Annotated in this window: 53 protein-coding genes, 1 tRNA gene and 2 pseudogenes; 30 read left to right on the forward strand and 26 right to left on the reverse strand. The window is 65.6% G+C overall.

All coding sequences use genetic code 11. The features are described 5' to 3' along the window. Positions 1–88 precede the first annotated feature (88 nt). From urtD to HPA01S_RS15835, 10 genes are all read right to left on the reverse strand, one after another. Positions 89–964: an urea ABC transporter ATP-binding protein UrtD gene (urtD, locus tag HPA01S_RS15790; protein ID WP_066271728.1), complete on the reverse strand. Its 876-nt coding sequence runs from the start codon at positions 962–964 to the stop codon at positions 89–91. Beyond that, on the reverse strand, positions 961–2,094 hold the full coding sequence (gene urtC, locus HPA01S_RS15795) for an urea ABC transporter permease subunit UrtC (RefSeq protein WP_066271729.1): 1,134 nt from the start codon (positions 2,092–2,094) through the stop codon (positions 961–963). The genes urtD and urtC overlap by 4 nt, the downstream gene beginning before the upstream one ends. Continuing rightward, on the reverse strand, positions 2,091–3,680 hold the full coding sequence (gene urtB, locus HPA01S_RS15800) for an urea ABC transporter permease subunit UrtB (protein ID WP_066271790.1): 1,590 nt from the start codon (positions 3,678–3,680) through the stop codon (positions 2,091–2,093). Before urtB ends, urtC begins: the two co-directional genes overlap by 4 nt. 226 nt (positions 3,681–3,906) lie before the next feature. After that, positions 3,907–5,193, reverse strand: a complete 1,287-nt coding sequence (gene urtA / locus HPA01S_RS15805) for an urea ABC transporter substrate-binding protein (RefSeq protein ID WP_066271730.1) — start codon at positions 5,191–5,193, stop codon at positions 3,907–3,909. Positions 5,194–5,362: 169 nt separating this feature from the next. Next, entirely contained in the window at positions 5,363–5,557 is a 195-nt protein-coding gene (locus HPA01S_RS15810; RefSeq protein WP_066271791.1) for a YbdD/YjiX family protein, read from the reverse strand. A 25-nt stretch (positions 5,558–5,582) separates the two neighbouring features. Continuing rightward, positions 5,583–7,655 (reverse strand): carbon starvation CstA family protein, encoded by a 2,073-nt coding sequence (locus HPA01S_RS15815; RefSeq protein ID WP_066271731.1) that lies wholly within the window; start codon positions 7,653–7,655, stop codon positions 5,583–5,585. Between the two features lie 295 nt (positions 7,656–7,950). Continuing rightward, complete coding sequence (locus HPA01S_RS15820; RefSeq protein ID WP_066271732.1) at positions 7,951–8,580, reverse strand: response regulator transcription factor; 630 nt, start codon at positions 8,578–8,580, stop codon at positions 7,951–7,953. Positions 8,581–8,671: 91 nt separating this feature from the next. Next, positions 8,672–10,000: a cache domain-containing protein gene (locus tag HPA01S_RS15825; RefSeq protein ID WP_066271733.1), complete on the reverse strand. Its 1,329-nt coding sequence runs from the start codon at positions 9,998–10,000 to the stop codon at positions 8,672–8,674. 215 nt (positions 10,001–10,215) lie between these two features. Next, the gene (locus tag HPA01S_RS15830) at positions 10,216–11,214 is read right to left on the reverse strand and encodes a response regulator transcription factor (RefSeq protein ID WP_066271734.1); all 999 of its coding nucleotides are present in this window, start codon (positions 11,212–11,214) and stop codon (positions 10,216–10,218) included. Further along, entirely contained in the window at positions 11,198–14,698 is a 3,501-nt protein-coding gene (locus HPA01S_RS15835; RefSeq protein WP_066271735.1) for a hybrid sensor histidine kinase/response regulator, read from the reverse strand. The genes HPA01S_RS15830 and HPA01S_RS15835 overlap by 17 nt, the downstream gene beginning before the upstream one ends. Positions 14,699–14,894: 196 nt before the next feature. On the opposite strand from HPA01S_RS15835, the gene HPA01S_RS15840 reads away from it, so the two are divergent. From HPA01S_RS15840 to HPA01S_RS15850, 3 genes are all read left to right on the forward strand, one after another. Continuing rightward, the gene (locus HPA01S_RS15840) at positions 14,895–15,197 is read left to right on the forward strand and encodes an urease subunit gamma (protein WP_066271736.1); all 303 of its coding nucleotides are present in this window, start codon (positions 14,895–14,897) and stop codon (positions 15,195–15,197) included. 131 nt (positions 15,198–15,328) lie between these two features. After that, positions 15,329–15,904, forward strand: coding sequence for a HupE/UreJ family protein (locus tag HPA01S_RS15845; protein WP_066271737.1), 576 nt, complete (start codon positions 15,329–15,331; stop codon positions 15,902–15,904). Between the two features lie 5 nt (positions 15,905–15,909). After that, the gene (locus HPA01S_RS15850; protein ID WP_066271792.1) at positions 15,910–16,218 is read left to right on the forward strand and encodes an urease subunit beta; all 309 of its coding nucleotides are present in this window, start codon (positions 15,910–15,912) and stop codon (positions 16,216–16,218) included. A 41-nt stretch (positions 16,219–16,259) separates the two neighbouring features. On the opposite strand, the gene HPA01S_RS15855 is transcribed toward HPA01S_RS15850, so the two are convergent. After that, the gene (locus HPA01S_RS15855; protein ID WP_218005353.1) at positions 16,260–17,483 is read right to left on the reverse strand and encodes a hypothetical protein; all 1,224 of its coding nucleotides are present in this window, start codon (positions 17,481–17,483) and stop codon (positions 16,260–16,262) included. Between the two features lie 225 nt (positions 17,484–17,708). On the opposite strand from HPA01S_RS15855, the gene ureC reads away from it, so the two are divergent. The 9 genes and pseudogenes from ureC (at position 17,709) to HPA01S_RS15900 (ending at position 24,794) form a co-directional block, all read left to right on the forward strand. Beyond that, positions 17,709–19,427, forward strand: coding sequence for an urease subunit alpha (gene ureC, locus HPA01S_RS15860; protein WP_066271739.1), 1,719 nt, complete (start codon positions 17,709–17,711; stop codon positions 19,425–19,427). A gap of 17 nt (positions 19,428–19,444) precedes the next feature. After that, a pseudogene (gene ureE / locus HPA01S_RS15865) lies at positions 19,445–19,990 on the forward strand (urease accessory protein UreE); the annotation flags it as partial. Beyond that, positions 19,980–20,702, forward strand: a complete 723-nt coding sequence (locus tag HPA01S_RS15870; RefSeq protein WP_066271793.1) for an urease accessory protein UreF — start codon at positions 19,980–19,982, stop codon at positions 20,700–20,702. The pseudogene ureE and the gene HPA01S_RS15870, both read left to right, overlap by 11 nt. 25 nt (positions 20,703–20,727) lie before the next feature. Next, positions 20,728–21,408: an urease accessory protein UreG gene (gene ureG / locus HPA01S_RS15875; RefSeq protein ID WP_066271740.1), complete on the forward strand. Its 681-nt coding sequence runs from the start codon at positions 20,728–20,730 to the stop codon at positions 21,406–21,408. A gap of 41 nt (positions 21,409–21,449) precedes the next feature. Further along, a tRNA-Ser gene (locus HPA01S_RS15880) sits at positions 21,450–21,537 on the forward strand. Positions 21,538–21,727: 190 nt separating this feature from the next. Continuing rightward, positions 21,728–23,085, forward strand: a protein-coding gene (locus tag HPA01S_RS22770) for an IS3 family transposase (protein WP_157085061.1) whose coding sequence is annotated in 2 segments (ribosomal slippage) — positions 21,728–22,205 and positions 22,205–23,085 — 1,359 coding nt in all. Because the reading frame shifts where the segments join, the coding sequence is not laid out codon by codon here. A gap of 126 nt (positions 23,086–23,211) precedes the next feature. After that, positions 23,212–23,988: a hypothetical protein gene (locus HPA01S_RS23170; RefSeq protein ID WP_157085062.1), complete on the forward strand. Its 777-nt coding sequence runs from the start codon at positions 23,212–23,214 to the stop codon at positions 23,986–23,988. Positions 23,989–24,217: 229 nt separating this feature from the next. Then, entirely contained in the window at positions 24,218–24,448 is a 231-nt protein-coding gene (locus tag HPA01S_RS15895; protein WP_066271743.1) for a hypothetical protein, read from the forward strand. Between the two features lie 64 nt (positions 24,449–24,512). Next, a complete protein-coding gene (locus tag HPA01S_RS15900) occupies positions 24,513–24,794 on the forward strand; it encodes a thermonuclease family protein (RefSeq protein ID WP_066271744.1) in 282 nt (93 codons plus the stop codon). Between the two features lie 10 nt (positions 24,795–24,804). On the opposite strand, the pseudogene HPA01S_RS22775 reads toward HPA01S_RS15900, so the two are convergent. Further along, a pseudogene (locus tag HPA01S_RS22775) lies at positions 24,805–25,217 on the reverse strand (DDE-type integrase/transposase/recombinase). Between the two features lie 381 nt (positions 25,218–25,598). After that, on the reverse strand, positions 25,599–26,375 hold the full coding sequence (locus HPA01S_RS15910; protein WP_066271794.1) for an SDR family NAD(P)-dependent oxidoreductase: 777 nt from the start codon (positions 26,373–26,375) through the stop codon (positions 25,599–25,601). 55 nt (positions 26,376–26,430) lie between these two features. Between HPA01S_RS15910 and HPA01S_RS15915 the strand changes: the two genes are divergently transcribed. The 16 genes from HPA01S_RS15915 (at position 26,431) to HPA01S_RS15990 (ending at position 42,048) form a co-directional block, all read left to right on the forward strand. Further along, complete coding sequence (locus HPA01S_RS15915) at positions 26,431–27,477, forward strand: Bug family tripartite tricarboxylate transporter substrate binding protein (RefSeq protein ID WP_084360735.1); 1,047 nt, start codon at positions 26,431–26,433, stop codon at positions 27,475–27,477. Positions 27,478–27,491: 14 nt separating this feature from the next. Next, positions 27,492–28,661: a thiolase family protein gene (locus tag HPA01S_RS15920; protein ID WP_066271747.1), complete on the forward strand. Its 1,170-nt coding sequence runs from the start codon at positions 27,492–27,494 to the stop codon at positions 28,659–28,661. A gap of 1 nt (position 28,662) precedes the next feature. Beyond that, positions 28,663–29,073, forward strand: coding sequence for a Zn-ribbon domain-containing OB-fold protein (locus HPA01S_RS15925; RefSeq protein ID WP_066271748.1), 411 nt, complete (start codon positions 28,663–28,665; stop codon positions 29,071–29,073). A gap of 22 nt (positions 29,074–29,095) precedes the next feature. Further along, complete coding sequence (locus HPA01S_RS15930; RefSeq protein WP_084360736.1) at positions 29,096–29,980, forward strand: MaoC family dehydratase; 885 nt, start codon at positions 29,096–29,098, stop codon at positions 29,978–29,980. A 50-nt stretch (positions 29,981–30,030) separates the two neighbouring features. Continuing rightward, positions 30,031–32,163, forward strand: a complete 2,133-nt coding sequence (locus tag HPA01S_RS15935) for an acetate--CoA ligase family protein (protein ID WP_066271750.1) — start codon at positions 30,031–30,033, stop codon at positions 32,161–32,163. Continuing rightward, positions 32,160–33,332, forward strand: a complete 1,173-nt coding sequence (locus HPA01S_RS15940) for an acyl-CoA dehydrogenase family protein (RefSeq protein ID WP_066271751.1) — start codon at positions 32,160–32,162, stop codon at positions 33,330–33,332. The genes HPA01S_RS15935 and HPA01S_RS15940 overlap by 4 nt, the downstream gene beginning before the upstream one ends. Before the next feature lie 4 nt (positions 33,333–33,336). Then, complete coding sequence (locus tag HPA01S_RS15945; protein ID WP_066271752.1) at positions 33,337–34,464, forward strand: acyl-CoA dehydrogenase family protein; 1,128 nt, start codon at positions 33,337–33,339, stop codon at positions 34,462–34,464. Positions 34,465–34,587: 123 nt separating this feature from the next. Then, entirely contained in the window at positions 34,588–35,469 is an 882-nt protein-coding gene (locus HPA01S_RS15950) for a branched-chain amino acid ABC transporter permease (RefSeq protein ID WP_066271753.1), read from the forward strand. A gap of 189 nt (positions 35,470–35,658) precedes the next feature. After that, entirely contained in the window at positions 35,659–36,609 is a 951-nt protein-coding gene (locus HPA01S_RS15955; protein ID WP_169801542.1) for a branched-chain amino acid ABC transporter permease, read from the forward strand. After that, positions 36,609–37,307: an ABC transporter ATP-binding protein gene (locus HPA01S_RS15960; RefSeq protein WP_066271755.1), complete on the forward strand. Its 699-nt coding sequence runs from the start codon at positions 36,609–36,611 to the stop codon at positions 37,305–37,307. The genes HPA01S_RS15955 and HPA01S_RS15960 overlap by 1 nt, the downstream gene beginning before the upstream one ends. A 55-nt stretch (positions 37,308–37,362) precedes the next feature. After that, complete coding sequence (locus tag HPA01S_RS15965) at positions 37,363–38,058, forward strand: ABC transporter ATP-binding protein (RefSeq protein WP_066271756.1); 696 nt, start codon at positions 37,363–37,365, stop codon at positions 38,056–38,058. Positions 38,059–38,077: 19 nt separating this feature from the next. After that, positions 38,078–39,268 (forward strand): ABC transporter substrate-binding protein, encoded by a 1,191-nt coding sequence (locus tag HPA01S_RS15970; RefSeq protein WP_066271757.1) that lies wholly within the window; start codon positions 38,078–38,080, stop codon positions 39,266–39,268. A gap of 10 nt (positions 39,269–39,278) precedes the next feature. Continuing rightward, positions 39,279–40,115, forward strand: coding sequence for an SDR family NAD(P)-dependent oxidoreductase (locus tag HPA01S_RS15975; protein ID WP_169801543.1), 837 nt, complete (start codon positions 39,279–39,281; stop codon positions 40,113–40,115). Continuing rightward, positions 40,112–41,059, forward strand: a complete 948-nt coding sequence (locus tag HPA01S_RS15980) for a zinc-dependent alcohol dehydrogenase (protein ID WP_084360738.1) — start codon at positions 40,112–40,114, stop codon at positions 41,057–41,059. Before HPA01S_RS15975 ends, HPA01S_RS15980 begins: the two co-directional genes overlap by 4 nt. 57 nt (positions 41,060–41,116) lie before the next feature. Beyond that, positions 41,117–41,446, forward strand: a complete 330-nt coding sequence (locus HPA01S_RS15985; protein ID WP_066271760.1) for a 2Fe-2S iron-sulfur cluster-binding protein — start codon at positions 41,117–41,119, stop codon at positions 41,444–41,446. 32 nt (positions 41,447–41,478) lie between these two features. Beyond that, positions 41,479–42,048: a cupin domain-containing protein gene (locus tag HPA01S_RS15990; protein WP_066271761.1), complete on the forward strand. Its 570-nt coding sequence runs from the start codon at positions 41,479–41,481 to the stop codon at positions 42,046–42,048. Between the two features lie 54 nt (positions 42,049–42,102). On the opposite strand, the gene HPA01S_RS15995 is transcribed toward HPA01S_RS15990, so the two are convergent. From HPA01S_RS15995 to HPA01S_RS16035, 9 genes are all read right to left on the reverse strand, one after another. Next, positions 42,103–42,393, reverse strand: a complete 291-nt coding sequence (locus HPA01S_RS15995) for a DUF1330 domain-containing protein (RefSeq protein ID WP_066271762.1) — start codon at positions 42,391–42,393, stop codon at positions 42,103–42,105. Continuing rightward, a complete protein-coding gene (locus tag HPA01S_RS16000) occupies positions 42,390–43,598 on the reverse strand; it encodes an NAD(P)/FAD-dependent oxidoreductase (protein ID WP_066271763.1) in 1,209 nt (402 codons plus the stop codon). Before HPA01S_RS16000 ends, HPA01S_RS15995 begins: the two co-directional genes overlap by 4 nt. Positions 43,599–43,611: 13 nt before the next feature. After that, on the reverse strand, positions 43,612–44,871 hold the full coding sequence (locus HPA01S_RS16005; RefSeq protein WP_169801544.1) for a CaiB/BaiF CoA transferase family protein: 1,260 nt from the start codon (positions 44,869–44,871) through the stop codon (positions 43,612–43,614). Positions 44,872–44,921: 50 nt separating this feature from the next. Beyond that, positions 44,922–46,145 (reverse strand): cytochrome P450, encoded by a 1,224-nt coding sequence (locus tag HPA01S_RS16010; protein WP_084360739.1) that lies wholly within the window; start codon positions 46,143–46,145, stop codon positions 44,922–44,924. Between the two features lie 16 nt (positions 46,146–46,161). Beyond that, the gene (locus HPA01S_RS16015) at positions 46,162–46,959 is read right to left on the reverse strand and encodes an SDR family oxidoreductase (protein WP_066271766.1); all 798 of its coding nucleotides are present in this window, start codon (positions 46,957–46,959) and stop codon (positions 46,162–46,164) included. Between the two features lie 69 nt (positions 46,960–47,028). After that, positions 47,029–47,673: a glutathione S-transferase family protein gene (locus HPA01S_RS16020; RefSeq protein WP_066271767.1), complete on the reverse strand. Its 645-nt coding sequence runs from the start codon at positions 47,671–47,673 to the stop codon at positions 47,029–47,031. A 15-nt stretch (positions 47,674–47,688) separates the two neighbouring features. Next, entirely contained in the window at positions 47,689–48,669 is a 981-nt protein-coding gene (locus HPA01S_RS16025; RefSeq protein WP_066271768.1) for a Bug family tripartite tricarboxylate transporter substrate binding protein, read from the reverse strand. Between the two features lie 99 nt (positions 48,670–48,768). Next, positions 48,769–48,966 (reverse strand): ferredoxin, encoded by a 198-nt coding sequence (locus HPA01S_RS16030; RefSeq protein ID WP_066271769.1) that lies wholly within the window; start codon positions 48,964–48,966, stop codon positions 48,769–48,771. 51 nt (positions 48,967–49,017) lie between these two features. Then, a complete protein-coding gene (locus HPA01S_RS16035) occupies positions 49,018–49,794 on the reverse strand; it encodes an enoyl-CoA hydratase-related protein (protein WP_169801545.1) in 777 nt (258 codons plus the stop codon). Between the two features lie 110 nt (positions 49,795–49,904). Here HPA01S_RS16035 and HPA01S_RS16040 point away from each other — a divergent pair, with 110 nt between their 5' ends. Beyond that, positions 49,905–50,753, forward strand: coding sequence for an SMP-30/gluconolactonase/LRE family protein (locus HPA01S_RS16040; protein WP_066271771.1), 849 nt, complete (start codon positions 49,905–49,907; stop codon positions 50,751–50,753). Here HPA01S_RS16040 and HPA01S_RS16045 read toward each other — a convergent pair. From HPA01S_RS16045 to HPA01S_RS16055, 3 genes are all read right to left on the reverse strand, one after another. Beyond that, positions 50,746–51,657 (reverse strand): FadR/GntR family transcriptional regulator, encoded by a 912-nt coding sequence (locus HPA01S_RS16045; RefSeq protein WP_066271772.1) that lies wholly within the window; start codon positions 51,655–51,657, stop codon positions 50,746–50,748. The two genes, HPA01S_RS16040 and HPA01S_RS16045, sit on opposite strands and share 8 nt — an antisense overlap. Before the next feature lie 74 nt (positions 51,658–51,731). Continuing rightward, positions 51,732–53,153, reverse strand: a complete 1,422-nt coding sequence (locus tag HPA01S_RS16050; RefSeq protein ID WP_066271773.1) for an FAD-dependent oxidoreductase — start codon at positions 53,151–53,153, stop codon at positions 51,732–51,734. A gap of 2 nt (positions 53,154–53,155) precedes the next feature. After that, positions 53,156–53,401, reverse strand: a complete 246-nt coding sequence (locus tag HPA01S_RS16055) for a hypothetical protein (RefSeq protein WP_066271774.1) — start codon at positions 53,399–53,401, stop codon at positions 53,156–53,158. Between the two features lie 59 nt (positions 53,402–53,460). Between HPA01S_RS16055 and HPA01S_RS16060 the strand changes: the two genes are divergently transcribed. Continuing rightward, positions 53,461–54,624, forward strand: a complete 1,164-nt coding sequence (locus HPA01S_RS16060) for a CaiB/BaiF CoA transferase family protein (protein WP_066271775.1) — start codon at positions 53,461–53,463, stop codon at positions 54,622–54,624. 52 nt (positions 54,625–54,676) lie between these two features. On the opposite strand, the gene HPA01S_RS16065 is transcribed toward HPA01S_RS16060, so the two are convergent. After that, positions 54,677–55,657 (reverse strand): Bug family tripartite tricarboxylate transporter substrate binding protein, encoded by a 981-nt coding sequence (locus tag HPA01S_RS16065; protein ID WP_066271776.1) that lies wholly within the window; start codon positions 55,655–55,657, stop codon positions 54,677–54,679. Positions 55,658–55,749: the final 92 nt, after the last annotated feature.

A 55,749-nucleotide genomic window follows, 5' to 3' on the forward strand; every position in this document is an offset into this window, starting at 1 on the left:
CACGCCACGACAGAAGTGACGCCCCTTCAAAAGAGACAGGCCCCTCTCCCCACTCCTCTCCCAGAGGAAGAGGGAGCAAGAGAAAACCTCAGCGCCCAAGGTACACCTCAATCACCCGCTCATCCGCCTGCACCTGATCCAGCGTCCCCTCCGCCAGCACTGCCCCATCACACAACACCGTCACCTTCTCCGAAATGGTGCGGATGAAGCTCATGTCGTGCTCCACCACCATCAACGAGTGTTTGCCTTTCAAAGACAGGAACAGCTGCGCCGTGCGCTCGGTTTCTTCGTCGGTCATGCCGGCCACAGGCTCGTCGAGCAGCAGCAATTTCGGGTCCTGCATCAGCAACATGCCGATCTCCAGCCATTGCTTCTGCCCATGGCTCAGCAAACCGGCGAGGCGCGCGGCGCTGTCGGCGAGGTGGATGGTCTGCAGCACCTCGCCCAGGCGGTCCTTCTCCTCGCCGGTGAGCGCAAACACCATGGAGTGGCGCACGCGCTTGTCGGTGGCCAGCGCGAGCTCCAGGTTCTCGAACACGCTCAGGTGCTCGAACACCGTGGGCTTCTGGAACTTGCGGCCGATGCCCATGGCGGCGATCTCGGCCTCGCGGTAACGCAGCAGATCAATCGTGCTGCCGAAGTACACCTGCCCCGCGTCGGGCCGGGTCTTGCCGGTGATGATGTCCATCATCGTGGTCTTGCCCGCGCCGTTGGGGCCGATGATGCAGCGCAGCTCGCCGGGTGCGATGTCCAGGCTCAGGCCGTTGATGGCCTTGAAGCCGTCGAAGCTCACGTGCACGTCTTCCAGGTACAGGATGCGGCCGTGCGTGGTGTCCACCTCGCCGCTCACCACCGGCCGCGAGAAGCCGGCCTGGCGGCCGCCGGATTCGGTGGCGCTGCCAGCGGCGAGCACCGCCACACGTTCGGCGCGTTTCGCGCCCTCTTCCATCAGGTCGGGCGTCATGCCTTGCCCCCTTCCTTCGCGGCCGGCCGCAGTTTCTTCACCAGGCCCACCACACCGTGCGGCATGTAGAGCGTGACGACGATGAACAGCGCGCCCAGCACGTAGAGCCAGTATTCGGGAAAGGTCACGGTGAGCCAGCTCTTGGCGCCGTTGACGATGAAGGCGCCGATGATCGGGCCGATCAGCGTGGCGCGCCCACCCACCGCCGCCCAGATCGCGATCTCGATGCTGTTGGCCGTGCTCATCTCACCCGGGTTGATGATGCCGACCTGCGGCACGTAAAGCGCACCGGCCACACCGCACATCACGGCAGAAATGGTCCAGATGGTGAGCTTGTAGGGCAGCGGGTTGTAGCCACAGAACATCACGCGGCTCTCCGCATCGCGCACGGCCTGCAGCACGCGGCCGAACTTGCTGCCCACCAGCCAGCGCGCGAACAGGAAGAAGCCCAGCAGCGTGAGGCCGGTGAGCACGAACAGCGTCATGCGCATGTGCTGCGTGGCCAGCGGCAGATCAAGAATGCGCTTGAAATCCGTGAAGCCGTTGTTGCCGCCAAAGCCGGTCTCGTTGCGGAAGAACAGCAGCAGCGCGGCGAAGGTGAGCGCCTGCGTGATGATGGAGAAGTACACGCCCTTGATGCGCGAACGGAAGGCGAAGTAGCCGAACACGAAAGCGACCAGGCCGGGCACGAGCACGATCAGCAGCAGCGTGGCGATGAAGCTGTCGCTCAGCGCCCAGTGCCAGGGCAGCTCCTTCCAGTCGAGGAACACCATGAAGTCGGGCAGCTCGCTCTTGTAGTTGCCGTCGGTGCCGATCTGGCGCATGAGGTACATGCCCATCACGTAACCGCCGAGCGCGAAGAACAGGCCGTGGCCCAGGCTCAGGATGCCGGTGTAGCCCCAGATCAGGTCCATGGCCAACGCGCAGATGGCGTAACACATGATCTTGCCCAGCAGGCCGACCATGTAGTCGCTCAGGTGGAAGGCGCTGCCTTCGGGTACGAAGAGGTTGAGCAGCGGCGCCACGGCGCAGACCACCAGCAGCGCGACGATGAAGGCGCTCCAGCCAGCGCGGGTGAGCAGCGGGCCGTGCGACGGCAGGACGACGGGGGTGATGGGCGCGGCGCTCATGCCTCACGTCCTTTCATGGCGAAGATGCCTTGAGGTCTCTTTTGAATGAAGACGATGATGAAGACCAGCACCGCGATCTTGGCGAGCACCGCGCCGGCCCAGCCTTCAATGAACTTGTTGAGCAGCCCCAGGCCGAGCGCGGCGTACACCGTGCCGGCGAGCTGGCCCACACCGCCGAGCACCACCACCATGAACGAGTCCACGATGTAGTTCTGGCCCAGGTCGGGGCCGACGTTGCCGATCTGGCTCAGCGCGCAGCCGGCCAGGCCGGCAATGCCCGAGCCGAGCGCGAAGGCGTAGGTGTCGATGCGCGCGGTGTTCACGCCCATGCAGGAGGCGATGGGGCGGTTCTGCGTGACGCCGCGCACGAACAGGCCAAGACGTGTCTTGCCAATCAGCAGCGTGACGCCCAGCAGCACCGCGAGCGCGAAGCCGATGATGATGATGCGGTTCCAGGGCAGGTTGAGGTTGCCGAGCAAGGTGATGCCACCGCTCATCCACGACGGGTTTTCCACGCCCACGTTCTGCGCGCCGAACAGGCTGCGCACCGCCTGCATCAGCACCAGGCTGATGCCCCAGGTGGCGAGCAGCGTTTCCAGCGGGCGGCCATAGAGAAAGCGGATCACCGTGCGCTCCATCGCCGCGCCCACCAGGCCCGAAGCCAGGAAGGCCACCGGCATGGCGACCAGCAGGTACCAGTCGAAATACTCGGGCAGCGAGGTGCGGAAGAAGCTCTGCACCAGCCAGGTGGCGTAGGCGCCGATCATGATCAGCTCGCCATGCGCCATGTTGATCACGCCCATCAGCCCATACGTGATGGCCAGGCCCAGCGCGGCCAGCAGCAGGATGCTGCCCAGGCTGATGCCGGTGAAGGCCTGGCCGAGTGCGCTGCCAATGGCGAGCGTGGTGTCCAGGCTGGAGAGCGAGGCCTTCAGTGCAGCCTTCACGTTGGCGTGTTCTTCCTTCTCCATCTGCGCGAGCAGCAGCGGACGCACGATGGGTTGTTTGGCCTCGCCCAGTTTCTCGGCTGCGGAAAGCCGCTGCGCCGGGTCTTCGCTCGCGAGCAGCACCGCTGCCCGCGCAAGCTCCAGACTCTGGCGCGCACGCGGGTCGAGCTCACCGGCCAGCGCCTTGTCGATCAGCGCGAGCTGGCTGGTGTCAGGTTCGTCGAACGCGGTGCGCTGCAACGTGAGCGCCGCTTCGCGCTGCCGCGCGGGTGGCGCGTCCACCAGTTCCATGCCGGCCAGCGCGTTGTCCATCGCGCTGCGCAGGCGGTTGTTGATCATGATGTCGCCAGCGTCTTCGGGCAGCGCCGCGAGCTTCTCGCCGGTGACGGCGTCGATGGCACCGTCGCCATCGACGATGAGCACGCGTTCGCCCTGCACACGCACGGCTTCGTCGGCCATGGCCTTGATGAGTGCGGTGGCGCGCTCATCGGGCGTGGCGGCCAGGCGGTTCAGGGTGTCGATGCGCACGTCGGTGTCGCCATCCACCAGCGCGAGCGCGTCGGCTGGCGTGAGCGCCTGGGCCGCACCCACGGCCATCCACAGCGCGAACCCCAGCCCCAGGCAGCGGAGCCAATGCATCTTCATATCAATCCTCAACAAGGCAATACCCCTTCACGCGTGCCCCTCACCCCAGCCCTCTCCCCCAGAGGGGCGAGGGAGGAAGAAAGAAGACACGCAACGCGCGAAGTGCCTCCATCCAGAGGCATCGCGGGACGGCATCCGCCGGCCCCAGATGCCGTCCCCCCTCGAAGCGCTGCAGGCGCGCCACGGAGGGGGGAAGCCGCGTCAGCGGCGCAGGGGGGAGTTACTTTTTCTCCGGCACGTTCTTCTTGCCCTTGTTCTCGGCGATGTAGTCGCTCCACGGGTCGGCGACCACCGGGCCCGGCGTCTTCCACACCACGTTGAACTGGCCGTCGGCCTTCACTTCACCGATGAACACCGGCTTGTGCAGGTGGTGGTTTTCCTTGTCCATGGTGCTGGTGAAACCACCCGGCGCCTTGAAGGTCTGTCCGGCCATGGCGGCGATGACCTTGTCGGTGTCGGTGGACTTGGCCTTGGCCACAGCCTGGGCCCACATGTTGATGCCGATGTAGGTGGCTTCCATCGGGTCGTTGGTCAGCGGCTTGTCCTTGTGGCCGGGGATGTTCTTGGCCTTGGCGTAGGCGCTCCACTTCTTCACGAACTCGGTGTTGGCCGGGCTCTTGATGCTCATGAAGTAGTTCCAGGCGGCCAGGTGGCCCACCAGCGGCTTGGTGTCCACGCCACGCAACTCTTCTTCACCGACCGAGAAGGCGACCACCGGCACGTCCTTGGCCGACAGGCCGGCGTTGCCCAGCTCCTTGTAGAACGGCACGTTGGAGTCGCCGTTGATGGTGGAGACCACGGCCGTCTTCTTGCCGGCCGACGCGAACTTCTTGATGTTGGCGATGATGGTCTGGTAGTCCGAATGGCCGAAGGGGGTGTACTCCTCCATGATGTCGGCGTCTGCCACGCCCTTGCTCTTCAGGAAGGCGCGCAGGATCTTGTTGGTGGTGCGCGGGTACACGTAGTCGGTGCCCAGCAGCACCCAGCGCTTGGCCGAACCGCCGTCCTTGCTCATCAGGTATTCCACCGCGGGAATGGCCTGCTGGTTGGGCGCGGCACCGGTGTAGAACACGTTCTTGCTCAGCTCTTCGCCTTCGTACTGCACCGGGTAGAACAGCAGGCCGTTGGCCTCTTCCACCACAGGCAGCACCGACTTGCGCGACACCGAAGTCCAGCAACCGAAGATCACGGCCACCTTGTCCTGCGTCAGCAGCTGCTTGGTCTTCTCGGCGAAAAGCGGCCAGTTGGAGGCCGGGTCGACCACCACGGGTTCGAGCTTCTTGCCCAGCACGCCGCCCTTGGCGTTGATCTCGTCGATGGCCATCAGCACCGTGTCCTTGAGCACGGTTTCCGAAATGGCCATGGTGCCCGAGAGGCTGTGCAGCACGCCGACCTTGATGGTCTCCTGCGCGTGCGCGCTCAGGCCGGTGAAACCGAGCGTGGCAACCGTGGCCGCAGCGGCCAGGGTCTTGAGGGTGAAACGGCGGGCGTTGGGGGTGTTCGACATGGTGGCGCTTCTCCAGTGTTTCCAGGGGTCCCGTGAGGGAGTGTTTGGCGCCGCCGGCCCGCCTTCTTCAGGCGGTGCTCGACGGACAACTGGATGCTAGGGAAGCGCCTTGATGGCGTATGTACGCCGGGTGGCGTACGTCCGTGGAGGACGTACACCATTGCCACCTTCAGCAGCAACGCCCCGTCGCCGAGCCATACCGCGCTGCCTGCCGTTCCCGGAAGAATGCCTCGTAGTTCATCGGCTCCTGGTCCGGGTGCGTGGCCTGCATGTGTTTCACATAGCTGCCGTAGTCGGGCACGCCGACCATCAGGCGGAAGCTCTGTGTGAGGTAACGGCCGGCCCGCCCGAGGTCTTCGAGCAAGCCGCCGTTGCCGCCGCTGGTGGTGTCAGCCACCGACGCTGGCGCCGGCGGGCAGCGCTTCGTAGGGCGTCTCGGCCACCGTCGGCTTGCGCTCGGTGCGTGCCTTGCGGATGCTCTTGATGCTGTAGAACAGCACGCTGATCACCACGAACATGAACAGCGCGCACAGGGCGGCGTCCAGGCGGTTGTTGAAGACGATGCGCGACATGGCTTCCGGCGTCTTGGCCGGGGCGATCAGCACGCCTTGCTGCAGCGCGTCGGCGTAGCGGCTGGCGTTGGACAGGAAGCCCACCTTCACGTCGGCAGAGAAGATCTTCAGCCAGCCGGCCGTCAGCGTGCAGACCAGCAGCACGGTGGCCGGCACGATGGTGACCCAGGCGTAGCGGTCTTTCTTCATCTTGAACAGCACCACGGTGCCCAGCAACAACGCCACGGCGGCCAGCATCTGGTTGGCAATGCCGAACAGCGGCCACAGCGTGTTGATGCCGCCCAGCGGATCAACCACGCCCTGGTACAGGAAGTAACCCCAGGCCGCCACACACAAAGCGGTGGCGATCAGGTTGGCGGGCAGCGAGTCGGTGCGCTTGAGCGCGGGCACGAAGGTGCCCATCAGGTCTTGCAGCATGAAGCGGCCGGCGCGTGTGCCGGCGTCCACCGCGGTCAGGATGAACAGCGCTTCGAACAGGATGGCGAAGTGGTACCAGAAGGCCATCATGGCCTTGCCGCCCACCACCTGGTGCAGGATGTGGGCCATGCCCACGGCCAGCGTGGGCGCGCCACCGGCGCGCGCCAGGATGGTGTTCTCACCCACGTCCTGCGCGGTCTGCACCAGCATCTCGGGCGTGATCACGAAGCCCCAGGTGGAGATCGTCGCGGCCACCGCTTCGGGCGTGCTGCCGACCAGCGCAGCCGGGCTGTTCATGGCGAAGTAGATGCCCGGGTCGATACAGGCCGCGGCCACTAGCGCCATCACGGCGACGAAGGATTCAGCCAGCATGCCGCCGTAGCCGATGAAGCGCGCGTTGACTTCGTTGTCCAGCATCTTGGGCGTGGTGCCCGAGGAGATCAGCGCGTGGAATCCCGACACCGCGCCGCAGGCGATGGTGATGAACAGGAAGGGGAACAGGTTGCCCGACCAGACCGGGCCGTTGCCGGCGGCGAACTGCGTGAAGGCCGGCATTTCCAGCGGCGGCGCGACCACCACGATGCCGATGGCCAGCGCCACGATGGTGCCGATCTTCAGGAAGGTGGAGAGGTAATCACGCGGTGCCAGCAGCAGCCACACGGGGATGGAGGCGGCGACGAAGCCGTAGCCGATCAGCATCCAGGTCAGGGCCTTGCCGTCGTAGGTGAACAGCGGCGCCCAGGTCGGGCTCTCGTGCACCCACTGGCCACCGATGATGGCCATCATCAGCAGCACGAAGCCGATCACCGACACCTCGCCGATGCGGCCGGGCCGGATGAAGCGCAGGTAGACCCCCATGAACAGCGCCACCGGAATGGTGGCCGCCACGGTGAAAGTGCCCCAGGGCGATTCGGCCAGGGCCTTGACGACGATCAGCGCCAGCACCGCCAGGATGATGATCATGATCATGAAGGCGCCGAACAGCGCGATCACGCCGGGCACGAAGCCCAGTTCCTGCTTGATCAGGTCACCCAGCGAACGGCCGTCGCGCCGCGTGGAGATGAACAGCACGATGAAGTCCTGCACCGCGCCGGCGAACACCACGCCGGCCAGGATCCACAGCAGCCCGGGCAGGTAGCCCATCTGCGCGGCCAGCACCGGGCCCACCAGCGGGCCGGCGCCCGCGATGGCGGCGAAGTGGTGGCCGTACAGCACGTACTTGTGCGTGGGCACGTAGTCCAGGCCGTCGTTGTGGCGCCAGGCCGGTGTCATGCGGGTGCCATCCAGACCGAATACCTTGGTGGCCAGGAACAGGCTGTAGTAGCGGTAGGCGATCAGGTAGACGCAAACCGACGCCACCACCACCCAGAGCGCGCTGACGGCTTCACCCCGCCCCAGCGCCACGGCCGCGAGCGCAAAAGCGCCCAGCACGGCGACAAAAAACCACCCGAGGTGGCGACCCATTGCAGACATGTTTGTCTCCTCTTGTGCGGTGGCCGCGCCCATCGGGCCACAGTGCGCCGGGCAGTATCTGCCGCGGCTCGCACAGGCGCATCCGTTGCACCGCGTGCCATGGCACGTGGTACTACGTAGGAAAAAAAACAGCCGCGTGTCATGCGGTCTTCAAGCTGTGCCGCAACGCGACCCGCAACGAAAGGGGCAACACAGACCAGAGGCAGCAAGGGTCCGGCCCCGCCGGCCCAAGCTCGCAGCGCCGAAGGCGCGCCACGGAGGGGGAAGCCGCGTCAGCGGCGCAGGGGGGCGCCCTTCAAATCGAGCGCGCGTGTTCAACCGCGTACTTGATGAGCTCCGCCTGCCCTTCCAGCCCCAGCTTGCGCTTGATGCTCTGGCGGTGCGTCTCCACCGTGCGCACGCTCAGGTCCAGCGCCTTGGCGATCTGCTTGCTGGACTCGCCGCGGCCGAGCGCGCTCAATATCTGGCTCTCGCGCGGTGACAGCAGCGGGCGTGGCGCGTGGTGGCGGAACAGCCGGCGCGACACGCCGGGGCTGAGGTAGGTGCCGCCGGCCACCACGGCGTCGATGGCGGCCACGATCTCGCCGGCCGGCGCGTCCTTCAGCACATAACCCCTGGCACCGGCCTGCAGCGCACGCTGCACGTACTCGGGGTTGTCGTACATGCTGAACATCAGCACACACAGCCCGGGCCAGCGCGCCAGCATGGCCTGCGCCAGGTCGATGCCGTTGCCCTCCTTCAGGCCCACGTCCTGCAGCACCACGTCCACCGCCGTCTGGTCCAGCAGGCGCATGGCCTCGGCCGCATCACCGGCCTCCCCCACCACGGCCAGCTGGGCCAGGCTGGACAGGCGCGCGCGCAGGCCTTCGCGCACCATGGGGTGGTCGTCCACCAGCAGGATGCGGATCAACGAAGGAGGGGTCATCGCGTCTCTCCAGAACTGCCGCGGAAGCGGCTTGGCCGGGCCGCTGGCGCCGCCCTCTTGAGGAGATCGCGCGAAGCGTGGCGGAGGTGTTTCATAGGCTGGCTTCCACCTGTGTGCCGTGGGCGGGCTGCGAATGGATGGACAAACGGCCGCCGATGGCGGCCAGGCGTTCGCGCATGTTGCGCAGGCCGATGCCACGCTCGGGGTGCAGGTGCACCGCCCGGTCGTCGAAGCCCCGGCCATCGTCGGTCACGCTCATGCAGACGCTGCGCCCGTCGGGCTCGAAACGCAGCAGCAACTCCACCCGCTGCGCCTGCGCGTGCTTCAGCACATTGTTCAGGCTCTCCTGCGCCACACGGAACAGCGCGGTCTTGGCATCTTCACCCAGCTCATGTTCCGTGCCTTCGATGCGCACCGCCACCGGCAGCCCGCTGGCCTCCTCGAACTCGCTGCCCAGGTGCTCCAGCGCGGCGGGCAGGCCCAGGGTGTCGAGCAGGGCCGGTCGCAGGCGGTGCGAGATGCGGCGGATTTCCACCAGGTTCTGGTTGAGCCCTTGCAAGGCCTTGGCCAGCGGCTCGGGTGCGCCGGTGTCGACGCTGGTTTCCACCAGCAGCTTGGTCGACACCAGGCTCTGGCTGATGCCGTCGTGCAGCTCGCGCGCGAGGTGGGCGCGCTCGTCTTCCTGCGACTGCTGCACCTGCCGCGCCAACAGGCGCAGCTTGTTCTCGGCCACCCGGTGTTCGCTCAGGTTCAGCGCCAGGCCGCTGGCGCTGATGAGCGCGATGCCGAACACCGCGATGCCGGCAATCCACAACAGCGTGGTGGCCACGTTGCGGTTGGCCTCGGCCTCCAGCCGCGCCAGCGTGGCCTGGATGCCGTCGAGGTAGAGGCCGGTGCCCATCATCCAGCCCCAGCGTTCGTAGGCCATCACGTAACCGAGCTTGGGCGTGTCCTGGCCGCTGGAGGGCTGGCGCCAGTAGTAGTCGACAAAACCACCGCCGGCGCGCGCCTGCGCAATCAGGCGCTGGATGGTGGGCCGGCCCTTCGGGTCGCGCATCTCCCACAGGTTCTGGCCGTTCAGTTCTGGCTGGCGCGAATGCATCAGCACGCGGCCCTGCAGGTCGTAGACGAAGAAATAACCGTCCCGGCCGTAGTCCAGCGAAGCCAGCAGGCGCAGCGCCTGCTCGCGGTCGGCCGGGTCGTTGCCGCCGCGGTCGTACAGCGGCTGCACGGTGCTGGCGGCCAGCACCACGTAGTTGTGCAGCTCCGTGCGCCGCGCCTCCATGTAGGCGCGCTCGACCATGGCGTACTCACGCCGGGCAAGGTCGTGCTCCTGGTGCTGCACCGCCAGCGCAATGAGCACCAGCGAGGCCAGCAGCGGCAGGAGGGCCAGCAGGAGGATCTTGGTTCGCAGTCGCATCGGGAAGGGAAAGACGCCGAAGCGCCATTGTCGTCTGATGCCAACCCGCACCGAATGAGACAACGCGGACCAGGGGTGTTCACTCCACCGGCGCGAGACCCACACCGAACGAGACAACCCCCATCCAGGGGCATCCAGGGTCCGGCTGCACCGGCCCGAGATGCCGCCCCCCTCGACTACGGAGGGGGGAAGCCGCGCAGCGGCGCAGGGGGGAGCTACCCCAACAACGACACACGGTTGATCGCCATGGCGGCGGCCGCCGTGCGCGTCTCCACCCCCATCTTGGCGTGGATGCGCTCCAGGTGCTTCTTCACGGTGGCGGGGCTAGCGCCGAGGATGTCGGCGATGTCGCGGTTGATCTTGCCCTTGACCACCCAGTACAGCACCTCGGCCTCGCGCGCCGTCAGCCCGAAGGCCGCGGCCAGGCCCGAGAGCACGCTGGCGTCCGAGGTTTCCTGCATCACGATCAGCCAGTCGCCGCCCTCGCCGTTGGCCTCGTCGCCCACGCACTGGTGCAGGCGGAAGGTGAGGCGGCGCGGCCCGTTCTCCAGCGTCAGGCGCGGCGGTTCACGCTGGTCCAGCGCATCGCCCAGGTGGCGGCGCAGCCACTGCAGCACGGCCGGCGGCGTGGCCGGCGCCTCGGTGCCGCAGTGGTGGCGCAGCAGGTCGCGCGCCAGCGGCGTCTGCCACATCAAACGGCCGTCGCGCTCGCGCACGGTGATGGTGGCGTAGCCGAAGGCGTCGAGCGCGTAACGCGCCTGGCTGCGCTCCACCGCGCCCTGGCGCACGTGGCGCGCGGTGCGCAGGTGCACGCCCATGCGCGCCATCACCTCGCGCGGCTTGATGGGTTTGGTCACGTAGTCGGCGCCACCGGCATCGAGCGCGGCCACCAGGTGTTCGGTTTCGGTGAGGCCGGTCATGAAGATGATCGGGATGTGTGCCGTGGCCGTCTGCGCCTTCAAGCGGCGCGCCACCTCGAAGCCGTCCAGCCCCGGCATCACCGCGTCGAGCAGCACCACATCGGGCAGGGCCTGGGTGGCGCGGCGGATCGCGCTCTCGCCGTCCAGCGCCACCAGCACGGTGTAGCCGGCTTCGTCCAGCGCGTCGTGCAGCGGCGCCACGTTGTCGGGCACATCGTCGACGATCAACACCACCAGGGCGTCGGTGGGCGGCAGCACCGTCGCGGGTATGGGGGTTTCAGCCGGGTGCGACATGGTGTTGCAGCAGTTGCTGTTCGATGGTTTCAAAACGGAACTCGCGCGCCAGCGTGCGCAGGCCCTGGGCAAAACCGGCCTGCTCGGGCCGGCGCTGCACCCAGTCGTCGAGCCACAACACGATGCCCTTGTAGTAGCCCAGGCGCACCAGCTCCAGCAGCGGCTCCAGCTCGGCGCGGGTGGCGGGCGCGGCGGTAGTGGCAGTGGGCGCGGCCACGGGTTCGGGCGGCGTTTCGGTGATCCATTCGAGCGAGAGCTGTTCGCCGAGCCAGGTGAGCAGGTCGTCGCGGCGCACCGGCTTGACGAAAAAATCCTGCGGGTGCTGCTGGCCCGCTTCGGCATCGGCGGTATTGCCGTCGTGGTCCAGCGGCAAGCCCTTGTCGAAGGCGTTGGCCGAGACGATGGCCATGGGCAGTGCAGACCAGCCCGCAGCGCGCAGGCGGCGCAGGGTTTCCCAGCCGTCGAGGCCGCTGGTGGCCAGCATCACCTCGAAGCCCAGCGGCGCGAGCCAGCGCGCGAGCAGTTCGCGGTCGGCCTCTTCGTTGTCCACCACCAGCACCCGGCGGCGCGCACCGGTGTAGCCGGTGTGCACCGGCAGCGCATTCGGCGCCGGCAGCAACACGCCATGCAGCTCGGGCAGGAACAGGCGCACGGTGAACACCGAGCCCTCGCCCGGCGTGCTGCGCACCGTCATCTCGCCGCCCATGAGGTCGGTCAGCATCTTGGCAATGGTCAGGCCCAGGCCGGTGCCGGTGGCCGGTGCGCTGGTTTCGCTCTGGCCGCGTGCAAAGGGCTCGAACACGCGGTCGAGTTCATGCGGGTTCATGCCGGGCCCGGTGTCGTGCACTTCAAACTGCGCCATCTCGCGCGCATGCGCCACACGCAGCCGCACTTCGCCACGGCCGGTGAACTTCACCGCGTTGCCCAGCAGGTTGAAGAGAATCTGGCGCAGGCGTTTTTCGTCGGCGCGCACGGTGTCGGGCAGGCGGCTGCCGGTGTCGTAGGCAAAGCGCAGGCCCTTGGCCGCGGCCTGCAGTTCGAACATGCTGGCGACCTCGCGCATGGTTTCGGCGAACGCCATCGGCTTCACATCGAGCGCGAGCTTGCCGGACTCGATGCGCGCGATGTCCAGCGTGCCTTCGATCAGCGAGAGCAGGTGTTCACCGCCGCGGTGGATCACGCGGATCGCCTGCGCGCGGTGCGGCGCCACGCCGCTGTCTTCCTGCAACAGCTGCGCATAACCCAGGATGCTGTTGAGCGGCGTGCGCAGCTCGTGGCTGATGGTGGAGATGTAGCGCGTCTTGGCCTGGTTGGCCTGCTCGGCGGCGCGGCGCGCCTGCTGCAGCGCCTCGTCGGTGCGCTGGTGCGATTCGATTTCCTGCATCAGCAAACGGGTCTGCCGGTTCGATTCTTCCTGCGCCACCTCGCGGCTCTTGTGCGCCAGCACCAGCCACCAGGCCACGGTGGCGGCGATCAGCAGCAACACCGCGTAGACACGCAGAAAACCCGAGCGCAGCGCGGCGTCGAGCAGCGAGGTGTTGGCAGCCACACCCAGGCCATCGGCCAGGCCTTCAACCTCCTGCCGGTACAGCAGGCCAAGCACGGCGGCCAGCACCGGCGCCACCACCAGCATGAGCAACAGGTAGTGCGCCAGGCCCGCTTCGAGGAAGGGCCAGGCGCGGCGTGGCGAGACACGGCGCAGCGCCGCCATCCATTGTTCGGACAGGCGGGCGTGCGGCTTGCACAGGTCGCCGCAACGCGCGTCCAGCGTGCAGCACAACGAACAGATGTGGCCCTGGTAGGCCGGGCAGTGCGCCATGTCGGGCGCTTCGTATTCGCGCTCGCAGATCACGCAGGTCTGGGTGACACCCCCCGCGCCGCCTGCGGCGTCACCCCCCTGAAGGGGGGCCGCACTGGCGGCCTGGCGGAGCCAGATCCTCGGTGCGTCTGGTCTTGTCTCGCCGCCGCTTCTGGCGATGTAGTAACGCCCTTGTGTGGCCCAGGCAATCGCCGGCGCCGTGACCAGCGCCGTCACCATCGCGATCACCGCCGAGAAGGCCTGTGCGCCCGGCCCCATCAGGCCCATGTGCGCCGCGATGGACAGGGCCGAGGCCAGGCCCATCGCGCCCACGCCGACCGGGTTGATGTCGTACAGGTAAGCGCGCTTGAACTCGATGCCCTTGGGCGACCAGCCCAGCGGCTTGTTGATCACCAGGTCGGCCACCACCGCCATGATCCAGGCGATGGCGATGTTGGAGTACACGCCCAGCACCTCGCCCAGCGCCTGGAACACGTTCATCTCCATCAACATGAAGGCGATCAGCGTGTTGAACACCACCCACACCACGCGCCCCGGGTGGCTGTGCGTGATGCGCGAGAAAAAGTTGCTCCAGGCCAGCGAGCCCGCGTAGGCGTTGGTGACGTTGATCTTCAGCTGCGAAACCACCACGAACAGCGCCGTGGCCGCCACCGCCCAGCCGTAGTCGCTGAACACGTACTCGTAGGCGGCGAGGTACATCTGGTTTGGGTCCACCGCGCGCTCGGGTGACACCATGTGGCTGATGGCCAGGTAGGCCAGCACCGCGCCGCCCAGCATCTTGAGCACCCCCAGCAGCACCCAGCCCGGCCCGCCGGCCAGCACGCCGGCCCACCAGCGCAACGCCTTGCCCGGCTCTTTCGCCGGCATGAAGCGCAGGTAGTCGGCCTGCTCGCCCATCTGCGTGATGAGCGCAATGCCCACCGTCAAGGCCGCACCAAACAAGTGCCAATCAAACCGACCGCCCGCACCAGATTCGCCCGCGTACCGCACCACGTTGGTGAATGTCTCGGGCGCCATCCAGGCCACGGCCGCAAAAGGCACCAGCATCATCACCAGCCAGAGCGGCTGGGTCCAGACCTGGAAGCGGCTGATCACCGATACCCCGTGCGTCACCAGCGGAATGACCACCAGCGCGCAGATGAGGTAACCCCAGGCGGGCGGGATGTCGAGCACCAGCTCCAGCGCGTAGGCCATCACCGCCGCTTCGAGCGCAAAGAAGATGAAGGTGAAGGTGGCGTAGATCAGCGAGGTGATGGTCGAGCCGATGTAGCCAAAGCCCGCGCCTCGCGTGAGCAGGTCCATGTCCACACCATGCCGGGCGGCGTAGACGCTGATGGGCAGGCCGGCCAGGAAGATGATGAGCCCCGTGCACAGGATCGCCAGCGCGGCGTTGACGAAGCCGTATTGCACCAGCAGGGTGGCGCCCACGGCTTCGAGGATGAGGAACGAGGCGGCACCGAACGCGGTGTTGGCCACGCGCCATTCGCTCCACTTGCGAAAGCGCTGCGGCGTGTAGCGCAGCGCGTAGTCTTCCATGGTCTCGCTGCCGACCCAGCTGTTGTAGTCGCGCCGCACCTTGATGATGCGCTGCGGCGCGTCCTGCCCGGCCGGTGCAGGCGTGGACGCGGTGGGGGTGGGAAGGTCGGTCGCGGGGCGGGGGGTCACACCGGGATTTCGCAGCTTTCATGCCACGCCCCGAGGCGGGGCACGGGAATTGCTGAATCACCCTGCCCCTGAACACTCAGGGCCACCACCTCCCAAGAACGATCTCGCACCACCACCATGGAACTCACGCCCCGGGGTTCGGCCGCGTGCCGGCCGCTCGGGCTGATTTGAGCGAAGCGAAAGTAAGCGAAGCGATATGGAACTGACTCCCCGAGAAAAAGACAAGCTGCTGATCTTCACCGCCGCCTTGCTGGCCGAGCGGCGCAAGGCTCGTGGCCTCAAGCTCAACTACCCCGAGTCGGTGGCGCTGATCAGCGCGGCCGTGATGGAGGGCGCGCGCGACGGCAAGACCGTGGCCCAGCTGATGAGCGAAGGCCGCAACGTGCTGGGCCGCGCCGACGTGATGGAAGGCATCCCCGAAATGATCCCGGACATTCAGGTCGAGGCCAGCTTTCCCGACGGCACCAAGCTGGTGACGGTGCATCAACCCATTACTTGAAAGCACCCCGCCGCACTGCGCGCGCCCCCCTCAAGGGGGCGGTGCCTGCGGCCCGGCGGAGCCGGTTCCGCGGCACCTCTGGATGGGACACTTCACGCCTGACACGCATCTTTGAACTGGAGCACAAGCACATGAAATACAAGCACCTGATTCCCGTTGCCCTCGCGGCCCTGTCGTTCTCGGCATTCGCCCATGTGGGTGAGGCGCACCACGACCATGGTGGTTTCATCACCGGCTTCCTGCACCCCATCACCGGGCTGGACCACCTGGCCGCCATGCTGGCGGTGGGCGTGTGGAGCGCCATGACCACGCGCCGCCTGTGGCTCGCGCCGCTGTCCTTCGCGGCCCTGCTGCTGGCAGGTGCGCTGCTGGCGCAGGCCGGTGTGGCCTTCCCGGCCATCGAACCCATGATCGCCGCCTCCATGCTGGTGGTGGGTCTGTTGCTGGCCGCACAGGTGAAGCTGCCCGAGACCGCGGGTGCGGTGCTGGTGGGCGCGTTCGCGTTGTTCCACGGCGCCGCGCATGGCCAGGAACTGGCGGCCGGCACCGCGCTGGCCGGCATGGTGTTGGGCACGGCCCTGCTGCACGCCGCGGGCATCGCCATCGGCCTGGGCTTCCAGCGCGCCCACCGCTGGTTGCCGCGCCTGGCCGGTGGCGTGGTGGCGCTGATGGGCTTGAACATGGGCTGGTCCCTGCTGGCAGGGTGAACACCATGATTCCTGGCGAACTCCTCATCGACGAAGGCGAGCACACGCTCAACCCCGGCCGCCGCACGCTCACCCTGGTGGTGAAGAACGGCGCCGACCGGCCGATCCAGGTCGGTTCCCACTACCACTTCGCCGAGACCAACGGCGCGCTGGACTTCGACCGCGCCGCCGCACGCGGCATGCGCCTGAACATTGCCAGCGGCACCGCCGTGCGCTTCGAGCCGGGCCAGCAACGCACGGTGGAACTGGTGGACTACGCCGGTGAGCGCCTGGTGTATGGTTTTCGCGGCCTGACGCAAGGCGCGCTCGGCTGACAGGCAGCGCCCCCCCCCGCGCCGCTTCGCGGCTTGCGGGCTCAGTACGAAATCGCGGAATTCGTCACCACCGGCTGGCCCGCGCCGGCCTGGATGAACATGCCCGGCAGGCCTGCGGTGCCGAACTTCGACGCGGCGTTGCGCACGAACTGCGAGTCGCTCAAGGTCACGCGCCCGGTGAGGTTGTTGCTGACGAAGAAGACCGCACTGCCGCCCTCCACCGCCGTGTTGTCGCTCACCACGCTGCCGTAGATCGACAGGCTGTAGGTGTTGCCATCGGTCGCGATAGCGCCGCCATTGCCACCACCGGGCGAGGGCAGTCGGCCGGTGGCGGTGTTGTGCGTGAAGAGGCTGTTGTAGATGCTGTACGACACGCCGATGGTGCTGAGCGCACCGCCGCTGGAACAGCTGTTGCCCAGGCCGGCGGCGCCACCGAAGGTGCTCTGCACCACGTACACCGGACGCTCCTGGTAGATGGCGAGCACGCGCACCGCACCGCCGCCGATGTCGTTGCCGGAAGACTCGCAACGGTTGTTGGTGAACACGCTGTTGACGATCTTGAACTGGCCGCCGCGCACGAAGATCGCGCCACCACCGCCGCCGTCCGTGAGGTCTCCGGTGGAGTTGCCGTTGGCGAAGCGCATGTTCTGCACCGTGAAGCGCGGCGTTTCCTGGTTGTCGCAGTTGGCACTGGTCCAGACCTGGGCCTGATCGCAGGTGTTCTGGTACAGGATGCGCCGCGCGCCGCCACCGTCCAGGGTGATCAGGCCCTGGCCATCCAGCGTGACATCGGGTTTGTTGTTGAACACCTTGGCCGTGCTGGTCATGGGAATGGTCACCGGGTTGGGGCCGCAGTTGAAGCGGATCTTGCCGCCCTGCGCCACCGCGTTCACCACCGCTGCGCTGGTGCAGCTGGCCGGCGTGCCGGTGCCCACCACCCGGTCTGGCGCGCTGGTGTCGACCGCCTGGCCCGCAGCCGGCACACCCACCTGGCCGCTGCCGGTGCCCGCCCCGCCGGTGGAGCCACCGCCGCTGCCCGAACCACCCGTTGAACCACCGGAAGAGCCGCCGCCTGTGGACCCGCCGGATCCGGTGGAGCCACCCGACCCCGTGGACCCGCCAGAACCACCCGATCCGGTGGAGCCACCATCGGATGGCGCGTCTCCACCGCCACCACCGCATGCCGCAAGGCCCAGCAGCAGCGCGGCCATGAGGACGCTGGTGCGCGCAGAAAACGGACGAAGGTGCAGTGGGGTATGGGACATGGCTGGGAGGGAATGGAGTTCGGAGGAGCGCCGGTGCGCCGCTCGGGAGCGGGAAGGCTGTGGCTGGCACGATCCGTGCTGACGAGCACTGGCCAGATCGGAAGCCACTGTAAGCCCGACTGCCCGTCAGACCGCACGGCGGCGTGCAACGGTGTGTGACCCTGTTACACCTCCCGCCCGCCGCTGCAGTGCCATGCAGACCTTTTCGCAGGACACACCAACACCATGAGCAGCATCTCCCGCAGCGCCTACGCCAACATGTTCGGCCCCACGGTCGGCGACCGCCTGCGCCTGGCCGACACCGGGCTGATGATCGAGATCGAAAAAGACTTCACCCTCGCTGCCGGCGGTTATGGCGAAGAGGTGAAGTTCGGCGGCGGCAAGACCATCCGCGACGGCATGGCGCAAAGCCAGCGCACCCGGGCCGAGGGCGCGGTCGACACGGTGATGACCAACGCCGTGATCATCGACCACTGGGGCATCGTCAAGGCCGACATCGGCCTGAAGGACGGGCGCATCGCCGCCATCGGCAAGGCCGGCAACCCCGACACGCAGAGCGGCGTGGACATCGTCATCGGTCCGGGCACCGAAGTCATCAGCTGCGAGGGCCACATCGTCACCGCCGGCGGTATCGACAGCCACATCCATTTCATCTGCCCGCAGCAGGTGGACGAAGCGCTCACCTCCGGCATCACCACCATGCTGGGTGGCGGCACCGGCCCGGCCACCGGCACCTTCGCCACCACCTGCACGCCCGGACCCTGGCACATCGAGCGCATGCTGCAGGCCGCCGACGGCCTGCCCATGAACATCGGTTTTCTCGGCAAGGGCAATGCCAGCCTGCCGGCCGCGCTGCACGAACAGATCCTCGCCGGTGTGATCGGCCTCAAGCTGCACGAAGACTGGGGCACCACACCCGCCGCCATCGACAACTGCCTGAGCGTGGCCGACGAGGCCGACATCCAGGTGGCGATCCACAGCGACACGCTGAACGAATCGGGCTTCGTCGAGAACACCATCGAAGCCACCAAGGGCCGCACGCTCTGCGCCTTCCACACCGAAGGCGCGGGCGGCGGCCACGCGCCCGACATCCTGCGCGTGGTGGGTGAGGCCAACTTCCTGCCCTCCTCCACCAACCCGACCATGCCGTACACCGTCAACACGCTGGACGAGCACGTGGACATGCTGATGGTCTGCCACCACCTTGATGCCGGCATTGCCGAAGACCTGGCCTTCGCCGAGAGCCGCATCCGCCGCGAGACGATTGCGGCCGAAGACATCCTGCACGACATGGGCGCCATCAGCATGATGAGCAGCGACAGCCAGGCCATGGGCCGGGTGGGCGAGGTCATCATCCGCACCTGGCAGGCGGCCGACAAGATGAAGAGCCAGCGCGGCAGCCTGCCCGAAGACAGCGCGCGCCACGACAACTTCCGCGTCAAGCGCTACATCGCCAAATACACCATCAACCCGGCCATCGCACACGGCATCTCGCACATCGTCGGCTCGCTCGAAGTCGGCAAGTGGGCCGACCTGGTGGTGTGGAAGCCGGCTTTCTTCGGCGTGAAGCCCACCATCGTTCTCAAGGGTGGCAGCATCGCGCTGGCTGCCATGGGCGACCCCAATGCCTCCATCCCCACGCCGCAACCGGTGCACTACCGCCCCATGTTTGGCAGCTTCGGCGGCGCGCTGGCGCGCAGCAGCCTGAGCTTTGTCTCGCAGGCCGCACTGGCGGCCGGTGTGGGCGCGCGTTACGGCCTGCAGAAAACCCTGAGCGCGGTGCAAGGCTGCCGCGGCGTGAACAAGACCCACATGGTGCACAACGCCCTGCTGCCGAAGATGCAGATCGACCCGCAAACCTATGCCGTGCACGCCGACGGCGTGCTGCTGCGCTGCGAGCCAGCCAGCGTGTTGCCCATGGCGCAGCGCTATTTCCTGTTCTGAATGTTTCCCGCTTCCCCATGTTGCAAGTCTCCAAACTGATTCCCCTGGGCCAGGGCCTCGCCCCGGTGCTGGTGCGTCGCTCGGCACACCTCGAACTGGACTGGGACATCCGCCAGAAAAGCCGCTTCGACGCCACCACCTCCGACGGCCGCCACGTCGGCGTGTTCCTGCCGCGTGGCACTGTGGTGCGTGGCGGCGACGTGCTGCTGACGCAGGACGGCTCCCTGCTGCGCGTGGTCGCCGCACCGCAGGCCGTGCTGCGCATCACGGCCTGCCCCGACCACCCGGCACAAGACCAGGCCTTTGACCTGATGCGCGCCGCCTACCACCTGGGCAATCGACACGTGCCCATCGAACTGCAGCCCGACCACCTCAAGATCGAGCCCGACCATGTGCTGGCCGACCTGCTGCGCGCCATGCACCTTACGGTGGTGGAAGTGCGCGAACCCTTTGAACCCGAGGGCGGCGCCTACGGGGCCCATGGCGCGTCGGGCCACGGTGGCGGTCATGCAGGGCACGGACATCACCACGGCCACCACCACCCTCACGGACATGACCACGGCTGAGGCCACGCCCGCCGTGGGCGCACGCTCGGCCGCCAGCCTGCTGCAGATCCTGTGGCTGGCCTCGCCCGCCTTGCCGGTGGGCGGCTTCTCGTACTCCGAAGGGCTGGAGGGCGCGGTGCACGCAAGCCTGGTGCACGACGAGACGAGCGCCGCGCTCTGGCTGACGGACCAGCTGCACCTGGGCCTGGCGCGCAGCGACCTCGCCGTGGCGGCGCAAGCCATCGTGGCCTGGCGCGCCGACGACCTGGAGCGCATCCGCGCGCTCAACCGCTGGGTCTTGCAGACGCGCGAGACACACGAGTTCCGCCTGCAGTCCGAGCAGATGGGGCGCTCGCTGATGGAATGGGCGCGCCAGCTCGGTGAGCTCGGCGCCGGCGTGTTCGAGCGCCTGCACGCGGCGCAACTCACCCCACCCACCTACCCCGTGGCCTGCGCCTGCGCCGCCGCCAGCACCGAGGCCAGCGTGCGCGACAGCCTGCTGGGTTATGCCTTCGGCTGGGCCGAGAACATGGTGCAGGCCGGCATCAAGTCCGTGCCGCTGGGCCAGAGCGCGGGCCAGCGCATGCTGGCGCGGCTGGCCCAGCAGATTCCCACCGCGGTTGAACACGCCATGGCCCTGCCCGACGGTGAACGCCAGGCCTTTGCGCCGGTGCTCGCCATCCTGTCCGCACGCCACGAAACGCAGTACTCCCGCCTCTTCCGCTCCTGAGCGAACACCTCCGAAAGCCCTTCGCATGACCTCCGCCCTGCACCACATCCCGAACCGCACCAAGACCCTGCCGCCGCTGCGCGTGGGCATCGGCGGCCCGGTCGGCTCCGGCAAGACCACGCTGCTGGAGATGCTGTGCAAGGCCATGCGCAAGCAGTACGACCTGGTTGCCATCACCAACGACATCTACACCAAGGAAGACCAGCGCATCCTGACCGTCAGCGGCGCGCTGCCCGCCGAACGCATCATGGGCGTGGAAACCGGCGGCTGCCCGCACACCGCGATCCGCGAAGACGCCTCGATCAACCTCGAAGCCATCGACCGCATGCTCGACCAGTTTCCCAATGCGGATGTGGTGTTCATCGAAAGCGGCGGCGACAACCTGGCCGCCACCTTCAGCCCCGAACTGAGCGACCTCACCATCTACGTGATCGACGTCGCCGCGGGCGAGAAGATTCCACGCAAAGGCGGCCCCGGCATCACCAAGAGCGACCTCTTCGTCATCAACAAGACCGACCTGGCGCCGCACGTGGGTGCCAACCTGGACGTGATGAAGGCCGACACCGCACGCATGCGGCCCGACGCCGCCCGCCGTCCCTGGGTCATGACCAACCTCAAGACCCTGGCCGGCGTGCAGGAGGTAGTGCGCTTCATCGAGACGCGCGGCATGCTGCGCAGCGAGACCGGCGCGACGGTGCCCGCATGACACAGCGCGCAGGCTAAAATCCCACCCGTGCCATCGCTCCCGGAGACTTGGGTGAGCGGTTTAAACCAGCAGTCTTGAAAACTGCCGACCCGCAAGGGTCCGTGAGTTCGAATCTCACAGTCTCCGCCATGACAGTAGTAAACAAGCGCCTTCCGGGGCGCTTTTTTTATTTTTACACCATTGCTTCTACCAATTTGCCCGCCCCTTAAAACTACGGGGATGCGACAGGTAGAACGCTTGCACCGCAGTCGCCAAAGGTCTATGAATCGCCCCGGGTTTGAACTGACCCCCAGAAGTTGGACAAACTTCAAGGGGTTTCATGAAGAAGTACGAAACGGAGCTCAAGCTGGAAGTGGTCCAGAGCTTCTTGGCAGGCGAAGGCGGCGCGAAGCTTCTGGCTCGGCGGTGGTCTGTTCCCGAGGAGAAGGTGCGGACATGGGTGAGCCACTACCGCCTGCACGGCGTCGATGGCTTGCGCCCCAAGCGCAGCGCGTACAGTGCGCAGTTCAAGTTGCAGGTGCTTGCTCATCAGGATCGCCAGAAGCTTTCCAGCCGTCAGGTCGCGGCGCTCTATGACATTCGCAATCCCAACCAGGTTGTGGTCTGGCGACGCAATCTCGATCAAGGCCGCTTGCACGCGAGCGCGAGTAGGATAGAAGAACTGCCCAAGATGAAGCTAGAGCGACACTCTGCAGCACCGCCGAGCGCGGTCGTTGCCGATGCGGAGAAAGCCCTGCGGGAAGAGAATGAGCGACTGCGCGCGGAGGTCGCGTACCTAAAAAAATTGCAGGCCTTGATCCGATCGAAGAGATCAGCTGCGCCGACAAAGCGCGCCTGATCGTCGGGTTGAGGCATGACCATAAACTGGCGGACCTGCTGCAGGTGGCGGGCCTGGCGCGCAGCACGTTCTACTATCAGTGCCAGGCGACCCAACGTGCCGACGCGCAGAGCATCCTGGCGGCCCGGATTCGCACTGTCTACGACGAGCACAAAGGCCGTTACGGCTTCAGGCGGATCACTGCCGCGCTACGCCGTTCGACGGAGGAGCCGGTCAATCACAAGTGCGTGCAGCGTCTGATGCAGAAGATGGGGCTGCGCGCATTGATTCGGGCGAAGAAGCGCGTTCGGCACGTTACGGGCATGAGCGACGAGCAAGTGCCGAACATTCTGCATCGCGACTTCTGCGCGACCGCCCCGAACCAGAAGTGGGTGACCGATGTCACCGAGTTCAATGTGAGCGGCCATAAGCTTTACCTGTCGGCCTGCATGGACCTGTACAACGGCGAGATCGTCGCGTATCGCATGGCAAGGCGCCCGGTCTTCGAGATGGTTTCCAGCATGCTTGAGACCGCGCTCTCACGGACCAGCTGCGCCGCCGGCCTGATCGTGCACTCCGACCAAGGCTGGCACTATAAGATGCAGCCCTACCGAGCGATGCTCGCGCGACACGGCGCCAAACAGAGCATGAGCCGCAAGGGCAACTGCTTCGACAACGCGGCAATTGAAAGCTTCTTCGGCACCCTGAAAGCCGAGTATTTCCATCTCAAAAGACCCGACAGCGTTGATGCGCTCGAAGCGGGCGTGCATGATTACGTCCAGTACTACAACCGCGAGCGCATCAAGCTCGGGTTGCAGGGGCTCAGTCCGGTTGAGTACCGATTGAGAAGCACCGCCTGATCGGCGGAATCGTGACCGTCCAACTTCTGGGGGTCAGTTCAATCCCGGGGCGATTCAGTCTTCTGCCCGTTCTGCCGTCATAGCGCCGATGCTAAACAGTGGTTCACCTCTGATCAGGCCGAACACATGAAGCAGCAGGCGCTCGCACACGTATCAGGCCTCATCGATGAATCCATGCATGAAGACGCACTTGCTTGGAATCGACGTCAGTCGGGCAATCGCTTCTTGTCTATGACGATGAAAGTCTCCCGCAGTACCCGAGAGGTGGTCCTGCCCTTGGCTGCAGCCCAGCCGATGCGCCTGAAGGTCGAATGTGATCAATGCGCCTGCCGCTTTGCTGCAGTGGGGGCCGCTTTCTTTTGTCCTGGCTGTGGTTACAACGCAGCCGACCGAGTGTTTTCGCAGTCGCTAAATACCGTGCGGGCGGCACTGGAAGCTGTGACTGCAGTGCGTACCAGCATGAGTGACGCCGATGCGGCAGAGAACACCGCACGCACATTGATCGAGAGCGGATTGCAAAACGCGGTCATGGCGTTCCAACGGTTCGCAGAAGCTCTTTTCACCCTGCAAGTGCAACCACCTCGAGCCCGTCGCAACGTCTTTCAGAATCTGACTGAAGGCAGTGCTCTGTGGGCCACCTCGTTTGGCAACGCCTACGATGCCCATCTGTCAAAAGATGAAATAGGCAAGTTGACGCAGTTTTTTCAGCAACGGCACCTCCTGGCACACCGAGAAGGTATTGTTGACGAGGACTATTTGGCTCGCAGCGGAGATACGCGATATCGCGCCGGCCAGCGCATTGTGGTCCGCGAGGATGCTGTCAGGCTATGTGTTGACCTGGTAGAAAAGTTGGCCGCTGGCATGAGTAGAGATGCCGGTAACACCCAATCTCGCAACAAGTAGTCCAGCAAGACGCCTGCCGGACGTGATCCGTTACACAAAAACTACGGCGCAGGTCAAGCTGCGCTGAGCAAAAATCTTTAACGCCCCTCTACAAGACCTCGCATGTGTACCGAAGTTCGCGCATGTGAACCAAGCAAGCGTGATGTCCTGCCGAGCACACTCATACCAGGGGTGGGTATTCACCGATGGGTGAAAAACACGCCCAAATGCGCGGCACAATCGTCCAACGATGGAGCCTCTAGACCTGCAAGACCAAGAACTGATGATTCAGGCGCACGAATGGAGAGCGAGTGCGCTGCGTGGCGACAAACAGGCGCGCGGCATCGCGCATGCGCTCGAGTGCGAGGTACGACGTCGCTTCACGGCGCCCTCAAACGACACCGCGTACGACACCCTGGATCTGCGCCCATTGGAGGAACGGCAAGACGAAGCGCGACGGCCCGCGTGGAAGTTCTGGTAGGCCGTGACCGGCCGCACTGCCTGATGCGGTCGGGTGCACAGCTAAGCAGACACTTGCTGACGCCATGTCGGTAGGCGCCCTGCTCTGTTGGGTGGTCGCGATCAGCGACGGCGACACCCTCAAGGCACGCTGCGGTGTGCCTGGGGCCTATGAGCAGATCACCATTCGCATCGCTGCCATTGATGCGCCCGAGAAGGCGCAGGCCTTCGGCAACGTCTCTCGCCAGCACCTCTCGGCACTGTGCTTTCAGCAGACCACCGCGATCACCGTCAGGGGCACCGATCGGTCCCGGTGCAAGATCGGGTTCTGTCGCAATAGCAGCACCGGGCCGAGCATTGACGAGTAGCGCATAACGCTCAGAAAGCCAGTGAGTAGAACTTCGCTAGCCCTGACGAGGCTTGACCTTTGAAGCAGTCCAACATCTGCCCCTTCCTGATCGTATGCATGGCCTCGATGCCGGCAATGAGTGCTCGGGCCGATCGGAATGATTTGAATCCCTGCATCGGCCGCACGATGCGCTTGATGGCCCGGTGGTCAAGCTCAGATACTTCCACTGGCCGGTGACCTTGACGCAGGTCTCATCCATCCGCCAGCTCGCGCCTACAAGCCGCTTTTGCCGCCGGAATACCGCAGCCAACACCGGCAGGATCCTGATCGACCACCGGTGAACCGTGGCGTGATCAACGACTACGCCACGCTCGGCCATCATTTCCTAAATGTGGCGCAGGCTCAACGGGTAGGTCGCATACCAGCGCACGCAGGTGAACATCACCTCCAACCGTTAGTGCATGCGCTTGATCACCTTCTTCGGGGCTTTGAGCATTGGTGGTGCTTCAGATTTCATCCAGCCGAATACCGTGCGCCGCTATTGCGACAGAACCCCAAGGGCCCCCCTCGTAGCCGCAGCGCATCATGCAGCCAGCGGGACCGCCGGACGCACAGGACGATAGTTCCGCACCCTCCAGATCTTCGATCACGCGCTGGATGTTTTCCGGGCGCAAGCTTAAACAAGCAATCAAGGGGCCGAACTGCAGAGGCTTTTGACGTACACAAGCAACTGAACCCCGAGAAAACATGTATGCCCGCAGCGAATTCCGACTTTCATGCTTGGCAGTCATTCCATGATCGCGAGTTTCAAAGAAACTGCCTGCTATCCGGCCATGTGTGCTCCACCGTTCACCGAAAGATGCTGCCCCGTCACGTACGACCCCGCATCGCTCAGTAAAAATGCGATGGGTTGCACAGCCTCTTCCGCTTCGACGAAACGGCCCAGAGGGATGTTGGCCAGCATTTTTTCGCGAAACTTTTCGCCGCGGATGACTTCGGTCATCTCGGTAGCCACCACCCCGAACGCGATGCTGTTGACCCGGATGCCATAGCGCCCCCATTCGCGCGCAGCGCTCATGGTGATGCCCAGAACACCCGCCTTCGCAGCACCGTAGTTCACCTGTCCGATCGTGCCCTTGCGCCCAGCGTCTGACGATATGTTCACGATGGCGCCCGGGGTTTTGTCGCCGGCCTCGGCGCGCCGTTTCATCTCAACGCCCACCAACTGCAGGCAGTTGAAAACACCGGTCAGGTTGACGTCCATCACCTGGTGCCACTGCTCGGGTGTCATCTTGTCGATCATGGCCGCTCGCACGATGCCGGCGTTGTTCACCAGACCGTGCACGCCACCGAACCGCCGCGCCGCTTCGTCCACCACACCCTGGATCTGGTCACGATTCGTCACGCTCGCGGGCACAGCCAACACCCGGTTCGCGTCGAACGCCTTCGCGGCTTCGGCGAGTTTGTCTTCGGATGCATCCACCAGCGTCAGCTGGGCGCCCAGTTCGTACAGCAGGTGGGCTGTCGCCAGACCGATCCCTTGTGCAGCACCGGTGATCAGCACGTTGCGACCCGTCATATCCAAAAGCTTTGCTGCCATGTGTTCCTCGTTGGTTGGTCTGAACTTTTCCATCATCCGATAAAAATACAATTGGATGGACCATTTAACCATTGTATTATCAACCAAAAACATGCATCATCCCCCCCGCCATCAACAGCCACCGGAGACATCCATGCAACGAAGAACGATCCTGTCCACCCTCGCCCTGACACCCATGCTCGGGCACTTTTCCTCCGCCACCGCAGCAGAGTCGGCCGAGTCCTATCCGTCCAAGCCGATCCGTCTGGTCGTCCCGTTCGCACCGGGCGGTCAGTTCGATGGCCTTGCGCGCCTGTTCGCCGAGAAGCTCTCGGCCAGCTGGAAGCAAACCGTCATCGTGGAGAACAAGACGGGTGCTGCCACGATGATTGGCGCGGCGTTCGTGGCCAAGTCACCTGGCGATGGCTACACCATCCTGTTCGGCGCCAGTGGTGTGGTGCAAAACCCTTCGCTGTATCCCAAGATGGGCTACGAAGCGTCCGAGCTCACACCGGTCGCTCGCATGCACGACATTCCGTTTTCGCTCGCGGTGCTCACGTCCTCGGGGGTGAACACGCTTGCAGAGTTCATCGCCAAGGCGAAAGCGGCCGACGGCAAACTGACCTACGGACAGATCTCCACCACCAGCCAGGCGCTCGGTGAAATCTTCCAGCAAAGTGCGGGCATCAAACTCGTCGGCATCCCGTACAAAGGCGAGGCCAACGCGGTCACCGATTTGCTGGGTGGTCAGATTGACGCCACCTTCGTGTCACCGGGTACCGCCGCCAACTACCCCAACAAAGTCAAAGTGCTCGCCATCACCGGCACCAAGCGCGTGGCGCGCCTGCCGGACGTGCCCACGTTCGACGAGGCCGGCATTACCACGCTGAAGCAATCGGGCTGGGGCGGCATCTTCCTGCCGTCCACCACGCCCCGCCCCATCGTGAACAAGTTGTCGGCCGAAATCGCGCGCATCGGCGTGCTGCCGGAGGTCGTGCAAAAGACCAACAACGCGGGCTACCCGGTCTCCGTCGCGGAGGCCCCGGAGTTCGAGCGCTTCGTGAACAGCGAATACGGCTACTGGCGCGACATTTTCAAGCGTTACAACATCAAGGCGGAATGAGGCGGCGCACCGACATGAACCGTTCCGATGCTGCCGTCATCTCAGGCATTTACGAGATTCCCACCCGCCTCTCGCCCGACAAATCGATCGCCATGCTGCATGCCGAAGCCGCCCGAGGCGCGCTGGAGGATGCAGGGCTGACCCACCGCGACGTCGACGCCTACTTCTGCGCGGGCGACGCGCCCGGCTTTGGTCCGGTGTCGATGGCCGACTACATGGGTCTGAAGCTGCGGCACGCCGACTCGACGGAGTTCGGCGGCGCGTCCTACATCTCGCACGTGGCCCGCGCATCAGCCGCGATCGAATCGGGGCGCTGCAACGTGGCGCTCATCACGCTGGCGGGGCGCCCCCGTTCGGAGGGCCGCGCGGTGGGCACCACCGCGCGCACCGCTTCGCTGCAGGTGCCCGACACCGCCTATGAGACGCCCTACAAGCCGAACGTGACCACGCTCTACGGCATGAGCGCGAAGCGGCACATGCACGAATACGGCACCACGAGCGAACAGCTGGCCTGGATCCGCGTGGCCGCTTCGCAACATGCGCAGCACAACCCGAACGCGCTGCTGCGCAAGCCCGTGTCGGTGCAGGACGTGCTTGAGTCGCCCATCGTGGCCGACCCGTTGCACCGACTGGACTGCTGCGTGGTGACCGACGGGGGTGGTGCCATCGTGGTCTCGCGCCGCGAGATCGCGCGCGACACCGGTCGCCAGCTGGTGGCCATTCGCGGCGCGGGTGACGCGATCTACCACCAGCAAGGTGGCGCCATCAACCTCACCACCACCGGCGCGGCCGCGTCGGGGCGGCTCGCGTTCGAACAGGCGGGCATCACCCCCGCCGACATTCAGTACGCGTCGATCTACGACAGCTTCACCATCACCGTGCTGCTGCAGATCGAAGACCTGGGCTTCTGCGCCAAAGGCGACGGCGGCAAGTTCGTCGCCGACGGCAACCTCATCTCCGGCGTCGGCAAGCTGCCCTTCAACACCGACGGTGGCGGCCAGTGCAACAACCACCCGGCCAACCGGGGTGGCCTCACCAAAGTGATCGAGGCCGTGCGCCAGCTGCGTGGCCAGGCCCACCCTGCCGTGCAGGTGCCGAACTGCCAACTGGCGGTGGCGCAAGGCATCGGCGGTTGGGTCGGCTCTCGCCACGCCAGTTCCACTCTCATCATGGAGCGCCTCTGACATGAGCACCCCTACGACAAATACCGCACCCACCGGCTACGAAGCCATCCTCGCCGAGCAACCGGAATCGGCGCCCTACTGGAACGCCATCGGCCAAGGCGAACTGATGGTGAAGCAATGCGCCACGTGCGAGCGCTTCCACCACTATCCCCGCGCCATCTGCCCGCACTGCTTCAGCGACGACACGCGCTGGGTGCGCGCGGCGGGCAAGGGCGAGATCTACACCTTCAGCGTGATGCGGCGCGCCGAGGTGCCCTACGCCGTGGGCTACGTGATGCTGGACGAAGGCTGCGCCATGCTGACGAACTTCGTGGAATGCGACTTCGACGCACTGCACATCGGCCAACGGGTGCAGCTGCGTTTCGAGCGCTGCGACCAGGGCCACGTGATGCCGGTGTTCACGCCCGACTGAACGCCACCACCGTCGCATCACCATGCCATTGAACGCCTCTCTGCTGGTCCAGAAATCTTTTCCCGTCGTCGAACAACGCTACGGCCCGACCGACGCGATCCTGTATGCGCTTGGCCTGGGGCTGGGCCTGTCACCCACCTCGCCGCAAGAGCTGCCGTATGTGCTCGAAGATGCCGAGGGCCAGGTGCGCATGCTGCCAGCGATGGCCAGCGTGCTCGCTTTCCCACCGCCCTGGGGCCAGGACCCGGCCATTGGCGCCGACTGGCGCCGCGTGGTGCACGCCGAGCAGCGGGTGGACTTCCACACGCCGCTGCCGCCGAACGCCACCGTGCGCGCCGAGACGCGCGTGGAACGTGTGACCGACAAAGGACCGGGCAAAGGCGCGCTGGTGCAGGCCACCCGCTCGGTGCTGGACGCTGCCACCGGCCACACGATCGCCGACGTCACCATGCTGTCGCTAGCGCGCGGCGACGGGGGGTGCGGCCATGCCGAACGGCCCGACGCCGCCACCCTCGCCGATCTGCCCGACGTGCCCGCGCGAGACGCCGACGGCAGCGTGGACATCCCCACCTCGGCGCAGGCAGCGCTGGTCTACCGGCTCAGCGGTGACCGCAACCGCTTGCACGCCGACCCGGCCACAGCAAAAGCCGCGGGCTTCGACCGACCGATCCTGCACGGGCTGGCCAGCTTCGGCATCGCCACGCACGGCCTCGTCCACCACGCGCTCGACGGCGACGCGTCGCGCCTGGCGTCGATCGGCTGCCGCTTCAGCGACGTGGTGTTCCCCGGTGAGTCGCTGCGCCTGGCGTACTGGCACGCACCGCAGGGGCTGCACTTCCGTTTGAGCGTGCCGGGCCGCAACACCGTCGCGCTGTCGCGCGGCTTCGCAGCCCTGCGCCTTCCCTGAACTTCTGGTTGCCCTGACGGCACCCCCTGCTCTCACCGACTGCTCTCTTCATGACCTCCTCCCCTCACCCTCTCGCCTCCCGTGCGGTGCTCAGCCCCACCTCGATCGCCGTGATCGGCGCCTCGTCCGATGCCGAGCGCATCGGCGGCATCCCCATTGCCAACCTGCTCTCGCAAGGCTTTGCGGGCGACATCTGGCCGGTCAACCCCAGCCGCGACACGGTGCAGGGCTTGCGCAGCTTCGCCTCGGTGGATGCACTGCCCGGCGCGCCCGAAGCGGCCATCGTCGCCGTGCCGGCCGACCTGGCCGTGGCGGCCGTGGAAGAACTGGCGCGCATCGGCACGCGTTCGGCCATCGTCTTCTCCGCCGGGTTCGCCGAGACCGGCGAGCGCGGCATCGCCATGCAAGCGCAAATGGCCGACGCCGCGCGCGAGCACGGCATGCGGCTGTTCGGGCCGAACACCATCGGCCTGTTCAACGCGCACGCGAACTACTACCCCTTCTTCACCACGGCGTTCGAACGCGGCTTTCCGCGCGGCGGGCGCGTGGGCATTGCCAGCCAGTCGGGTGCGTTCGGCTCGCAGATCTTCAACATCGCGCGCAACCGCCGCATCGGCACACCCATCTGCATCACGACCGGCAACGAGGCGGACGTGACCATCGGCGAGGCCATCGGCTGGCTGGCCGAAGACGACAACATCGATGTCATCGTCGCCTACCTCGAAGGCCTGCGCGAACCCGAGAAATTCCTCGCGGCACTGGAGACCGCGCGGCGCGCGCGCAAGCCCGTCATCGTGCTCAAGGCAGGACGCAGCGTGCTGGGTGCCAGCGCGGTTCAATCGCACACCGCGTCGATCGCCGGTGACGACAAGTTGTTCGACGTGACGCTGTCGGAGCTGGGTGCGGTCCGCGTCGAGCACGTGGAGGAAATGCTGGACGTGGCCCATGTCGCGACCCGCCGCATCTTCCCGGTCAGCGGCACACTCGGCGCCCTCACCCTCAGCGGCGGCGCGGGCATCCAGATCAGCGACGCCGCCGAAAAATACGGGCTGGACATGCCCCAGCTCGACCCGGACGCACAGGCCGAACTCAAGCGCTTGCTGCCCATCGCATCGCCCGTCAACCCGATCGACATCACCGCGCAATCGCTGAACAACATGGGCGTGGTCGCCGAGTTCGCGAAGGTGGTGGCCGAGCGCGGCAACTACGCGGCCATCGTGGCCTACCTCGCCGGCGTGGGCGGGTCGGCCAAAAAAGGGCCAGAGCTGCAGAAGACCTTTGGCGATGTGGCGCGCGCCCACCCGGACCGGCTGTGGGCCATGCTCACCACTGCCGAGCCCCACCACATCGAGGCGTTCGAGCGCGAAGGGCTGCTGGTGTTTGAAGAGTCGGCGCGCGCGGTGAACGCGATCGCGGCCATGAGCCGACTGGGGCAAGCGTTCGCTCGCCCGACTGCTGTCGAGCCGGCGCCCCTGCCAGGCCCGGCTCTGTCGGCGAAGGCCCCCAACGAAGCCGAGGCCAAGGCCTGGCTGTCCAGCCATGGCATTGCGGTGACGCAGGAACGCGTGGTGAGCACCGAAGACCTGGCCGTGCAAACCGCACTCGAATTCGGCTATCCGGTGGTGTTGAAGATCGTGTCGCCCGACATCCTGCACAAGTCGGAGGTCAACGGCGTGAAGCTGAACCTGCGCGACGACGAAGCGGTGCGCTTGGCCTATCGCGAGATCCTCGCGTCGGTGGCGCAGGCCCGGCCCGACGCCCGCATCGAGGGCATTCTGGTCGCGCGCCAGGTGGAGAACGCCGTCGAGTGCCTCATGAGCATCCACCGCGATCCGCAGCTGGGCTTGTTCGCCGCGTTCGGCCTGGGCGGCATCTACGTCGAGATCCTGAAGGACGTCGCGTTTGCCCGTTGCCCGTTCGACGAAACGCGGGCCGAGGCGTTGATCCGCAGCATCCGCTGCATCGGTCTTCTCACTGGCGCGCGCGGTCGTCCTTCTGTCGACGTGCCGGCCTTGGCGCGCACGCTGTCGCGCCTCTCGCACATCGCGCACCAGCACGGCGAGCGCCTGCAATCGATCGAACTCAACCCGGTGCTGGCGCTGCCGGAGGGCCAGGCACCCGTGGCCGCCGACGCGCTGATCGAACTGCTGAGCGCGCCCGGCGCTGAAGGACAGCCTGCATGAACCTGGACTTCACTCCCGAACAGGAGCAGCTGCGCGCCGAGGTGCGCCGCTACATCGAGGCCGAGCTGCCCCCCCCCGTGCAGCAGAAGGTGCGGCGCGGTGAGTTCCTCGACAAGCAAGAGGTCGTGCGCTGGCAACGTGGCTTGCACCAGCGGGGCTGGGCAGCGCCGCATTGGCCCCCCGAACACGGTGGGCTGGGGTTGAAGCCGGTCGACAAACTGATCATCCAGGAAGAGCTCTACCGCGCCTGCGCGCCCATGCCGCTGGTGTTCAACGTCGACATGCTGGGGCCCGTGGTGCTGCGCTTCGGCACCGATGCGCAGAAAAAGGACCTGCTGCCGCGGCTGGCAAACGCCGACCTCTGGTTCTGCCAGGGGTTCTCCGAGCCGGACGCTGGATCCGATCTCGCGTCGCTGCGCACCCGCGCGACCCGCGAAGGCGACCACTACGTCGTCAATGGCCAGAAGATCTGGACCACGCACGCGCACCTGGCAGACTGGATTTTCGCGCTCGTGCGCACCGACCCGGATGTCAAGCCACAGCGCGGCATCTCCTTCCTGCTCATCGATCTGAAATCGCCCGGCGTGGTGGTGCGCCCGATCGACACCATCGACGGCCAGCACCACCTCAACGAGGTGTTCTTCGACAACGTGAAGGTGCCCGTGTCGCAACGACTGGGCGAAGAAGGCCAGGGCTGGGACTGTGCCAAGTACCTGCTCACCAACGAGCGCACCGGCATCGCCCGCGTGGGCTACTGCCGCGAGCGGCTGCAGCATGCGCGCGACTTGCTGGAGCGCCGCAGAGCCGACGGGCTGCAAGAGGCCGAGGCGCAGGACTTCCTGATCGAGATCGCCAGGCTGGAGGCCGAGCTGCGCGGGCTGGAGCTGATGAACTGGCGCTTCATGTATTCGCAGGACGCCGCGCGCGGCGTTCCCGCCCATGCATCGCTGATCAAACTCAAGGGCGTCGACCTGCAGCAAAACATCGCCGCCTTGCTGATGCACATCTCGGGCCGGCACAGCCTGCGCCGGACCGCGCCGCAGGACTGGGAATCCATCGACGGCCTGCAGACTGCCACCTCGCGTTACCTGTACGCGCGTTCGGTGAGCATTTACGGTGGCGCGACCGAGGTGCAGAAGAACATCATCGCCAAGACCCTGCTGGATTGACCCCATGGATTTCGACCTCTCCGACGAACAACGCGCCTTCGGGCACAGCGTGTCGCGCTTCCTGCAGGAACGCTACCCTTTCGAGCACCGCCGCCGCAGTCTGCGCGCTGCCCCGGATGACACCACTTGGCAGGGCTTGTCCGAGCTCGGCGTGCCGATGCTGCTGTTGCCGGCATCGGCCGGTGGTGTGGACGGTGGCGCCAGCGATTTGTTGAGCGTGTGCGAAGCCTTCGGCGGCGCGCTCGTGCTGCAGCCCTTGCTGTCCAGCAGCGTGATGGCGACGGTGGCGCTGAGCAGTGCCATCCAGGCACCCGAGGTGCACGCCCTGCTCGAACGCATGGCCACCGGCGAAGCCCGGGTGGGCTGGGCGCATGGCGAGGGCCACCTGGGTGGCGCACTGGCGACCCGGGCACGCCGATCGCCAGACGGCCAATGGCGGCTCGATGGCCACAAGGTCGACGTGCTCTACGGCATGGGTGCCGATGCCTTCGTGGTCAGCGCATTGGAAGACAGTGACACGGGCCGCACCGGTCTGTTCCTGGTGGACGCCGCGCTGCAGGCCGTGCAGCGTTCCGCGCTCACGCTGGTGGACGACACGCCAGCCGCCGACATCGCCTTGCAGGACTGCCCTGCCCTTCGCCTCGACGTGGATGCGACCGCGACCATCGAGCGCGCGGCGCTCTGGGGTGCGTTCGCGTCCTGCGCCGAGCGGGTCGGCGTCATGGACGCTGCGCTGCGCATCAGCCGCGACTACCTCGGCCAGCGCAAGCAGTTCGGGCAAGCGCTGTCCACCTACCAGAGCCTGCGCCACCACATTGCAGAGATGGCCGCCGACGTGGAGATCTGCCGCGCTCTCGCCATTGGTGCCGCCGTGGCGTTGGACGTCCTGAGCCGGGACGGTGGCGATGCCGCATGGCAGGAAGCCCGCCTTCGCATTGGGCAAGCCAACCTGGTCACAGGCAGTGCGGCGCAGCGCGCGTGCGAAGCAGCGGTGCAACTGCACGGCGGCATCGGCATGACCGAGGAACACCCGGTGGGCTCGCTGTTGCGACGCGTGGTGTGTCTGAACGCGTTGTTCGGTCAGGGGCGGGCGCTGGCGAGGGAACTGGCATTGCCCACTGCGAACAGGTAAGCCACACCACGGCGCTCCTGGAGACGGAGCGCTCTCAAATTTGAAGTCGCTTAGTGTTAACCCTGGTTTCAATGTCTCTACCATTGATACAAAATACCAATATCAAACTTGGGTAACACTGGCATGCAGTTCATCGACTTGGCTTCTATTCTGTCCATCACCCAGCTTGCCAACGCACTGGCGCTCGCCTCGCTGCTGACGATTTTGGCCAGCGGACTGGCGCTGATCTTTGGCTTGCGCGACGTGATGAATTTCGGGCACGGCGCTTTCTACATGTTGGGCGCCTATTTGGGCTATTCGATCGGCGCACGACTGGGCTTCTGGATGGCGATGCTGCTGGTGCCCACGCTGCTCGCCGTGGTGGGCGTGGTGTTTGAAGTTGCACTGCTGAGGCCATTGCAGAAGCGCTCGCACATGGACGTAGCCTTGATCACCTTTGGCGTGGCGCTCATCGTAGGCCCGACGATCATCCAGATATGGGGTGCAACACCTTTGACCGTGGCGGTGCCCGATGTGCTGTCTGGCTCTGCATCGCTCATGGGTGAGCCGTATCCGATATACCGCTTGTTTCTGATCGCAGCAGGGTTCAGCACGTGTCTCGCACTGGCAGCCTGGCTGCGCTGGACGACCAGCGGCATGTATGTGCGCGCAGTGAGCCAGCAGCCACACGTCGCTCGCATGATGGGCGTGAACACCGATCGCTTGAGCCTGCTGGTGGTCTGCCTCGGTACGGGCTTCGCCGGCCTGGCTGGCGTTCTTGCGGGGCCCTACCTGTCGGTCGAACCTTCCATGGGGGCCAGCTTCCTCATCACCTGTTTGATCATTGTGGTTGTGGGTGGACTCGGCAGCATTGGCGGCGCGATCGTGGCCGCGCTGGTGTACGGGTTCATTCAGGTCATCGGCAGCGTGGTAGTGCCATCGCTCGCTGCTTTGGCACCGTATCTGTTGCTGTTCATCGTGCTTCTCTGGCGGCCGCAAGGATTCGGCCGAGGCCGCGTGGCCTGAATTGCACGCAACACCTCTTCCTCTCCCATCCATCAACCGAATCGCTGGCGTCATTGCCGCGCACCACCTACGTGCGTGAATGTGGCGACATGCACCACCCATATGCCTGCACTGCAAACCTTTCCGATAGAACGCGCGCCAACGACCACGGGTCTCGCATCGCGAGCCTCGCAGGGCACATGGCCTTTCGTGTTGGCCGCACTGTGCATCGGCGCTGGATTCTTCTTGCCGCAGTTGCTGAACAATCCCTTCTACATCGGGCTTGCTCAGCAGGGCATCGTGCTCGGTATCGCCGCTGTGGGCATCGGCTTCCTGATGCACCAATGCGGATTCGTGATGTTTGGTGTCGCCGCATTTGTAGGCTTGCCCGCCTACCTGGTCGGCATCTCGGTGCACAACCTGGGCCTGAGCACTGCTGCGGCGGTGGGCGTAGCGCTTCTGGGTTCCACTCTCTTCGCGCTGCTGGTCGGTGCCCTGGTCGTTCGTGCGCGTCCATTGCCTTTCGCGATGCTCACCCTGGCCCTGGCCCAGATGCTTAAAACGGTGTGCACCCTCCAAGCGATTCGCCCGTTCACCGGCGGTGACGACGGACTGTCCATGAACTTCGAAGGCAGCTTTCTGGGCCTCACACAGTCCGAGTTTGGCAAGCCGATGCAGTTCTGGCCCATTGCATGGGGTACGTTGTGCGTCTCGATGTTGCTCGTATGGACGGCTGGCCGCTCTCGCCTTGGTGCTGTGCTGCGTGCCATCAAGTCCAACGAGGAGCGCATGCGGTTTTCGGGATTCGACACCTACATCCCGCGCCTCGCCGCATTCGCGCTGAGTTGCTTTGTGGTGTCGTTGTCGGGCGTGCTGATCGCGCTGAGCGGCGCATTTGCGTCGCCAGAGCTGCTCGACTTCGTCACAGGCGGAAGTGCGCTCACGGCGATGCTGGTGGGAGGCCCCGCCACGGCGGGGGGTGGTGTGCTGGGCGCATTGCTCTACACCTGGGGACAAGACATTTTTGGCACCACGGGGCACCTGGAGTTGCTCACCGGGATTGCCATGGTCGTGGTCATCTGGTTCTTTCCCCAAGGCGCCATGGGCTTTGTGCAGCGTGTTGGCTTGCGATTGCGGGCCCTCTTTCGGAGGGGAAACTGATGCTTCGCATTGAAGACCTCAGCGTGTCATACGGCAATGTCCAGGCCTTGAGCGGCATCCACCTTGAAGTGAAGCAACGCGGCGTCCTTCATGGCGTGATCGGGCCCAACGGTGCAGGCAAGTCCACCTTGATGGATGCCATCACGGGTCGGCGCAAGCCAACCAGTGGCAAGGTGTTCATCGATGGGCAAGACATTACGCGGCGATCGGTGCACTGGCGGCGGCGCATGGGCATGTCCCGTTCGTTCCAGCGCACGAGCATCTTTCCGGGGTTGACCGTGCGCGATCAACTTGAACTTGTTGCATCGCAACTGGGTGAACCAAATCTGGATGAAATCGTTGACGCCTTCGAGCTGCGCGCCGTCTACGACGAGCAAGCCGATTCCATCGCCTACGGCGACCAGAGGCGGGTGGACGTTGCACTGGCGATGGTCGGAAAGCCGAGCCTCTTGTTGCTGGACGAGCCGGCGGCAGGACTCTCGACGACAGAGACGATTGCACTGTTCGAACACCTGCGAACGCTTGTGGAAAGGCGAGGCGTTACGGCGCTGGTCGTCGAACACGACGTGGATGCCGTTTTCCGCTTCTGCGACAGCATCACCGCGCTGGACCTGGGCCAACTGATCGTCACTGGAAAGCCTGTGGATGTTCGGAGCGACCAGCGTGTGATCACCGCTTACCTGGGAACAGCGGCATAGCACCACGCGGCGTTCAGCGGTGTGGAAACAAAGACGTATCTACCAGGAGGGATTCATGAGTTTTCTCAAGATCGAAGGCCTTAGCGCCGGGTATGGAAAGTCGGTGGTGCTGCGCGGCATCAACCTTCAAGTCGCCGAAGGAGAGGCCATCGCGGTGGTGGGCAAGAACGGGGCGGGCAAGTCTACGCTGCTCAATACCTTCTTTGACGGCACCACCGTGCTCGGCGGCGTCATATCACTCGGCGGCATTTCGCTGCTGGAACGGCCTGCTTATGCGGCACCCAAACTCGGCGCCACGCTGTCACCGCAAGGGCGAATGATTCTGCCGCACCTTACCGTGCGCGAGAACCTGATGCTCGGTGCCGCATCGGGCCGCAAAGGCCACTGGACACTGGCGTCCGTTTATGCGTTGTTTCCGGTGCTGAAAGAGCGTGGTGACAAGCCTGGAACGGCGCTCAGTGGCGGTCAGCAACAGATGCTTGCGGTAGGGCGTGCCTTGATGGGCAATCCCCGGATTTTGCTGCTGGACGAACCTTCAGAAGGTTTGTCCCCGCTGTTGGTGGACGAACTGGCCGGCGTACTGAAAAACATCCGCAGCGAGGGCACAGGCCTGTTGTTGGTTGAACAGCATCTGAGTCTGGTGCGCCGCGTTTGCCATCGCTTTTCAGTGATGGCAAAGGGGGCGTTCATCGACCACGGACTGATCGGAAACATCGATGGCGAACAGCACCGCGCGTCGCTGGCCTTTTAACAACCCAACAGGAGCACCCATGATCAGAAGAATCGCCATCCCTATCGGCGCGGCCATCTGCGCCGCCATGACCTTGAGCGCGGCAGCGCAGGACAAAGAACCCATCCGTGTGGGTCTCATGACCGCGGATGCCGGATCACTGGCATTCGTCATGCCGCATTTCATCGAGCCCGCAAAGCTCGCTGTTGACATGTTCAATGCCCAAGGTGGCGTGCTGGGCCGCAAGTTCGAGGTTGTTCTGCAGACGCACAACGCCACGCCAGCTGGTGCGCTGGCCGCCGCCACCCGCCTAGTGCAGCAGGAGAAGGTGTCGTTCATCTCCGGTTTCACCACGTCAGGGATATCGCTGGCCATCGCACCTCGCCTCGATGGGCTCGGAGCCCTGCTGCTGGACAGCACGGCGCAGTCGAAGGAGCTCACGACAAAAAAATGCTACGCGAACTACTTCCGCAGCTCGGTGCATGACGGCATGAACGTACGTGCCCTTCGCAACGTGGTGCGGGACTCCGGCATCAAGAACTGGACCGTGGTCGGGGCAGACTGGGCCTTCGGTCGCGACTTCGATTCGGGCTTTCGCGAACTGGTTGCCGAGTTTGGCGGCACGGTTCAGAACTCGGTGTTCACCCCCGTGGGTACCTCGGACTTTGGCTCTGCGATTGCACAGCTCGGCAGCAGACAGACCGAGGGTCTGGCCGTGGCCTTGTCCGGCAACGAAGGTATCAATTTCGCGAAACAGCAAAAGCAGTTCGGGCTGTTCCCCAAGTTCAAAACAGTGGTTTCGGTGGGCTTTACCAGCGACATGGTACTGGGTGCGCAAGGCGACAGCACGGTGGGTGTGTACGCCCCTCTGGGCTTCGCACCGGAGTATCCCGGCGCGAAGTCACAGGCCTTCGTCAAGCTGTGGCAGGAGCGTTTCAAGCGTCCGCCCAGCAACCTGGAAGCGGACAGCTGGCAGGCGATTGAGTTGTTGCACGCGGCGATTCAGCGCGCTGGTTCGACGGACGTGGCAGCCGTGCGCAAGGCGCTGTTGGGATTGAAGGCGAACACTGTCGTCGGTGATGTCGAGATGCGCTCTTCCGATCACCAACTGATGCGAAGCATGGCCCTGGTGCAGATCGAGTCTGCCGGGGAAGGTAAGTCACGCCAGGTCCTGCGCAATTTGGTGCCCGCCGATCAGGCGACGCCGGCCGCCGTTCTGAACTGCAACTGAGATGGCAAACATGGCCATCCGCATGAATCGCTTTGACGGTCAGATCGTCATGGTGACCGGAGGGGGTTCAGGGATTGGTGCCGCCGTGGCGCGACGCTTCGTGGACGAAGGCGCCCGCGTCGCCTTGGTGGATCGAAACCCCGCCGTGACCGACGCAGTGACCTCGGCACTGGGAAGCGCGGCTTTCGCCTGTACCGCAGACGTCAGCGACGAAGCCCAGGTGGCCGCCGCTGTGGAAGAGACCGTGCGCCGCTTCGGCAGACTGGACGTGGCGGTCAACGCCGCGGGTTTTGGACTGCAGAGTCACATCGTCGACACAACGCTAGAGCAATGGCACAGCGTGTTGAACGTGGACCTCACGGGCATTTTCCTCTGCGCAAAGCACCAGGCTCGGCAGATGCTGCGTCAAGGGTCGGCAGGTTGCATTGTCAACATCTCTTCGACAAACGCGGTGCAGCCGGGCGAAGGTCTGAGCGCGTACTGCGCGGCGAAGGCGGGTGTGGCCATGTTCACCCAGGTCGCGGCCATGGAGTTGGCACCCCATGGCATTCGCGTTGTTGCGGTCGGCCCGGGTCTGACGGAAACGCCGCTGACCTCCCTGATGCTGCAAAACGAACACACGCAACAGGCTTGGCTGCGCAACATTCCGGCGGGCAGACCAGCGGCTGCGGATGAACTGGCGTCGCTGGTCGCCTGGGTCGCGTCCTCTGAAGCCGCCTACATCACGGGCGAGTCCATCTACATGGACGGCGGGCTGAGAACCCGCAGCTATCCCTCCATGTCGGACCGAAAACTCAACAACCCGCCGGGCTCGGCCTTTCACCAATCCTTGTCGAGGTCGGCATGAAAGCCCTTGTATACGAAGGTCAATGCGATTTGCGCCTGCGCCACATCGCAGCGCCCTCCCCATTGCCCCATGAAATATTGGTGCAGGTGGCTGTCACTGGCATCTGTGGATCTGACATCGGCCTGTTTCGAAAGACTTCGAGCATCATGCCGCCATCCACAGTGCCCGGACACGAGTTCGGCGGCTGGACGAGCGACGGCAACTTCGTGGTGGTCAATCCCATGCTGTCCTGTGGACACTGCCCCAACTGCCAGATCGGGCACACGCATCTCTGCCCGGAACGCCGGGTCATGGGCATCCAGACGGCTGGCGCCTATGCAGAACAGGTGGCGGTTCCGCGCCGCAATCTGGTGCCCGCACCGGGATTGACGCCCATCCAGGCGGCACTGGTCGAACCCATCGCGAACGGCCTGCATGCGTGGGTGCGCGCAGGAAAGCCGGTGCATTCTGCAGCAATCATCGGCGCGGGCGCGATCGGTATGTGCTTGCTGCATGTGCTGCGCCAGCACGGCGTGAAGGACATTTCAGTCGTGGACCCCGTTCAGGCGCGGCTGGACCACGCGATGGCGGGCGGCGCCACAAAGGTGATGGGCAAACTCGAAGGTCGCTACGGCGTTGTTTTCGATGCGGCGGGCACACGCTCTACCCGTGAAGACGCCGTTGCCTGCACCGTGCCGGGCGGCACCGTGGCGTTCATCGGATTGCATGACGACATCCTTTCGCTGTCGGCTGCCGCGCTGGTCGTTGGGGATCGCACGCTTTGCGGCTGCTTTGCCTACACGGAGCAAGAGTTCCGGGACTCGGTGGTCCTCGCTCGTGACATCCACGCACCCTGGGCCGAAACAGTCCCCATCGATGCAGCTGAAGAGACGATGGTCGAGCTGCTTGCCGGCCGGAGTCCACCAGAGCGCATTAAGACACTCATTGCATTTGCGAATCAATGATATGACGCCCGATACCGCCGTCTGCGCGCACACATCTGCAATCACTTTCTCTTCACCATGACGACTATTCGAATCACTTATGTGGAGCACACAGGCGCAACACACACTGTCGAAGCCAGAGTTGGCCGGTCACTCATGCTCGCGGCCATTGACAACGCGGTGCCTGGAATTGACGCGGATTGCGGCGGCCAATGCGTGTGCGCCACCTGTCACGTCTATGTCGACGAGCACTGGAGCGAGCGCCTCGTACCCGCCTCTCAAACCGAACAGTGGACTTTGGACGGCTCCGTGGATCTGGATCCCGCGCGTTCAAGGTTGGCATGCCAGATCGTATTGACCGAAGCACTGGATGGCCTGACGGTCACCCTGCCGCAGAGCCAACGCTAAGACGCTACTTCAACCCACCCTGGAGAACGACCATGAACGACAGTGAACAAAATCCCATCTCCGAGCCAGCCGCCGTGAGAAAGAGTGCCGGGCGCATCGAGATTTTCCGAGCAGACAAAGCGGTGAATCTGGATGAGGCGGGCATCATGCATGCAGAGGCGCCGCCGCCAGAACGCGCGCCCTTGAACGGCATCTTCAAGGAGGCCGTGGAACGCGGGATAGCGACACGGTTGCTGTTCCGGGAGCCGCGCCCCGATGGCTTCAGTCTCGTCTACGCATGGTTCAAAAGCGGTTACCCCCTGCCCGCGCATTCGCACAACGCCAACTGTTTGTATTACGTCATTTCGGGTGAGCTGACGATGGGCACCGAGGTTCTGAAGTCGGGCGACGGATTTTTTGTACCGGCCAACGCCATCTACTCGTATTTCGCGGGACCACAAGGCGTTGAGGTGCTGGAGTTCCGCAATGTGGCGGAGTTCGACCTGGTGTTCCGCGGCGGCACACTGCCCATGTGGGAGCGCGCTGCGGCTATATGTTCTGCGGGCTTCGAGCGCTGGAAAACAGAAGAGCCTCCCGAACGGCAGTCTGCCGGCCTGGGCTGAACGCGGCAACGGGATGCAGGCGGCGCCATGCCGCTTGTACTCGCCTGGGCCCGATCAAGCCGCGTCGACGATGAATAGCTCGCGCACCATCGCGGCGTCCCTGAGCTTGAGCGCTTCGGCGTATTCGGGTGAGTCGTACCAGCGGCGCGCGGCCTCACCCGATTCGAACTCCATGATGATGACCTTGCCCGGGCGCGCGGGATCGCCTTCGGCAAACAGCTTGTCCTTGCCACGCACGAGGAAGCGCCCGCCGTACTTCACGATCGCCGCGCCCGCGTGCTGGCGGTAGGCGTCGAGTTCGGGGCCGGGCTTCATGTCGGCTTGTACCACCACGTAAGCGCTCATTCGGTTGTCTCCTTCAGTGCTTGCGGTTGTATCGATGCGGGTGCAGGCACTAACCGGGCACGGTACTTCATGAGGCGGCCCGCCGCGTTGCAACCGGCCACACCAATGAGCTGGCCTGCGCGCAGGTATTCCGCCAAGAATGCGCCCTTGGTCTCGTCCTCGAACACGAAGCGCACCTCGTCGGCGTGCTGCGGCGTGCCCAGCGCCTGGATGCGTTTGCCGTGCATGTCCGACCAGAAGTAAGGCACGTATTCGGCCCACACCGGGCCGGTCTGGCCGCAGATGGTGTGCGCGACGATGCGTGCATGCTCGCGCGCGCTGGTCCAGTGTTCGTCGCGGTGGCGCGCGGCACCATCGGTCGGCGCCCAGTTGGCCACGTCGCCTGCGGCGAAAAGGCCGGCGTGCGAGGTGCGGCCCCAGGCGTCGCAGACGATTCCATCGGCCACCTGCACGCCCGAGGCTTCGAGAAATTCAACGTTGGGCAACGCGCCCAGGCCGGCCACGACCACGTCAGCCGGGTGCACCGAGCCGTCGGACAGCCGCAGCGAGAAACCGTCGCCCGCGCGAGACACCTGCTCCACGCGCACCCCGGTTTTCACCTTCACACCGGCAGCCAGGTGAAGATCGACCAGGCGCTGCGCGACCGCAGGACCGAGCACGCGCAAAAATGGCAGCGACTCGCATTCGTACACGGTCGCCTCCAGGCCAAGTTGGCGGGCGCTCGACGCCACTTCCGCGCCGATGAAACCGCCACCGATCACGGCCACGTGCTTCGCGCTCGCCATCACCTGCTTGAGGCGCAGACCGTCGTCGAGGTCGCGCAAGGTGATCACACCCTCGCACGAGCAGGCGGAGGGCAGCACCCGTGCGCGTGCGCCGGTGGCGATGACGATGAAGTCCGCCGAGAGAACGGTGCCATCGGCGAGCGTCACGCGGCGCGCGGGCGCGTCGAGCGCGGCCACGGGCACGCCCAGCCGCAGCTCGATGTTTTTCTCGCTCAGCTCCGCAGGCGTTGCCAGCGCGATGCTGTCGGTGGTCGCCTCGCCGGTCAGGATGGCCTTGGACAAGGGCGGGCGGTCGTAGGGTGCGTGAGGCTGCCCATCGACCAGCACGATGCGGCCTTCGAAGCCACAACGCCGAAGCTCGGTGGCGGCACCCACACCGGCAACCGAGGCGCCCAGGATGAGAACGACGGGTTGGGTCATGGCCGGCTCCGTGTCAGATGATGCCGCGCTGGTGGTAGTCCCCCAGCTCGCTTGCCGAGAGGCCGATCACACCCGCGAGGATCTCATCGGTGTGCTCGCCGAGCAAGGGCGGGCAACGCAGCGCTGGCGTGGGCGAGTCGGACATCTTTACCGGCCAGCCCGGCAACACCACCTTGCCACGCACCGGGTGGTCCACTTCGGTGAGGATGCCGGTGGCGCGCAGCGATGGGTCGTTGATCAGGTCGGCGCTGTCGAGCACCGCACCCGCTGGCACGCCGGCGGCGTTGAGCAGCTCCATGGCACGGCGCTTCTCCTGCGTGGACATCCACGGCGTGATGATCTCGTCGACCTCTTCCTTGCGCTCGAAGCGCGCCGACGGCGTGTTGTAGCGCGGATCGTTCACCAGGTCTTCGCGGCCGATAACCTTCAGCAGTGCGTTCCATTGCTGGTTGCCGGTGAAATCGTCGCGCGCGGTGTAGATGAAGCAATAGTCGTTCGGGCCACCGCCTTCGCAGGGGTACAACGAAGACGGTGCCGAGCTGCTGCTGGGCGATGCATTGCCCACGCGCTCGGCGGCACGGCCGGTGACCTGCTGGCGCGCCAGCGACATGCGCGAGAAGGTGATGGTGGCTTCCTGCATGGCCACTTTCACGTGCTGACCTCGCCCGGTCGTGTGGCGTTGGAAGAGCGCCGCGATCACACCGCTGGCGAGGTACATGCCGGTGCCGGTGTCGGCGAAGGTGGGGCCCGGCTTGAGTGGCGGGCCATCGGATGTGCCGGTGATGGCCACCGCCCCCCCCATGGATTGCGCCACCGCGTCGAAGCAGCGAAAGTCGCGGTACGGACTCTGGTCGCTGAAGCCCTGGATAGAGCCGTAGACGATGCGCGGGTTGAGCTCGCTCACGGTCTTGTAGTCAAAGCCCAGGCGCTGAATGGTGCCCGGCGCAAAGTTCTCCAGCAACACGTCGCTCTCTTTGATGAGGCGGCGCAGCAGGGCCTTTCCCTCCTCTTTCGACAGGTCCAGCGTCACGCCCTTCTTGTTGGTGTTGAGCACCAGGAAGTAGAGCGAATCGGCGGTCGGGTTGTCGACCGATGCGATGCGCGCCGGATCTCCGCCCTTGGGCCGCTCAATCTTGAGCACGTCGGCGCCCAGAAAGGCCAGCGAGGTCGCGGTGGTCGACCCGGCTTCCCACTGGGTGAGGTCAAGCACACGGATGCCGGTGAGAGCCCGCGGCACGTGGGCGCCGACGGCTGGGGTGGGGGTAGTGATCATGAAGTCGCTTTCCGTGGTGGCGGGGTATTGGGTTCGCATGCGCACCGCTTTCAGTCCCAGGCCAGCGGCAGTTCGTGCACGCCGTACACGAACATCTCATGGCGAAATTGCAGCGCTTCGAACGGCACCGCGAGGCGCAGGTTGGGAAAGCGCTTGAACACCGATTCGTAGACGATCTGCAGCTCCGCGCGCGCCAGCACTTGCCCCAGGCATTGGTGGAAGCCGTAGCCGAAGGCCACGTGCTGGGAGGCATTGCGCTCGATATTGAACTGGTCCGGCTCGGGGAACAGGGTCTCGTCGCGGTTGGCCGCTGGCGTCGAGCAGATCACTCCCTCTCCCTTCTTCACCAAGTGGCCGTTGATGTCCACGTCTTCCAGAGCGACACGCCGCGCGCCGATGTGAAGTGGCGAGGTGAAGCGCAGGATTTCTTCCACCGCGTGGGGAATCAGCTCGGGGTCGGCGCGCATCAGCGCGAGCTGGTCGGGGTTTTGCAGCAGTGTGAGCACGCCCATGGCGGTCATGCTCTGCGTGGTCTGGTGCCCCGCGCTCAGCAACAGGCGGATGATGTTGATCAGCGTCTCGCGGTCCACGTGGCCGGGCAGCAGCTGCTCGTGCACCAGGCGCGAAATGATGTCGTCCTGCGGACTCTCAGCCTTCTTGTCGATCAGGTCGCTGAGGTACTGGGAGATTTCCTTGAGCGAGGCGCGCACCTCGTCGGGCGTGGACTTCGTGCCGAACTGGATGCGCGTGGCGCGGTGAAAGATCTCGTGGTCGCCCAACGGCACGCCCAGCAAGTTGGAGATAACCTCGGTGGGCAGCGGCGCGGCCACGTGTTCCACGAAGTCCGAGCCCTGGGGCATTTTTTCGTAGGCGTCGAGCAAGCGGTCCACCAGGGCCTGCATCACTGGCCGCAGCGCGTTGATCTTCTTGACGGTGAACTCCCTGGTCACCATGCGGCGTTGCCGGTCGTGCTCGGGGTTGTCCATGCGCAGGAAGGAACGGTCGGCCAGGTCGGCCGCCTTGCGGCCTTCGAACACGTGCGGGTACGAAGGATTGATGGCCTGCGCGCTGAAGCCCGGGTGCGAGAGGATGAGCTTGATGTCGTTGTAGTTGGTCACCAGGTACGGGCTGGTGCCATCCCACAGGCGAACCCGGGCAAACGGCTCTTCGCGTTGCAGGCGTCCGTACTCGGCGGGCGGGTGGAAGGGGCAGCCACGGGCCATCGGGTAGGTGAGTTCGGCCTTGTCCTGCACTGTTGGTTCTGCTGTCGTCATCGTAATCTCCTTGGTTTCAATTCGGGGTGGTTTCGGCGCTCGGCTGTGTGCGCAGAAAAGCCTTGTTCATGCTTTCGATCCAGCGTTGGCGGTCGCTCGCGCGGCGTGCCTCGTAGTCCGCAACACGGGGGTGCGGCAGGATGAGAAATTCCCCTTGCGCCATGCGCTCGAGCGCGTGACGCGCGACCTCTTCGGCTTCGAGGAACACCATGCCTTTGCCCGCCTTTTCGCTGCTGGCCTTGGTCATGCCGGTGCGCACGCCCTCAGGGCAGATGCAGTGCACGGCAATGCCATCGCCACGGCAGGTGATGGCCAGCCACTCGGCGAGCGCCACGGCCGCGTGTTTGGTGGCGGTGTAGGGCGCGGTGCGGAAATCGCTGAGCAAACCGGCGGCCGATGCTGTCACTACGAAGCACCCTGCGCCGCGCTGCTTCATGCCCGGCAGCACCGCCTGAGCGGCGTGCACGTGGCCCATGACATTGACGCCCAGCGAGCGCGCCCAGTCCGTCGCATCGCCCAGGCCCTGGCCGGCGTTGATGCCAGCGTTGGAGCACCAGAGGTCGATACCGCCCCAGGTGGTTTCCACTTGCACGGCCAGCGCGCGCACGGCGGCTGCGTCGCTCACATCGAGCGCGGCAGCCGTGGCACGCGTGCCCAGTGCGTCGGCCACGCGGCGCGCGACGTCGATCTGCACGTCCGCCACGATCACGTGGCGCGCGCCACCGGCCAGCAAGGCCTCGCACAGCGCACGGCCGATGCCGCTGGCACCGCCTGTGACGACGGCGACTTGATCCTGGGGCTGAAACGTTTTCATGATTTTAGGTAGTATGGTTGGACCATTGAACTAGATTATGTCAGAAAAGTGCGCGACGTGCAGCGGCCGTTACGCGGCCCGTAGCAGGCGGCTGTCTTCGGCCTGCAGCACCGCGAGCACAGCGGGGCGGTGCACCATCCGGTCTTTCCAGGCGGTGTAGTGGGTCAGGGTCTCCATGGGCAAACGCATGCGCCGCCCGAAGCCCCAGAACGGCAACGCGTGCGCGTCGCAGACGGTGAACCGCTCGCCAAAAACCCACGGGCCGGCGGCGCCGATCAAGGCGTCGACTTCCTGCAGCGCGGCCCAGTAGGCTTCCATGCCGGCGTTCCTGATGCTGTCCAGCGCCTCGGGCTGGTGGCTGAAGCGCCCGGGTTTGACGACGTGCGCAAACGTGGGGTGCACGGTGCTGGCCAGCCAGGCCAGGATGGACATGCACTGCGCCTCGCGCAGCGGGTCTTGCGGCAGCAGCTGCGCCGCGGGAAAACGCCGCGCGATATAGAGCAGGACCGCACAGGTCTCCACCAACGTGGTGTGCCCATCGACCACCAATGCCGGCACCCTGCCGCGCGGGTTCAACTGGAGGTACGCCGCGCTTTGGGTTTCGCCATCGTTGACGGAGACGGAGCGCCGTTCGTAGGCCACGCCAGCCTCGTGCAGCGCGATGTGCACCGCCATGGAGCAGGCGCCAGGGCTGTAGTAGAGAACCAGCGACATCGCCACGCGACCCGCTCAGTCGACTTCGATCTTGGCCTGGCGTCCCAGCGCCGTGAAGCGCTTCATGTCTTCTTCCATCATGGTCTTGAAGCGATCGGGCGCGGCGATGACAGCCTCCTGCCCGATGGCCAACAGCGCCGGCTTGCCTTCCGGTTTTTCTGCCTCTTCGTTGATCACGCCATTGATGCGCTTGACCAGATCGGCCGGCATGTTCGCCGGTCCGAGCAGGCCGATCCAACTGCCGATCTCGAAACCCGGCACGGCCGACGACACCAGCGTCTTCGAGCCACCGGCCAGATCGGAGGGCGCGTTCGAGGCCACGCCCAGCAATTTGATCTTCTTGGCCTGCACTTGCGGCATGGCGTTGCCGGCGGTCATGAAATACACATCGATCAGTCCGGCAATGACGTCCGCGGAACCTGGCGCATCGCCCTTGTAGGGGACGTGGATCATCGAGACACCCGCTGCGTTGGCGAACCACTCACCCGCCAGGTGGTTGGTGGAGCCGATGCCGGCCGAGCCGAAGGTCACCTTGCCGGGGTTACGTTTGGCGTACTCGATCAATCCTGCGGCGTCGTTGGCCGGGAACGAATTGCGCGCCACGAGCACGTAGGGGAACTGGCCAACGATGGCCAGTGGCGTGAAGTCCTTGAGCGGGTCGTAGCGCGGTGCTTTCTGCAGCGACGGTGCAATGGTCAGCGCGCCGCGTGGAATGGCCGCGAGCGTGTAGCCGTCGGGCTTGCTTTGCATGAGCAGCTGGATCGCCACCTGGCTGTTCGCGCCGACGCGGTTGTCCACGATCGCGGGCTGGCCCAGGCGCTCGGACAACCAGCGCGCGGCCAGGCGGGCCGCCAGGTCGGTCGGGCCGCCAGCGGCCGACCCGCACAGGATCTTGATCGGCTGGCTGGGGTAGGTGTTGGCAAAGGCGGGCATCGCGCCGGCCAGAGGGGTGAGAAGCGCAGTGGTGAGCAGCTTGCGCCGGTCGATGGAATACATGTGTGTCTCCTGAGGGTGGAAATGCGAACCGTGGTGGGCGTCCCTGCGCTCTTCTGGTGATGCTCACGGGCCGCAAGGGGTCCCGGTGAGACGGCAGCTTCAGTCTTCGTAAACCTTGATGGCTTCGGCCGGGCAGAGACGCGCGGCGGCTCGCACCGAATCGGCCAGCTCGGCCGAGGGGTTGGCGTTAAGCAGGATCACGATCCCGTCGTCTTCGCTCTGGTCAAACACCTCGGGCGACTTGAGCACGCACTGCCCTGCCGCGATGCAGCGCGCTCGTTCGATGGTTACTCGCATGGTTATCTCCTTCGTGGGTTTCGTGTGTCGGTGTGTGTGATGGGCGGGTGCTCAGGCACCGGCCCAGACCGGATCGCGCTTCTCCAGGAAAGCGGTAGAGCCTTCCTTCGCGTCCTGGGTTTTAAAAAGGCGCTGCTGCGTCGCTTCGGTCAGCTCGTCGTAGCTGGGGCCTGCCGTGGGCAGCAGGTGCCGCATCAGCGCCATGGTCCCTCCGATGGCCAGCGGCGCGCTGGTCATGACGCGCTGCGCCATCTCTTTCGCTGTGGCCAACGCGTCGTCGGCCACAGCGTTGACCATGCCGTACTGCAGCGCTTCCTCGGCGGTGATGCGCCGCCCGGTAAGCGCCACATCCCAAGCCACGGACAGCGGCAGGCGCGAGAGTGCAATGGGCAGGCAATCGCCACCGGCGATCAATCCGCGCAGCGGTTCGGGCAGCGAGAAACTGGCATTGGGTGCCGCCACCACCAGCTCGCACGACATGGCGATCTCCAGACCGCCACCGACCGCATAGCCATTGACCGCCGCAATGAAGGGTTTGCTGCGCGGACGCCTCACGAAACCGGCAAAACCGTACGGCGGGAACACCGCCCGGGCCTCACCCCGGGCACGTGCCCGCAAGTCGGCTCCCGCGCTGAAGGCCACGCCGCCGGCGCCTGTGATGATGCCGACGCGGATCGATGGGTCTTGTTCGATCTGTTCCACCACTTCGGTCAGTCGCCGGGCAGCGGCCAGGTCGATGGAATTCCGCACCTTGGGGCGGTTCAGCGTGATGGTGGCAATGGCGCCTTCGACATGCAGGTCGATGGAGCCGTTTTCGGGGTCTGACATGGACATCCTTCGAATGGTGTGGTCAAAGGTTTAGAATGGGCTCTAGTTTAATGGTTGAACCATTGATAGTCAACATTTTCTGATCGTCTGCTTTCAAAAACGGGGGCCCCATGACATTCAACGTTTTTCAGTCCGGCCTCGGCTTCATCGAAGGACCGGTGTGGACGCCCGACGGCCGTCTGTGCGTGACCTCGATCAGCCAGGGCTGCATCTACGTGCTGGGCGGCGACGGGGTGGTGCTCGAGCGCCTTCCCACGGGTGGCGGCCCCAACGGTCTGGCGGTCGGCCAGGACGCGCTCTGGGTGGCGCAGAACGGCGGCATCTTTGGCGCCTCGGGCGTCACCAGGGGCGGCATTCAGAGGATTTGCGACGGGAAGGTGGAACTGCTGTTCGCCGGCATGCTCACCGCACCCAACGACCTCTGCTTCGGCCCGGACGGCCGCCTCTATGTGACCGATCCGCTCACCGACCGGGCGCTGACCGAAGAGATCGAAGGCAGCGTGTTCGCCTGCGACGTGGAGACAGGCGAGATCGAGACGGTTGTGTCACAACGTCTGTTTCCCAATGGCATTGCCTTCGACCCCAGCGGCACGGTGATGTACTTGGCGCAGACCTACCCGCGCGTGATCGAAAAATTCCGCTTCAGCGCGGGCCGCCTCACCTCGGAAGGCGTTCTTTGCACGATCGCCAAAGGCCGGCCCGACGGCATTGCGGTGGACCGCGAGGGCAAGCTCTGGGTGTGCACGCCCGGCACCGGCGGCCTGGAAGTGTTCGGCCCGGATGGCCAGCCGCTGCGCCGCATCGAATTCGGCGATGGCACGATGACCACCAACTGCTGTTTCGGCGGGCCGGCCATGACCGACCTGTTCGTCACCGCCGCCGGCCGTGGCAGCGTGCTTAAGCTGGATGCGGGCGTGGCCGGGCTTCCGTTGTATCCGCGCGCCGCAGTGCTTACTTAGCCTTCGCGGTGCGCCGGGGGGCGGCCACGCGGCGGGTCGCCGACGCCGTCGGCTCCTCGACCACGACCGCTTTGGCGGCGGCCTTGGTGGCCGCTGTGCCCGCAGGCCTGGCGGCAGCGCGCGACGCCGGCGGTTTTGCGGCTGGCGCGGGCACCGGGCTGGTCGGTGCGCGCTGGCCTTGTTCGAGTCGCGCGAGATAGCCCTTGTGCACGACGCGCAGGTTGTCTTCCATCTCGGCCGCTGCCACCTCGGCGTTGCGCGCGCGCAGCGCGGCAATGACTTTCATGCGCGACTTGAACACATCGGGAATCTGTGGCGGCCCGAGCGTGTCGATGAAGTGCTCCATGATCGAAATCAGGCCGTCCATCACGGCGACAAAAATCGGGTTGTCGGTCGTACGCGCGAGCACGCGGTGGAAGTTCAGGTTGATGCGCGAACGCAGCACCACGTCGCCATCGCGCTCGGCTTGCTGCGCGTCGGCCACGTTGCGCTCCAGGTCGCGAATGTCTTCTTCCCGGATGCGCTCGCACGCCACGCGCGCCACCGCCGCCGTGATGTGCAGGCGGGCTTCGGTCAGTTGCCCGGCCGTCACACTGCCAAACTGGAACATGTCTTGAAGCGCGCCAGCGAGCGTGTCGCCACCGGGTGCCACGAGGAAAGCGCCACCGTAGGCGCCCTTGCGCAGTTCGAGCACGCCCGACATTTCCAGGCCGCGCAGTGCTTCGCGGATCGTGTTGCGGCTCACGCCGAGTTTGAGCGCCAGATCGCGCTCCGAGGGCAGACGGTCACCGGGTTTGAGCTGCCCCTGAACGGTGAGCCGTCGAAGCTGGGCAATCACCTCTTCAAAAGCACGCGAGGTTTGCACCACTTCGTACTCGATCTCCGACCGTTCGCGCTTGACCATGTATTCTCCAGCTTTTGCGAGGGCCATCTCCCGTGGCCCCACCATTCAGCCGATTCTCGCACGCCATGGGCGCATCAACGGGCGAAAGCGGGCTGGCACAGGGCAGCAATGCGATCCGCGGCGCGCAGACCCGTCACAGCCGCTTTCGCCAGTCCACCCACATAGCCGATCGACTCGCCCCCTTCGAGCCCGCCCGACGCGCCGCCCGCTGCGAACAGTCCCGGAAACGGTGTGCCTTGCGCCGTCATCGCCTGGCCCCATTCGTCAATGGCGATGCCGCCCATGGTGTTGGTGATACCCGCCACCACCGGCACCGCCAGCAGCGGCCCCTGCAGCGGAGCTGCGCCGCGGGGGCCGATGCTGCGCGCGGGTGTCAGCGTGCCGGGTGTACTCGCCGACAGCGCCGCGTTGTAGTGCGACAGCGTCGTCTGAAGCGCGCCGACCGGCAGCCCCATCTGCGGCTCCAGCGCCGCTGCGGTGTCCGCGCGCACCACGCGCCCCCCCGCCTGCTCCAGGTGGGGATTGGGCGGCAGGAAGCGCGACTTGCCGGCCGTGCTCCAGACTGCTTCGTCGAACACGACCCAGGCGCCCTGCGGATCGGGCAGGCGCGCGATCGCGTTGGCGCCGTAGATGCCGCCGCGCCCCTCGTCGGTGAAGCGCTGGCCATGGCCATCGACCAGCACCGAAGCACTCACGATGTCGTCCAGCCACGGGTAAGGCCACAAGCGCGGATTGCTCAGCGCTTCGCGGTGCTGGACGTGGCCGTAAAAGCCCCGCAAGTCGCTCAAGCGCGCACCGGCGGCCTGCGCCATGCGAAGACCATCGCCACGGCTCGCACCTGCATTGCGCGCCAGAACCGCAGTAGGTTGGGGGGTGATGTGCGCCTGCAGCAGCTCGGGCGCGTTCTGGAATCCGCCATCGGCGATGAGCACGAACGCGGCGTCGATCGCGAAGTCGGCGCCTTGCGCGGTGGTGCCGCGCAGGCCCCGGCAGTTGCCGTCTTCCACGCGCAGTGCGGTGGCGCGGTACCCCCGCAGCACGCTGCCACCGGCCTTGACCAGTGCAGCTTCGAGCAGGCGCAGCGTGGCATCCCCGCCCCGCCCTTTCCAGTCCAGCCCTTGACGGTGCAGCGCTGGCGGCGCCAGCACGAAATTCTGGTGCGGCTCGGCGCTGCCCCTGATGAACCGTGCGCCCTTGGACTGCAGCCACTTCACCGCGCGGCGCGTGTCGTGCGCCACAGCCCGCGCCAGTGCCGGATGGGCGTGTCCGCCCGTGACGCGCAGGATTGTCTTCTCCAGCACGTCGGGGTCGGTTTGGATATCCGTCACGCAGACGTGGAACACGCCGCCCGTCAGGCGCGAGTTGCACAGGTACTCCCGCTCGGACGACTGCTCCAGCACCAGAACCTGCACACCCTGCTCGGCGGCTCGCAGTGCCGCCGTCAGGCCCGCCAGGCCTGCACCCACCACACACAGTTGGGTTTTCAAAGCGGGCATGGTTACCTCGGCATCAAGGTATCGGCCACGAGAGACACCACGTCCACCGCGACCCGCACCACGAAGTGCAGCACCCATGCGGCGAAGGGCCCCGCCAGCAGCAGTTCCGGCCAGCCGGTGCGCCAGGCCAACCAGCCGAACACCACCAGCACCGCAAGCGAGGCACCCCACGTCCAGGCACGCGCGTGGCGGATCAATGCCACGACAGCGGGATACGCCGGTGTATTCAACTCGGGTTCGTCATTCATGCAGCGTCTCCTTTAATGGTCCTTCCATTGTACTATTCGATTTTTTCTCTGGAGGCACCATGGGCCCGTTGACCGGCTACCGAGTTCTTGAGTTCGCCAGCATCGGCCCTATTCCGCTGTGCGGCATGCTGCTGGCGGATCTGGGTGCGGAGGTGATTCGCATCGACCGCACAGGCGATACGGATCTGGGCGTGCGCCGCGATCCCGCTTTCGAATACACCGGTCGTGGCAAGCGCAGCATCGCGGTGAACCTGAAGCACGCCGAGGGCGTGCAGACCTTGCTGGGCCTGGTGAAGCAGGCCGACGTGCTCATCGAAGGCTTTCGCCCTGGCGTGATGGAGCGGCTGGGGCTCGGCCCCGACGTCTGCCTGGCCACGCAACCCCGACTGGTCTATGGCCGCCTCACGGGTTGGGGGCAGCAAGGCCCCCTGTCCTCCGCCGCAGGACACGACATGAACTTCCTCGCGGTCACGGGCGCTCTCGATGCGATCGGCACGCGCGGCGGTCCGCCGGTGGCGCCGTTGAACCTGGTGGGCGATTTCGCCGGGGGCTCACTCTTTCTCGCGCTGGGCATTGCCGCCGCCCTCGCCTCGCCGCAGGATCGGGGGCGTGGGCAAGTGATTGACGCGGCGATCACCGACGGCGTGTCGGCAATGATGGCCTCGATCCACGGCCAGGTGGAAGCCGGCACCTGGCCCACCGGCCGTGGCGAGCACTTGATCGGTGGCGGTGCGCCATGGAACGCGGCTTACGAGACGGCCGATGGCCTGTATGTCACGGTGTGCCCGATCGAGCAGCGCTTCTTCGACATCCTGCTGGACAAACTGGAGATCGACCCCGCCACCATGCCGGACCGCATGGACCGCGCCCACTGGCCCGCCTGGCAGCAGCGCTTCGAGGCCGTTTTTCGCAGCCGAACCCGCGCCGCCTGGCGCGACCTGCTCGAAGGCACGGATGCCTGCTTTGCGCCGGTGCTCAGCGCCGCCGAAGCCCGCGCGCATCCGCAGGCCACACGGCGGCAGATGTTTGTGGTGCACGAAGGCAAAACCCAACCAGCGCCCGCGCCGCGCTTCAGTGGCACGCCGGCCACCCTCGGCAGCCCACCCGTGCTGCGGGCGGGGCAACACTCTCTTGAGGTGCTGCAGTCGTGTGAATTTTCGGCTGCCGAGATCGATCGCCTGTTGGCGTCGGGCGCCGTCGTGGAGACAGCGGCGCCCACTTGACGGCGTGCGGCGACGGGACCGCCCGGTCCCGTCGCCGCCATCGGCGGCTGTCTTATTCGACGCTGATCTTCGCGTCGGTCGCCACCTTTGTCCACACACCCAGCTCCTTCTGAATGCGCGCGGCGAACTGTTCGGGCGTGACGGCCACCGGGTCCTGACCAATGCTGGCCAGCGACTGCAGGTACTGCGGCTGCTTCAGGCGCTCGTTGATCGCGGCGTTGAGCTTCTTCACCACGTCGCGCGGCATGCCGGCCGGGCCGACGATGCCGATCCAGCTGCCCATGTGGAAGCCGGGCACGGTCTTGGCGACCACGTCCTTCACGCCCGCCGCCAGCGGTGTGGGCGCGGTGGAGGCAACACCCAGCACCTTGAGCTTGCCAGCTGCGGCCTGTGGCATCGCCAGGCTAGGCGTCAAGAAGTACACGTCCAGCCGATCGGCGAGCAAATCGCCGATGGCGGGCGCATCGCCCTTGTAGGGCACGTGTTCCATCGAAATTTTGGCCATGCTGTTGAACCACTCCCCGGCCAGGTGGTTGCTTGAACCAATGCCCGCCGAGCCGTAGTTCACCTTGCCAGGATTCTTCTTCGCGAAGTCGACCAGGCCTGCCACGTCGTCGGCCGGGAAACCGTTGCGCGCCACTAGCACAAAAGGGAACTCGCCCACGATGGCGATGGGGGTGAAATCCTTGATGGGGTCGTATCCCGCATTCGCTTTCACCGCCGGCGTGATGGTCATCATGCCGGCCGTCACCGCCAGCAGCGTGTGGCCATCGGCCTTGGCGCGCTTGAGCGCCTGGATCGAAATCAGGCCATTGGCGCCGGCGCGTGTGTCCACGACGACCGGGTCCTTGAAGCCATCGCTGAGCACCTTGGCCGCCAGGCGCGCGGCGACGTCGGTAGGTCCACCGGCGGCAAAGCCACTGAGAATGGTGACCGGTCCAGCAGGAAAAGTCGCGGGGGTTTGGGCGTTGGCCGCCAGCGCCAGGACGGCGCTGACCAGACCGACAACGGTCTTCTTGAGGATGGATTGCATGGGGAAGTGTCTCCTGTGTTTTGAGGGGTCGCGCGGCGAAGGGTTCAACGGCCAAAGGGATGCGGACAGGCGGTTGGTCCTCGTGCACTAAG

Origin of the sequence: Hydrogenophaga palleronii NBRC 102513 (genome assembly GCF_001571225.1) — a bacterium.
In the GTDB taxonomy this organism is placed as follows: Bacteria; Pseudomonadota; Gammaproteobacteria; order Burkholderiales; family Burkholderiaceae_C; genus Hydrogenophaga; species Hydrogenophaga palleronii.

Excerpts from the sequence above, each read along its gene's own strand:
- urtD (WP_066271728.1), bottom strand. The coding sequence starts at position 964 with ATGACGCCCGACCTGATGGAAGAGGGCGCGAAACGCGCCGAACGTGTG.
- urtC (WP_066271729.1), bottom strand. The coding sequence starts at position 2,094 with ATGAGCGCCGCGCCCATCACCCCCGTCGTCCTGCCGTCGCACGGCCCG.
- urtB (WP_066271790.1), bottom strand. The coding sequence starts at position 3,680 with ATGCATTGGCTCCGCTGCCTGGGGCTGGGGTTCGCGCTGTGGATGGCC.
- urtA (WP_066271730.1), bottom strand. The coding sequence starts at position 5,193 with ATGTCGAACACCCCCAACGCCCGCCGTTTCACCCTCAAGACCCTGGCC.
- HPA01S_RS15815 (WP_066271731.1), bottom strand. The coding sequence starts at position 7,655 with ATGTCTGCAATGGGTCGCCACCTCGGGTGGTTTTTTGTCGCCGTGCTG.
- HPA01S_RS15820 (WP_066271732.1), bottom strand. The coding sequence starts at position 8,580 with ATGACCCCTCCTTCGTTGATCCGCATCCTGCTGGTGGACGACCACCCC.
- HPA01S_RS15825 (WP_066271733.1), bottom strand. The coding sequence starts at position 10,000 with ATGCGACTGCGAACCAAGATCCTCCTGCTGGCCCTCCTGCCGCTGCTG.
- HPA01S_RS15830 (WP_066271734.1), bottom strand. The coding sequence starts at position 11,214 with ATGTCGCACCCGGCTGAAACCCCCATACCCGCGACGGTGCTGCCGCCC.
- HPA01S_RS15840 (WP_066271736.1), top strand. The coding sequence starts at position 14,895 with ATGGAACTGACTCCCCGAGAAAAAGACAAGCTGCTGATCTTCACCGCC.
- HPA01S_RS15845 (WP_066271737.1), top strand. The coding sequence starts at position 15,329 with ATGAAATACAAGCACCTGATTCCCGTTGCCCTCGCGGCCCTGTCGTTC.
- HPA01S_RS15850 (WP_066271792.1), top strand. The coding sequence starts at position 15,910 with ATGATTCCTGGCGAACTCCTCATCGACGAAGGCGAGCACACGCTCAAC.
- HPA01S_RS15855 (WP_218005353.1), bottom strand. The coding sequence starts at position 17,483 with ATGTCCCATACCCCACTGCACCTTCGTCCGTTTTCTGCGCGCACCAGC.
- ureC (WP_066271739.1), top strand. The coding sequence starts at position 17,709 with ATGAGCAGCATCTCCCGCAGCGCCTACGCCAACATGTTCGGCCCCACG.
- HPA01S_RS15870 (WP_066271793.1), top strand. The coding sequence starts at position 19,980 with ATGACCACGGCTGAGGCCACGCCCGCCGTGGGCGCACGCTCGGCCGCC.
- ureG (WP_066271740.1), top strand. The coding sequence starts at position 20,728 with ATGACCTCCGCCCTGCACCACATCCCGAACCGCACCAAGACCCTGCCG.
- HPA01S_RS23170 (WP_157085062.1), top strand. The coding sequence starts at position 23,212 with ATGAAGCAGCAGGCGCTCGCACACGTATCAGGCCTCATCGATGAATCC.
- HPA01S_RS15895 (WP_066271743.1), top strand. The coding sequence starts at position 24,218 with ATGGAGCCTCTAGACCTGCAAGACCAAGAACTGATGATTCAGGCGCAC.
- HPA01S_RS15900 (WP_066271744.1), top strand. The coding sequence starts at position 24,513 with ATGTCGGTAGGCGCCCTGCTCTGTTGGGTGGTCGCGATCAGCGACGGC.
- HPA01S_RS15910 (WP_066271794.1), bottom strand. The coding sequence starts at position 26,375 with ATGGCAGCAAAGCTTTTGGATATGACGGGTCGCAACGTGCTGATCACC.
- HPA01S_RS15915 (WP_084360735.1), top strand. The coding sequence starts at position 26,431 with ATGGACCATTTAACCATTGTATTATCAACCAAAAACATGCATCATCCC.
- HPA01S_RS15920 (WP_066271747.1), top strand. The coding sequence starts at position 27,492 with ATGAACCGTTCCGATGCTGCCGTCATCTCAGGCATTTACGAGATTCCC.
- HPA01S_RS15925 (WP_066271748.1), top strand. The coding sequence starts at position 28,663 with ATGAGCACCCCTACGACAAATACCGCACCCACCGGCTACGAAGCCATC.
- HPA01S_RS15930 (WP_084360736.1), top strand. The coding sequence starts at position 29,096 with ATGCCATTGAACGCCTCTCTGCTGGTCCAGAAATCTTTTCCCGTCGTC.
- HPA01S_RS15935 (WP_066271750.1), top strand. The coding sequence starts at position 30,031 with ATGACCTCCTCCCCTCACCCTCTCGCCTCCCGTGCGGTGCTCAGCCCC.
- HPA01S_RS15940 (WP_066271751.1), top strand. The coding sequence starts at position 32,160 with ATGAACCTGGACTTCACTCCCGAACAGGAGCAGCTGCGCGCCGAGGTG.
- HPA01S_RS15945 (WP_066271752.1), top strand. The coding sequence starts at position 33,337 with ATGGATTTCGACCTCTCCGACGAACAACGCGCCTTCGGGCACAGCGTG.
- HPA01S_RS15950 (WP_066271753.1), top strand. The coding sequence starts at position 34,588 with ATGCAGTTCATCGACTTGGCTTCTATTCTGTCCATCACCCAGCTTGCC.
- HPA01S_RS15960 (WP_066271755.1), top strand. The coding sequence starts at position 36,609 with ATGCTTCGCATTGAAGACCTCAGCGTGTCATACGGCAATGTCCAGGCC.
- HPA01S_RS15965 (WP_066271756.1), top strand. The coding sequence starts at position 37,363 with ATGAGTTTTCTCAAGATCGAAGGCCTTAGCGCCGGGTATGGAAAGTCG.
- HPA01S_RS15970 (WP_066271757.1), top strand. The coding sequence starts at position 38,078 with ATGATCAGAAGAATCGCCATCCCTATCGGCGCGGCCATCTGCGCCGCC.
- HPA01S_RS15975 (WP_169801543.1), top strand. The coding sequence starts at position 39,279 with ATGGCCATCCGCATGAATCGCTTTGACGGTCAGATCGTCATGGTGACC.
- HPA01S_RS15980 (WP_084360738.1), top strand. The coding sequence starts at position 40,112 with ATGAAAGCCCTTGTATACGAAGGTCAATGCGATTTGCGCCTGCGCCAC.
- HPA01S_RS15985 (WP_066271760.1), top strand. The coding sequence starts at position 41,117 with ATGACGACTATTCGAATCACTTATGTGGAGCACACAGGCGCAACACAC.
- HPA01S_RS15990 (WP_066271761.1), top strand. The coding sequence starts at position 41,479 with ATGAACGACAGTGAACAAAATCCCATCTCCGAGCCAGCCGCCGTGAGA.
- HPA01S_RS15995 (WP_066271762.1), bottom strand. The coding sequence starts at position 42,393 with ATGAGCGCTTACGTGGTGGTACAAGCCGACATGAAGCCCGGCCCCGAA.
- HPA01S_RS16000 (WP_066271763.1), bottom strand. The coding sequence starts at position 43,598 with ATGACCCAACCCGTCGTTCTCATCCTGGGCGCCTCGGTTGCCGGTGTG.
- HPA01S_RS16005 (WP_169801544.1), bottom strand. The coding sequence starts at position 44,871 with ATGATCACTACCCCCACCCCAGCCGTCGGCGCCCACGTGCCGCGGGCT.
- HPA01S_RS16010 (WP_084360739.1), bottom strand. The coding sequence starts at position 46,145 with ATGACGACAGCAGAACCAACAGTGCAGGACAAGGCCGAACTCACCTAC.
- HPA01S_RS16015 (WP_066271766.1), bottom strand. The coding sequence starts at position 46,959 with ATGAAAACGTTTCAGCCCCAGGATCAAGTCGCCGTCGTCACAGGCGGT.
- HPA01S_RS16020 (WP_066271767.1), bottom strand. The coding sequence starts at position 47,673 with ATGTCGCTGGTTCTCTACTACAGCCCTGGCGCCTGCTCCATGGCGGTG.
- HPA01S_RS16025 (WP_066271768.1), bottom strand. The coding sequence starts at position 48,669 with ATGTATTCCATCGACCGGCGCAAGCTGCTCACCACTGCGCTTCTCACC.
- HPA01S_RS16030 (WP_066271769.1), bottom strand. The coding sequence starts at position 48,966 with ATGCGAGTAACCATCGAACGAGCGCGCTGCATCGCGGCAGGGCAGTGC.
- HPA01S_RS16035 (WP_169801545.1), bottom strand. The coding sequence starts at position 49,794 with ATGTCAGACCCCGAAAACGGCTCCATCGACCTGCATGTCGAAGGCGCC.
- HPA01S_RS16040 (WP_066271771.1), top strand. The coding sequence starts at position 49,905 with ATGACATTCAACGTTTTTCAGTCCGGCCTCGGCTTCATCGAAGGACCG.
- HPA01S_RS16045 (WP_066271772.1), bottom strand. The coding sequence starts at position 51,657 with ATGGTCAAGCGCGAACGGTCGGAGATCGAGTACGAAGTGGTGCAAACC.
- HPA01S_RS16050 (WP_066271773.1), bottom strand. The coding sequence starts at position 53,153 with ATGCCCGCTTTGAAAACCCAACTGTGTGTGGTGGGTGCAGGCCTGGCG.
- HPA01S_RS16055 (WP_066271774.1), bottom strand. The coding sequence starts at position 53,401 with ATGAATGACGAACCCGAGTTGAATACACCGGCGTATCCCGCTGTCGTG.
- HPA01S_RS16060 (WP_066271775.1), top strand. The coding sequence starts at position 53,461 with ATGGGCCCGTTGACCGGCTACCGAGTTCTTGAGTTCGCCAGCATCGGC.
- HPA01S_RS16065 (WP_066271776.1), bottom strand. The coding sequence starts at position 55,657 with ATGCAATCCATCCTCAAGAAGACCGTTGTCGGTCTGGTCAGCGCCGTC.